The sequence below is a fragment of the Amycolatopsis sp. lyj-109 genome (genome assembly GCF_046548995.1).
Classification (GTDB): domain Bacteria; phylum Actinomycetota; class Actinomycetes; order Mycobacteriales; family Pseudonocardiaceae; genus Amycolatopsis.
In genome coordinates, this window is sequence record NZ_JAJPWR010000011.1 from 54,493 (window position 1) to 108,439 (window position 53,947).

Annotated in this window: 60 protein-coding genes and 2 pseudogenes (2 of these 62 running past the window's edge); 25 read left to right on the forward strand and 37 right to left on the reverse strand. The window is 70.6% G+C overall.

All coding sequences use genetic code 11. The features are described 5' to 3' along the window. The 20 genes and pseudogenes from ACLJQF_RS24665 to hrcA all read right to left on the reverse strand — a co-directional run. A protein-coding gene (locus ACLJQF_RS24665; RefSeq protein ID WP_410611951.1) for a permease crosses the window boundary here: on the reverse strand, positions 1 to 369 show its 5' portion. 645 nt of this gene lie to the left of the window's left edge; 369 of the gene's 1,014 nt are visible here — the first part of the coding sequence; its start codon is at positions 367 to 369; its stop codon lies off the left edge, out of view. 120 nt (positions 370 to 489) lie between these two features. Then, on the reverse strand, positions 490 to 915 hold the full coding sequence (locus tag ACLJQF_RS24670; protein ID WP_410611952.1) for a YbjN domain-containing protein: 426 nt from the start codon (positions 913 to 915) through the stop codon (positions 490 to 492). Further along, positions 912 to 1,724 (reverse strand): isoprenyl transferase, encoded by an 813-nt coding sequence (locus ACLJQF_RS24675; protein WP_410611954.1) that lies wholly within the window; start codon positions 1,722 to 1,724, stop codon positions 912 to 914. Before ACLJQF_RS24675 ends, ACLJQF_RS24670 begins: the two co-directional genes overlap by 4 nt. Before the next feature lie 93 nt (positions 1,725 to 1,817). After that, the gene (gene recO, locus ACLJQF_RS24680; protein WP_410611955.1) at positions 1,818 to 2,588 is read right to left on the reverse strand and encodes a DNA repair protein RecO; all 771 of its coding nucleotides are present in this window, start codon (positions 2,586 to 2,588) and stop codon (positions 1,818 to 1,820) included. A 52-nt stretch (positions 2,589 to 2,640) separates the two neighbouring features. After that, on the reverse strand, positions 2,641 to 3,135 hold the full coding sequence (locus ACLJQF_RS24685) for a CD225/dispanin family protein (protein ID WP_410611957.1): 495 nt from the start codon (positions 3,133 to 3,135) through the stop codon (positions 2,641 to 2,643). A gap of 66 nt (positions 3,136 to 3,201) precedes the next feature. After that, entirely contained in the window at positions 3,202 to 4,302 is a 1,101-nt protein-coding gene (locus ACLJQF_RS24690) for an RDD family protein (RefSeq protein WP_410611958.1), read from the reverse strand. A 183-nt stretch (positions 4,303 to 4,485) separates the two neighbouring features. Then, positions 4,486 to 4,938 carry a DUF2752 domain-containing protein gene (locus tag ACLJQF_RS24695; protein WP_410611959.1) on the reverse strand — a complete coding sequence of 151 codons (453 nt, stop codon included), beginning with the start codon at positions 4,936 to 4,938 and terminating at the stop codon, positions 4,486 to 4,488. Continuing rightward, positions 4,935 to 5,285 carry a CD225/dispanin family protein gene (locus ACLJQF_RS24700; RefSeq protein ID WP_410611960.1) on the reverse strand — a complete coding sequence of 117 codons (351 nt, stop codon included), beginning with the start codon at positions 5,283 to 5,285 and terminating at the stop codon, positions 4,935 to 4,937. The genes ACLJQF_RS24695 and ACLJQF_RS24700 overlap by 4 nt, the downstream gene beginning before the upstream one ends. 26 nt (positions 5,286 to 5,311) lie before the next feature. Beyond that, complete coding sequence (locus tag ACLJQF_RS24705) at positions 5,312 to 5,680, reverse strand: CD225/dispanin family protein (protein WP_410611962.1); 369 nt, start codon at positions 5,678 to 5,680, stop codon at positions 5,312 to 5,314. Between the two features lie 190 nt (positions 5,681 to 5,870). After that, a complete protein-coding gene (era, locus tag ACLJQF_RS24710) occupies positions 5,871 to 6,767 on the reverse strand; it encodes a GTPase Era (protein WP_410611964.1) in 897 nt (298 codons plus the stop codon). After that, positions 6,764 to 7,102, reverse strand: a complete 339-nt coding sequence (locus tag ACLJQF_RS24715) for a cytidine deaminase (RefSeq protein ID WP_410611966.1) — start codon at positions 7,100 to 7,102, stop codon at positions 6,764 to 6,766. The genes era and ACLJQF_RS24715 overlap by 4 nt, the downstream gene beginning before the upstream one ends. Further along, positions 7,095 to 8,438 (reverse strand): hemolysin family protein, encoded by a 1,344-nt coding sequence (locus ACLJQF_RS24720; protein WP_410611968.1) that lies wholly within the window; start codon positions 8,436 to 8,438, stop codon positions 7,095 to 7,097. The genes ACLJQF_RS24715 and ACLJQF_RS24720 overlap by 8 nt, the downstream gene beginning before the upstream one ends. A gap of 164 nt (positions 8,439 to 8,602) precedes the next feature. Further along, entirely contained in the window at positions 8,603 to 9,169 is a 567-nt protein-coding gene (gene ybeY / locus ACLJQF_RS24725; protein ID WP_410611970.1) for an rRNA maturation RNase YbeY, read from the reverse strand. Beyond that, on the reverse strand, positions 9,166 to 9,603 hold the full coding sequence (locus ACLJQF_RS24730; RefSeq protein ID WP_410612248.1) for a PhoH family protein: 438 nt from the start codon (positions 9,601 to 9,603) through the stop codon (positions 9,166 to 9,168). Before ACLJQF_RS24730 ends, ybeY begins: the two co-directional genes overlap by 4 nt. 156 nt (positions 9,604 to 9,759) lie before the next feature. Further along, a pseudogene (locus tag ACLJQF_RS24735) lies at positions 9,760 to 10,584 on the reverse strand (LAGLIDADG family homing endonuclease); the annotation flags it as partial. Next, positions 10,573 to 11,313: pseudogene (locus ACLJQF_RS24740) on the reverse strand (PhoH family protein); the annotation flags it as partial. The pseudogenes ACLJQF_RS24735 and ACLJQF_RS24740, both read right to left, overlap by 12 nt. An 86-nt stretch (positions 11,314 to 11,399) precedes the next feature. Then, positions 11,400 to 11,768, reverse strand: a complete 369-nt coding sequence (locus ACLJQF_RS24745) for a histidine triad nucleotide-binding protein (protein WP_410611972.1) — start codon at positions 11,766 to 11,768, stop codon at positions 11,400 to 11,402. Positions 11,769 to 12,134: 366 nt separating this feature from the next. Continuing rightward, the gene (locus tag ACLJQF_RS24750) at positions 12,135 to 12,887 is read right to left on the reverse strand and encodes a 16S rRNA (uracil(1498)-N(3))-methyltransferase (RefSeq protein WP_410611974.1); all 753 of its coding nucleotides are present in this window, start codon (positions 12,885 to 12,887) and stop codon (positions 12,135 to 12,137) included. A gap of 2 nt (positions 12,888 to 12,889) precedes the next feature. Continuing rightward, the gene (gene dnaJ, locus ACLJQF_RS24755; protein ID WP_410611976.1) at positions 12,890 to 14,056 is read right to left on the reverse strand and encodes a molecular chaperone DnaJ; all 1,167 of its coding nucleotides are present in this window, start codon (positions 14,054 to 14,056) and stop codon (positions 12,890 to 12,892) included. A gap of 31 nt (positions 14,057 to 14,087) precedes the next feature. Continuing rightward, positions 14,088 to 15,110, reverse strand: coding sequence for a heat-inducible transcriptional repressor HrcA (gene hrcA / locus ACLJQF_RS24760; RefSeq protein WP_410611978.1), 1,023 nt, complete (start codon positions 15,108 to 15,110; stop codon positions 14,088 to 14,090). A 299-nt stretch (positions 15,111 to 15,409) separates the two neighbouring features. On the opposite strand from hrcA, the gene ACLJQF_RS24765 reads away from it, so the two are divergent. From ACLJQF_RS24765 to ACLJQF_RS24780, 4 genes are read left to right on the forward strand one after another with little or no spacing between them, the layout of a single operon-like run. Beyond that, a complete protein-coding gene (locus ACLJQF_RS24765) occupies positions 15,410 to 15,829 on the forward strand; it encodes a YbaB/EbfC family nucleoid-associated protein (protein ID WP_410611980.1) in 420 nt (139 codons plus the stop codon). Next, a complete protein-coding gene (locus ACLJQF_RS24770) occupies positions 15,829 to 16,155 on the forward strand; it encodes a type VII secretion target (RefSeq protein ID WP_410611982.1) in 327 nt (108 codons plus the stop codon). The genes ACLJQF_RS24765 and ACLJQF_RS24770 overlap by 1 nt, the downstream gene beginning before the upstream one ends. Beyond that, positions 16,152 to 17,345 (forward strand): hypothetical protein, encoded by a 1,194-nt coding sequence (locus ACLJQF_RS24775; protein WP_410611984.1) that lies wholly within the window; start codon positions 16,152 to 16,154, stop codon positions 17,343 to 17,345. Before ACLJQF_RS24770 ends, ACLJQF_RS24775 begins: the two co-directional genes overlap by 4 nt. Continuing rightward, on the forward strand, positions 17,342 to 17,821 hold the full coding sequence (locus tag ACLJQF_RS24780) for a hypothetical protein (protein ID WP_410611986.1): 480 nt from the start codon (positions 17,342 to 17,344) through the stop codon (positions 17,819 to 17,821). Before ACLJQF_RS24775 ends, ACLJQF_RS24780 begins: the two co-directional genes overlap by 4 nt. Here the strand turns inward: ACLJQF_RS24780 and ACLJQF_RS24785 are convergent. Then, positions 17,818 to 18,669, reverse strand: a complete 852-nt coding sequence (locus tag ACLJQF_RS24785; RefSeq protein ID WP_410611988.1) for an aldo/keto reductase — start codon at positions 18,667 to 18,669, stop codon at positions 17,818 to 17,820. The genes ACLJQF_RS24780 and ACLJQF_RS24785 overlap by 4 nt on opposite strands. Positions 18,670 to 19,012: 343 nt before the next feature. Next, positions 19,013 to 20,503 (reverse strand): CoA-acylating methylmalonate-semialdehyde dehydrogenase, encoded by a 1,491-nt coding sequence (locus ACLJQF_RS24790; RefSeq protein ID WP_410611990.1) that lies wholly within the window; start codon positions 20,501 to 20,503, stop codon positions 19,013 to 19,015. 139 nt (positions 20,504 to 20,642) lie between these two features. Here ACLJQF_RS24790 and ACLJQF_RS24795 point away from each other — a divergent pair, with 139 nt between their 5' ends. Further along, positions 20,643 to 22,280 carry a PucR family transcriptional regulator gene (locus tag ACLJQF_RS24795; protein WP_410611992.1) on the forward strand — a complete coding sequence of 546 codons (1,638 nt, stop codon included), beginning with the start codon at positions 20,643 to 20,645 and terminating at the stop codon, positions 22,278 to 22,280. A 58-nt stretch (positions 22,281 to 22,338) separates the two neighbouring features. Further along, positions 22,339 to 22,671, forward strand: a complete 333-nt coding sequence (locus tag ACLJQF_RS24800; protein ID WP_410611994.1) for an SSI family serine proteinase inhibitor — start codon at positions 22,339 to 22,341, stop codon at positions 22,669 to 22,671. Positions 22,672 to 22,775: 104 nt separating this feature from the next. Here the strand turns inward: ACLJQF_RS24800 and ACLJQF_RS24805 are convergent, their stop codons facing one another. The 3 genes from ACLJQF_RS24805 to ACLJQF_RS24815 form a co-directional block, all read right to left on the reverse strand. Beyond that, positions 22,776 to 24,287: a DUF4153 domain-containing protein gene (locus ACLJQF_RS24805; RefSeq protein ID WP_410612250.1), complete on the reverse strand. Its 1,512-nt coding sequence runs from the start codon at positions 24,285 to 24,287 to the stop codon at positions 22,776 to 22,778. A 231-nt stretch (positions 24,288 to 24,518) separates the two neighbouring features. Next, positions 24,519 to 25,511, reverse strand: a complete 993-nt coding sequence (locus ACLJQF_RS24810) for an ATP-binding protein (protein WP_410611995.1) — start codon at positions 25,509 to 25,511, stop codon at positions 24,519 to 24,521. Continuing rightward, positions 25,508 to 26,206, reverse strand: a complete 699-nt coding sequence (locus ACLJQF_RS24815; protein ID WP_410611996.1) for a response regulator transcription factor — start codon at positions 26,204 to 26,206, stop codon at positions 25,508 to 25,510. The genes ACLJQF_RS24810 and ACLJQF_RS24815 overlap by 4 nt, the downstream gene beginning before the upstream one ends. Before the next feature lie 213 nt (positions 26,207 to 26,419). Here ACLJQF_RS24815 and ACLJQF_RS24820 point away from each other — a divergent pair, with 213 nt between their 5' ends. The 5 genes from ACLJQF_RS24820 (at position 26,420) to ACLJQF_RS24840 (ending at position 32,662) form a co-directional block, all read left to right on the forward strand. Then, positions 26,420 to 27,973: an NCS1 family nucleobase:cation symporter-1 gene (locus tag ACLJQF_RS24820; RefSeq protein ID WP_410611997.1), complete on the forward strand. Its 1,554-nt coding sequence runs from the start codon at positions 26,420 to 26,422 to the stop codon at positions 27,971 to 27,973. Between the two features lie 10 nt (positions 27,974 to 27,983). Then, the gene (locus ACLJQF_RS24825; RefSeq protein WP_410612251.1) at positions 27,984 to 28,766 is read left to right on the forward strand and encodes a nitrilase-related carbon-nitrogen hydrolase; all 783 of its coding nucleotides are present in this window, start codon (positions 27,984 to 27,986) and stop codon (positions 28,764 to 28,766) included. Then, complete coding sequence (hydA, locus tag ACLJQF_RS24830; RefSeq protein ID WP_410611998.1) at positions 28,766 to 30,148, forward strand: dihydropyrimidinase; 1,383 nt, start codon at positions 28,766 to 28,768, stop codon at positions 30,146 to 30,148. The genes ACLJQF_RS24825 and hydA overlap by 1 nt, the downstream gene beginning before the upstream one ends. 7 nt (positions 30,149 to 30,155) lie before the next feature. Further along, complete coding sequence (locus ACLJQF_RS24835; RefSeq protein WP_410612000.1) at positions 30,156 to 31,154, forward strand: TIGR03842 family LLM class F420-dependent oxidoreductase; 999 nt, start codon at positions 30,156 to 30,158, stop codon at positions 31,152 to 31,154. A gap of 71 nt (positions 31,155 to 31,225) precedes the next feature. Next, the gene (locus ACLJQF_RS24840) at positions 31,226 to 32,662 is read left to right on the forward strand and encodes an alpha/beta hydrolase (RefSeq protein WP_410612001.1); all 1,437 of its coding nucleotides are present in this window, start codon (positions 31,226 to 31,228) and stop codon (positions 32,660 to 32,662) included. Between the two features lie 48 nt (positions 32,663 to 32,710). Here ACLJQF_RS24840 and ACLJQF_RS24845 read toward each other — a convergent pair whose 3' ends face one another. The 5 genes from ACLJQF_RS24845 to ACLJQF_RS24865 all read right to left on the reverse strand — a co-directional run bounded on the left by ACLJQF_RS24845 (position 32,711) and on the right by ACLJQF_RS24865 (position 37,020). Beyond that, a complete protein-coding gene (locus ACLJQF_RS24845) occupies positions 32,711 to 33,931 on the reverse strand; it encodes a styrene monooxygenase/indole monooxygenase family protein (protein ID WP_410612002.1) in 1,221 nt (406 codons plus the stop codon). Positions 33,932 to 34,042: 111 nt separating this feature from the next. Continuing rightward, positions 34,043 to 35,272: a serine hydrolase domain-containing protein gene (locus tag ACLJQF_RS24850; RefSeq protein ID WP_410612003.1), complete on the reverse strand. Its 1,230-nt coding sequence runs from the start codon at positions 35,270 to 35,272 to the stop codon at positions 34,043 to 34,045. Positions 35,273 to 35,401: 129 nt separating this feature from the next. After that, on the reverse strand, positions 35,402 to 36,214 hold the full coding sequence (locus ACLJQF_RS24855) for a siderophore-interacting protein (RefSeq protein ID WP_410612004.1): 813 nt from the start codon (positions 36,212 to 36,214) through the stop codon (positions 35,402 to 35,404). A gap of 63 nt (positions 36,215 to 36,277) precedes the next feature. Then, positions 36,278 to 36,610, reverse strand: a complete 333-nt coding sequence (locus ACLJQF_RS24860) for a hypothetical protein (protein ID WP_410612005.1) — start codon at positions 36,608 to 36,610, stop codon at positions 36,278 to 36,280. Next, a complete protein-coding gene (locus tag ACLJQF_RS24865) occupies positions 36,607 to 37,020 on the reverse strand; it encodes an SgcJ/EcaC family oxidoreductase (protein ID WP_410612006.1) in 414 nt (137 codons plus the stop codon). Before ACLJQF_RS24865 ends, ACLJQF_RS24860 begins: the two co-directional genes overlap by 4 nt. Before the next feature lie 80 nt (positions 37,021 to 37,100). Here ACLJQF_RS24865 and ACLJQF_RS24870 point away from each other — a divergent pair, with 80 nt between their 5' ends. Continuing rightward, positions 37,101 to 37,802 carry a TetR/AcrR family transcriptional regulator gene (locus ACLJQF_RS24870; protein WP_410612007.1) on the forward strand — a complete coding sequence of 234 codons (702 nt, stop codon included), beginning with the start codon at positions 37,101 to 37,103 and terminating at the stop codon, positions 37,800 to 37,802. On the opposite strand, the gene ACLJQF_RS24875 is transcribed toward ACLJQF_RS24870, so the two are convergent. The 3 genes from ACLJQF_RS24875 to ACLJQF_RS24885 form a co-directional block, all read right to left on the reverse strand. Beyond that, the gene (locus ACLJQF_RS24875; protein WP_410612008.1) at positions 37,799 to 38,719 is read right to left on the reverse strand and encodes an NADP-dependent oxidoreductase; all 921 of its coding nucleotides are present in this window, start codon (positions 38,717 to 38,719) and stop codon (positions 37,799 to 37,801) included. The genes ACLJQF_RS24870 and ACLJQF_RS24875 overlap by 4 nt on opposite strands. 67 nt (positions 38,720 to 38,786) lie before the next feature. After that, a complete protein-coding gene (hemW, locus tag ACLJQF_RS24880; RefSeq protein ID WP_410612010.1) occupies positions 38,787 to 40,019 on the reverse strand; it encodes a radical SAM family heme chaperone HemW in 1,233 nt (410 codons plus the stop codon). A 46-nt stretch (positions 40,020 to 40,065) separates the two neighbouring features. Continuing rightward, positions 40,066 to 40,485 (reverse strand): VOC family protein, encoded by a 420-nt coding sequence (locus tag ACLJQF_RS24885; RefSeq protein WP_410612011.1) that lies wholly within the window; start codon positions 40,483 to 40,485, stop codon positions 40,066 to 40,068. Between the two features lie 123 nt (positions 40,486 to 40,608). On the opposite strand from ACLJQF_RS24885, the gene ACLJQF_RS24890 reads away from it, so the two are divergent. The 7 genes from ACLJQF_RS24890 (at position 40,609) to ACLJQF_RS24920 (ending at position 46,310) form a co-directional block, all read left to right on the forward strand. Further along, the gene (locus ACLJQF_RS24890; protein WP_410612012.1) at positions 40,609 to 40,743 is read left to right on the forward strand and encodes a putative leader peptide; all 135 of its coding nucleotides are present in this window, start codon (positions 40,609 to 40,611) and stop codon (positions 40,741 to 40,743) included. Positions 40,744 to 40,840: 97 nt separating this feature from the next. Further along, positions 40,841 to 42,529: a nitrite/sulfite reductase gene (locus tag ACLJQF_RS24895; protein ID WP_410612014.1), complete on the forward strand. Its 1,689-nt coding sequence runs from the start codon at positions 40,841 to 40,843 to the stop codon at positions 42,527 to 42,529. Continuing rightward, positions 42,526 to 42,681, forward strand: coding sequence for an Insertion element protein (locus ACLJQF_RS24900; RefSeq protein WP_086848546.1), 156 nt, complete (start codon positions 42,526 to 42,528; stop codon positions 42,679 to 42,681). The genes ACLJQF_RS24895 and ACLJQF_RS24900 overlap by 4 nt, the downstream gene beginning before the upstream one ends. Continuing rightward, complete coding sequence (locus ACLJQF_RS24905; RefSeq protein WP_410612016.1) at positions 42,678 to 43,373, forward strand: phosphoadenylyl-sulfate reductase; 696 nt, start codon at positions 42,678 to 42,680, stop codon at positions 43,371 to 43,373. Before ACLJQF_RS24900 ends, ACLJQF_RS24905 begins: the two co-directional genes overlap by 4 nt. A 20-nt stretch (positions 43,374 to 43,393) precedes the next feature. Further along, a complete protein-coding gene (gene cysD / locus ACLJQF_RS24910) occupies positions 43,394 to 44,314 on the forward strand; it encodes a sulfate adenylyltransferase subunit CysD (RefSeq protein ID WP_410612018.1) in 921 nt (306 codons plus the stop codon). Beyond that, complete coding sequence (locus ACLJQF_RS24915) at positions 44,314 to 45,576, forward strand: sulfate adenylyltransferase subunit 1 (protein ID WP_410612019.1); 1,263 nt, start codon at positions 44,314 to 44,316, stop codon at positions 45,574 to 45,576. Before cysD ends, ACLJQF_RS24915 begins: the two co-directional genes overlap by 1 nt. Then, positions 45,573 to 46,310: a sirohydrochlorin chelatase gene (locus ACLJQF_RS24920; RefSeq protein ID WP_410612021.1), complete on the forward strand. Its 738-nt coding sequence runs from the start codon at positions 45,573 to 45,575 to the stop codon at positions 46,308 to 46,310. The genes ACLJQF_RS24915 and ACLJQF_RS24920 overlap by 4 nt, the downstream gene beginning before the upstream one ends. Here ACLJQF_RS24920 and ACLJQF_RS24925 read toward each other — a convergent pair. Continuing rightward, positions 46,282 to 47,628, reverse strand: a complete 1,347-nt coding sequence (locus ACLJQF_RS24925; protein ID WP_410612023.1) for a hypothetical protein — start codon at positions 47,626 to 47,628, stop codon at positions 46,282 to 46,284. The two genes, ACLJQF_RS24920 and ACLJQF_RS24925, sit on opposite strands and share 29 nt — an antisense overlap. A 198-nt stretch (positions 47,629 to 47,826) precedes the next feature. Between ACLJQF_RS24925 and ACLJQF_RS24930 the strand changes: the two genes are divergently transcribed. From ACLJQF_RS24930 to ACLJQF_RS24940, 3 genes are read left to right on the forward strand one after another with little or no spacing between them, the layout of a single operon-like run. Continuing rightward, entirely contained in the window at positions 47,827 to 48,456 is a 630-nt protein-coding gene (locus tag ACLJQF_RS24930; RefSeq protein WP_410612025.1) for a cyclase, read from the forward strand. A 44-nt stretch (positions 48,457 to 48,500) separates the two neighbouring features. Further along, positions 48,501 to 49,004 carry a DUF3291 domain-containing protein gene (locus ACLJQF_RS24935; RefSeq protein WP_410612026.1) on the forward strand — a complete coding sequence of 168 codons (504 nt, stop codon included), beginning with the start codon at positions 48,501 to 48,503 and terminating at the stop codon, positions 49,002 to 49,004. A gap of 37 nt (positions 49,005 to 49,041) precedes the next feature. Beyond that, positions 49,042 to 49,809, forward strand: a complete 768-nt coding sequence (locus tag ACLJQF_RS24940) for an enoyl-CoA hydratase family protein (protein ID WP_410612028.1) — start codon at positions 49,042 to 49,044, stop codon at positions 49,807 to 49,809. A 91-nt stretch (positions 49,810 to 49,900) separates the two neighbouring features. On the opposite strand, the gene ACLJQF_RS24945 is transcribed toward ACLJQF_RS24940, so the two are convergent. From ACLJQF_RS24945 to ACLJQF_RS24955, 3 genes are read right to left on the reverse strand one after another with little or no spacing between them, the layout of a single operon-like run. Further along, a complete protein-coding gene (locus tag ACLJQF_RS24945; RefSeq protein WP_410612030.1) occupies positions 49,901 to 50,269 on the reverse strand; it encodes a barstar family protein in 369 nt (122 codons plus the stop codon). Continuing rightward, a complete protein-coding gene (locus ACLJQF_RS24950; protein WP_410612031.1) occupies positions 50,266 to 50,739 on the reverse strand; it encodes a ribonuclease domain-containing protein in 474 nt (157 codons plus the stop codon). The genes ACLJQF_RS24945 and ACLJQF_RS24950 overlap by 4 nt, the downstream gene beginning before the upstream one ends. Before the next feature lie 11 nt (positions 50,740 to 50,750). After that, a complete protein-coding gene (locus tag ACLJQF_RS24955; RefSeq protein ID WP_086843106.1) occupies positions 50,751 to 50,951 on the reverse strand; it encodes a hypothetical protein in 201 nt (66 codons plus the stop codon). Between the two features lie 59 nt (positions 50,952 to 51,010). On the opposite strand from ACLJQF_RS24955, the gene ACLJQF_RS24960 reads away from it, so the two are divergent. The 3 genes from ACLJQF_RS24960 to ACLJQF_RS24970 form a co-directional block, all read left to right on the forward strand. Continuing rightward, positions 51,011 to 51,976 carry a quinone oxidoreductase family protein gene (locus ACLJQF_RS24960; protein ID WP_410612033.1) on the forward strand — a complete coding sequence of 322 codons (966 nt, stop codon included), beginning with the start codon at positions 51,011 to 51,013 and terminating at the stop codon, positions 51,974 to 51,976. A 147-nt stretch (positions 51,977 to 52,123) separates the two neighbouring features. Then, positions 52,124 to 53,164, forward strand: coding sequence for an alpha/beta fold hydrolase (locus ACLJQF_RS24965; RefSeq protein ID WP_410612034.1), 1,041 nt, complete (start codon positions 52,124 to 52,126; stop codon positions 53,162 to 53,164). Positions 53,165 to 53,255: 91 nt separating this feature from the next. Then, positions 53,256 to 53,947: the 5' portion of an amino acid permease gene (locus ACLJQF_RS24970; RefSeq protein WP_410612035.1), read on the forward strand. Its footprint extends 748 nt past the window's final position; 692 of the gene's 1,440 nt are visible here — the first part of the coding sequence; the start codon lies at positions 53,256 to 53,258; its stop codon lies beyond the right edge, outside the window.

The following is a 53,947-nucleotide window of genomic DNA, read 5'->3' on the forward strand; positions in this document are numbered from 1 at the left end:
CATCAGCCGCCGCGCCACCGGCACCGAAGCGCATTCGCACCCCGGCAGCGCGACCCCGGCCAGCCCGGCGACGCCGACCGCCGCCCCGGCCCGGCGGGGCAGCACCTTCTCCAGCACGCGCGCGGGCACGAACGCGGCGATGGCCCCGCTGATCAGCACGCCCAGCACGAGGAACGGCAGCGCCTGCACGCAGACGGCGACGAACACGGTCGAGCCGGTGCGCAACGCGGGCACGTCGAACAGGTCCTGCAGCCAGCCCTGGGCGAGGATCGCGATCAGCAGGATCGCGCACAGCACTTCGACCGAGCTGATCCGGAACCGGCGCGTGCGCCGGCCGGGCTCGGCCTCGGTGTCGGTAACGGTGTTCACGAAGGCGATGATGCCAGGACCGTCCGACAAGGCGGGACCCGCACGGGCCGCGAACGGAGGATCACAGTCCGTTTCGGACCCCGATCTTCCGTTCGCGGCGGAAAGTCCACCCCGGACGGGTCAGTCGCCGGACACGATTCCGGGCAGATCGGTCCGCAGCTGCGAAGCGGTCGACACGACCAGCATCAGCAACGTCCCGAGCGCGGCCGGGTCCAGTCCCACCGCCGGAAAGGCGTACCGCAACGTCACGTCGACGCCGTTGTCCGAGTGCCCGATCCCGAGCGTCCCGAACAGACCCTGCCCCGCCCGCTCGGCGACGGCGATCGACAGCTCCGGCGCGTCCGCGAGGTCCCAGCCGACCACACAGGTCAGGGTGAGCACCGTGAGGCCTTCGCCGAGCCGGGTCGCCTGGATCACGCACGGGACGCCGCCGTGGGAGAACGTCAGCGCGCCGTCGTCGTCGACGTGCACCTCGAGGTAGCGCTCCAGCGCCTCCCGGGCCCGCGTCAGCAGCTCCGCGGTTTCGACCGCTTCGGTCGCGCTCATGACGACGCCTGGTCGACGGCGCCGCCGAAGCGGCGATCCCGCTTCGCGAATTCCAGGCAGGCCCGCCACAGGTGGGTCCGGTCGAAGTCCGGGAACAAGGTGTCCTGGTAGACCATCTCCGCGTAGGCCGACTGCCACAGCAGGAAGTTCGACGTCCGCTGCTCGCCCGAAGGCCGCAGGAACAGGTCCACGTCCGGCATGTCCGGCTGGTACAGGTACTTCCCGATGGTCTTCTCGTTGACCTTGTCGGGGTTCAGTTTTCCGGCCGCGACGTCCTGCGCGATCCGCTGCATCGCGTCACCCAGCTCGGCGCGGCCGCCGTAGTTGACGCACATGGTCATGTTCAGCGCCGTGTTGTCCTTGGTCTTTTCCTCGGCCGCCTGCAGTTCCTTGATCACCGACGCCCACAGCTTCGGCCGCCGCCCCGCCCAGCGGATGCGCACGCCGATCGAGCCGAGGTAGTCGACCTGGCGGCGGATGGTGTCGCGGTTGAAGCCCATCAGGAACCGCACCTCTTCGGGGCTGCGCTTCCAGTTCTCGGTCGAGAACGCGTACACCGAGAGCCACTTGACGCCGATTTCGACGGCACCCGCGGCGACGTCGATCATCACCGCTTCGCCGCGCTTGTGGCCCTCGATCCGTGGCAGGCCGCGCTGGTTGGCCCAGCGGCCGTTGCCGTCCATGACCAGCGCGACGTGCTTGGGCACCAGCTCGCGCGGGATTTCCGGCGGTTTCGCGCCCGACGGGTGCGGATCCGGGGCCCGCAGCTCGTATCGCGACGCCTTGTTCTCGCGTCCCCTGCGCAGCACTGCGAGCCTCCCTGGATGGGTGAAACCGGTCAGCCCGACCCTACTGGCCGGGTACCACCTGTCTTTCGGGGGTCGGGTGGCGGAGCCCCCGGCTCAGGGCGAAGCCCTGAATGCCTCAACCGCCTCCCGGGCGCGTCGCTCGACCAGGGGCAGGGAGCGGAGCTGCCGCTCCAGGTGCCACTGCAGGTGCGCCGCGACCAGGCCGCTCGCGTCACGGCGGGTGCCGGGCAGGGTCGCCTCGGCCAGCGGCCATTCGCCGTGCAGCAGGGCGGTGAGCAGGTCCAGGACGTCGGGGGCGGGGTGCACGCAGCCGGCGATCCGGCAGTCGGAGCACATCGAGCCGCCCGCGGCGATGCTGAACGCCTTGTGCGGGCCGGGCAGACCGCAGCGGGCGCACTCGGTGAGCGCGGGCGCCCAGCCGGCGTAGGACATCGCGCGGAGCAGGAAGGCGTCGAGCACCAGGGACGAATCGCGCTCCCCTTCGGCCAGCGCCCGCAGCGCGCCGACGACGAGGAGGTACAGCTTGAGCACCGGCTCGCCCTCTTCGGCCGAGAGCCGGTCCGCGGTTTCGGCGATCGCGCTGGCCGTGGTGTAGCGCTGGTAGTCGGCGACCAGCGGCAGCTGGAACGCGTCGACGGTCTCGACCTGGGTGATGACGTCGAGCGTGCGCCCGGTGTAGAACTGCACGTCGACGTGGCCGAACGGCTCCAGCCGGGCCCCGAACCGCGACGAGGTGCGCCGCACGCCCTTCGCCACGGCACGGACCTTGCCGTGCCGCCGCGTCAGCAGGGTGACGATCCGGTCGGCCTCACCCAGCTTGTGCGTGCGCAACACCACCCCGGTGTCGCGGTAGAGGTTCACCACCCCGACATCGTCCCACTTCGGGGTGATGCCGGGGTGGAGCGCCCCGCGGGAATCAGCAGTAGGAGCCGTAGCAGGTGCTGACGGCCGTCGCGCCGGCGATCGCGACGATGATCATGATGATGGCGAAGACGCAGCCGAAGCCGCCCAGAACGGTGGAGATGATGCAGAGCGTCTTGGTGGTGCGCGAGGCCTGTTCCGCCATCGGGTAGTTGCCCTGCATCTTGTACGTGCCGACCTCGTTGGACTTCATGATCGCGAAGATCCCGAGGATGAGGCCGCCGAGGAAGAGCGAGGCGATCGCCCAGCCCTTGTAGTCCTTGATCTGGTTGATGTCGCCACCGCCGGGCATGCCGTAGCCGGGGGCGCCGAAGCCACCGGTGGGCGGCTGGCCGTACGGCGCGGGCTGTCCGTACGGCGCCTGCTGACCGTACGGCGCCGGCTGGCCGTAGGGCGCGGGCATGCCGCCGGACGGCGGGCCGTAGCCCGGCTGCTGCGGCTGCTGCGGCTGCTGGCCGTAGGGCTGCTGCTGGCCGTAGGGATTGGTCATGACGTTGTACCCCAACTATTCGTGAACTTCCGCCGGGTGACTCCGGCGGTGGTGCGGAGGAACGGGTCAGCGCTGCTCGTTCGGCGGCTGGCCGAACTGGCCCAGCTGGATCTTCTGGGTCGCCTCGGGTTCGCCCGGGACGTCCGGCCGCAGCATCTGGGTGCGCTCGGCCTGCTCGTCGAAGGCGCTCCCCGAGCCCGGGCGGAGCATCTGGGTGCGTTCCGCCTGCTCGTCGAAGGCGCCCCCACCCGGCGGCGGGGCGAGCGGCTGGCCCGGCTGCTGCCCGAAGCCGCCCGGCTGCGGGGGCTGCGCGAAGCCGCCGGAGGACAGCGGCTGGCCGAACCCGCCCGGCTGCGGCTGGCCGAAGCCACCCGGGGCGGGCTGCTGCTCGAAACCACCGGATTGTGGCTGCTGCTGCGGGAAACCGCCGGACGCGGGCTGCTGCGGGAAGCCGCCGGCGGGCGGCTGGCCGAACTGACCGGGCTGGCCCGGCTGCTGCCCCGGCGGCGGGAAGCCGCCGGCGAAGGCCTGCCCGCCCTGCGCGGCGAACGGCGCGGCCGCGTCGTCGGCGTTCACCACGACCGTGCCGACGATCTTGTCGGAGAGGGTCTGGGACTTGTCGTCCCACAGCGGCCACAGCCAGCCGACGTAACAGACAGCGCTGTCGACGGCGTGGGCGAGGTCGCGCAGGAAGGCCATGCCCGGGCCGACCGGCTGCCCGGTGTCCTCGCGGACGAGCTTGATCTTGGCGTAGCGCTTGCCCATCGACTGGCCGGTGTTGCCCTGCGTGATCCACCGGTTGTGGATGGACCAGCCGATCCAACCGAGCCAGCCGAGCAGAGCCACGACGAGCCACAGCGAGCCGATGTGCCCGAAGATGAAGAAAAGCGGAGTGAGGACCACGTACAGCACGAGGAGGGGGCTCAGGTCGATGAGCCAGCCGAGGGCGCGCTGGCCCCAGCTCGCGTAGTTGCGCGGCGGACCGAAAGGGTTGCCCTGCTGGCCGAACGGGGCCGGCTGACCGTAGGGCGCCTGCTGACCGTACGGCGCCTGCTGCCCGTAGGGCGCGGGCTGCCCGTACGGCGCCTGCCCCGGCTGCGGCTGCCCGAACGGCGGCCGGCCACCGGCCGGCTGCCCGAAGGACTGCTGACCGTAGGGATCGGTCATTGGGTGTCTTCCCCTCGCTGGTCACTTCCCCGACATGCGGAAACGGATCCGCCCTCATCGGTCCGGTCCGCGGGAGCGTACTCGGTTCACCTTCGGCTGCGCCGCCCAGGCTTCAGCTGTCCGGGTGAATCGCCTGCGCGTCCGACGCGGTCCGTGACCTTCCGGTTCCCGGCTGTCCCGAGATCAGACGTGGAGTGCCGTGAACGGGGCGAACGGCAGGTTGCGGATGACGAACCAGACCACGAAGACAATGGAAAACGCGAGTGGTGTCCACCGCCAGTGCAGCCAGCTGTCCATCGCGCGGCCGCGCAGGCGCCCGAGGGTCCACGCGATGGTGCTCCACACCAGCAGCAGCACGACGACGAACGAGACGGCGTTGTAGTGCAGGGCCGCGGGAATGTCGCCGTGCATCAGGCTGTACGCCATCCGCATGCCGCCGCAGCCCGGGCAGTCGATGCCGAGCAGTGCCTTCGTCGGGCAGATGGGCAGGAACCCGCCCGGGGTGGTCGGATCGCCGACCCAGACGGCCACGCAGCAGGCGCCGAGCCCGGCGACGACGGCCATCGGCGCGCCGAGGGCCCGCAGCTTGGCTTTGGCGCCGCGGGCGGGGTATCCCGTGTAGACGGTCGTGGTCATGGCGTCAGCCGGTTCGCGTTGACGCCGACGAACACGATCATCACCACGATGAAGACGACGTAGAGCAGCAGGAGGATCCCGGTCGAGATGGCCGACCACATCGCCCACTTGCGGGCGTCGGCGGCGGCCTTCTGCGCCTCGGCGGGGAAGCCCTGGAACCACAGCGTGTGCACCTGGTTGGCCTTGACGATCGCGACAATGCCCAGGGGCAGGCAGCAGAGCACCGTGCTCAGGATGGCCCACACGAGGTTGTTCTCCGGTGGCGGCCCGTAGTTCGGCGGTGGATAGCCGTAGCCGTAACCCGGCCCGCCCGGGGGCGGGTACGGCGGCGGGTACTGGTCGGTCACCGGGATCCTCCTACTGCTGTGCTACGTCAGTATCGCGGCGTGGTGGTGCCGAACGTGAAGACACCCGCGATCATCAGGATGATCCACAGCACGATCCACACGACGCCGACGACCGCCGAGATGATCGCCCACTTCTTGGCCGAGTTGGCGGCCTCCTGCGCGGCGGCCGTCTGGCCCTGCGCCCACAGGCCGTTCACCTTCGCGGCCTGCACGATCGACACGACGCCGAACGGGAGGCAGCACAGGATCGTGGTCAGGATGGCCCACACGAGGTTGTTGCTCGGGGGCGGGCCCGGCTGGTAGCCGCCCGGCTGCCCACCGGGGTAGTTCGGCTGGCCGCCGGGCTGGTTCGGCTGGTCGCCGGGGTAGTTGGGCATGCCCTGGCTGTCGGTCATGATCGGTTGTTCCCCTTCGTCGTGCTCCAGAGACGACCACCGGGTCCGCGGGCCGCCCCGACCGGCCGCGATGTGGTCGAAGCCGCGACTGTAGGGGGCGAGATCATCGCGCGCCCCGCGTTTCGTCCCGCCGCGACCGAATCGAGACCAGGAATTCCGCTGATCCGCCCCGGCGTGGGGAAAGCGCCGGTCAGAAGCCCAGCCGACGTAACTGACGGGGGTCGCGCTGCCACTCTTTGGCCACCTTGATGTGCAGGTCGAGGTAGACCTTCGAACCGAGCAGCGCCTCGATGTTCTTGCGCGCGGCGGCGCCGACCTCGCGCAGCCGTTCGCCCTTGTGCCCCAGGATGATGCCCTTCTGGCTGGGGCGTTCCACGAAGAGGAACGCGTGCACGTCGATGAGGTCGTCGCGGCCTTCGCGGGGCAGCATCTCCTCGACGGTGACGGCGATCGAGTGCGGCAGCTCGTCGCGGACGCCTTCCAGCGCCGCCTCGCGGATCAGCTCGGCGACCAGAGTCTGCTCGGGCTCGTCGGTGAGCTCGCCGCCCGGGTACAGCTGCGGGCCCTCGGGCAGCCGCTTGACCAGCAGGTCGGCCAGGGTGCCGACCTGGAAGCCGTCCACTGCGGACACCGGGACGAGCTCGGCGAAGTCCATCACTTGCTGCAGCGCAAGCAACTGTTCGGCGACCTGCTGGGGCTGGACGAGGTCGGTCTTGGTGACGATGCCGATGACCGGCGTCCGCTTGGCTATCTTCTGGAGCTCGGCGGCGATGAACTTGTCACCGGGCCCGATCTTCTCGTTCGCCGGCACGCAGAGGCCGACGACGTCCACTTCGGACCACGTCGTGTGCACGATGTCGTTGAGCCGCTCGCCCAGCAGGGTGCGCGGGCGGTGCAGGCCGGGCGTGTCGATCAGGACGAGCTGGGCGTCCTCGCGGTGGACGATCCCGCGGATCGCGTGCCGGGTGGTCTGCGGCTTGCTGGAGGTGATCGCGACCTTGGTGCCGACGAGGGCGTTGGTCAGCGTCGACTTGCCGGCGTTGGGCCGGCCGACGAAGCAGGCGAAGCCGGAACGGTGCTCGGTCATCGGGTCAGCACCTCGAGGATTTCGCCGTCCGGGTCGGCGAGGATGATCGGCGCGTACTTCGCGATGTCGCGGACCGCGTGCACGGACGCGCCCTTGAGGAGCCCTTCGCCGGTGACGACGGCGGCGGCCTCGATGCCCTCGGCGCCGCTGGACAGCGCGGCGGCGACCGCGGCCTGGAGCGCGGTCAGCTTGAAGGACGGCTGGTCGACCGTGCCGGCGGCGTACGTGCGGCCGTCGGTGTCGCGGACCGCGGCGCCCTCGGGAGCCTGGATGCGGGCGCGCGAGGACCTGGCCAGCGTGACGAGTTTCTGGTCCTCGGCCTCGAGGTCAGGCATGTTCGACGCTCCTGTCGCGTTCGTCGGGTTGGGGCAGGCGCGTACGGCGGCCCGTCCGGTCGACGGGGTCCGTCATCGCTTCGGCGTCGGCCGGGTGCACGACCACGGAGGTGATCCGCATGCGGCCGCGCCGGTCCTTGCCCCCTTCGGCGAACAGCCGAAGGCCGGCGACCTCGGCTTCGGCCCCCGGTAGCGGGACCCTACCCAGTCGTTCCGCGAGCAGCCCGCCCACGGTCTCCACGTCGTGGTCTTCGAGGTCGACGCCGAACAGTTCGCCCAGGTCGTCGACGCTCATCCGGGACGACACGCGGACGGCGCCGCCGTCGAGCTCTTCGACCTCGGGGCGTTCGTCGGCGTCGGACTCGTCGGTGATCTCGCCGACGATCTCCTCGAGGACGTCCTCGATGGTGAGCAGGCCCGCCGTGCCCCCGTACTCGTCGACGGCGATCGCCATGTGGTTGTGCGAGCGCTGCATCTCCTTGAGCAGCTCGTCCAGCCGTTTCGAGTCGGGCACGAAGGACGCCTGGTTCATCACGGAGTCGACGACGGTGCTCGGCCCGTCGGGGTCGAGGTAGCCGGTCATCAGGTCCTTGATGTTGACGACGCCGACGATGTCGTCGACGGACTCGTCGATCACCGGCAGCCGGGTGAAGCCGGTGCGCAGCGCCAGGGCCAGCGCCTGCCGGACGGTCTTGGTGCGCTCGATCCAGACGATCTCGGTGCGCGGCACCATGACCTCGCGGGCGACGGTGTCGCCGAGCTCGAACACCGAGTGGATCATCTCGCGTTCGGAGTCCTCGACGACGCCGCGTTCCTGGGCCATGTCGACGAGCTCGCGCAGCTCGACTTCGGAGGTGAACGGGCCTTCGCGAAAGCCCTGCCCGGGGGTGATGGCGTTACCGATGAGGATGAGCAGCCGGGACAGCGGGCCGAGGACGGAGCCGAGGACGCGGACGGGCCCGGCGACGTACCGGCCGATGCGGTAGGGGTGCTGGCGGCCGAGGGTGCGGGGGCCGACGCCGATGAGGACGTAGCTGACGACGACCATGACGACCGCGGCGACCAGCACCGCGAGGCCCAGCGGCGCCAGGCGGGTGCCGACGAACACCGTGACGAGCACGGTGGCGGTGAGTTCGCAGCCGAGGCGGAGCAGGAGCAACAGGTTGATGTGCCGGCGGCGTTCGGCGACGACGGCGGCGAGGTGCCGGGCGCCGGGCAGCCCGAGCCGGGCGAGACCTTCGGCCCGGGCCTGCGACACGGTGCTGATGGCGGCGTCCGCCGCCGCGAACACGCCCGCCAGGAGGATGAGCGCGATCGCGAAGAAGAGCTGTTCCATGGCTGGCGCCTAAAACCGCGTTCCGGGGTGCCGGCGGCAAGCGCCCCAATGTGGCCTTCGGTGCGTCTGACGCACCCAAGGCGGCCTTCGGTGCGTCAGACGCAACCAAGGCCGCCTTGGGGCGCTTGGTCCGGAGCCGGGATCGAGAGCGGAGGCGTGCGGCACTAGGGCGTTTCCCCGGCGGGTGGCTCGGCGGCGGCGGGCGTGTCGAGCCCGGCGATGCCGAGGACGCGGTCGTCGGTGTTGCGCTGGGCGTCCCGCTTGTCCAGGGCGGCCACGGCGTCCTGGTACTCGCCGAGGATCCGCTTCTGGAGGGCGAACATCTCGCGCTCCTCGGCGGGTTCGGCGTGGTCGTAGCCGAGGAGGTGGAGCACGCCGTGCACGGTGAGCAGGTGCAGCTCGTCGATCAGGGCATGGCCCGCGGTCTTGGCCTGGTCCTTGGCGAACGCCGGGCAGAGCACGATGTCCCCGAGCAGCGCCGGTGACGCGTCGGGCGCGTCGGGGCGGCGGGAGGAGTCGAGCTCGTCCATCGGGAAGGCCATGACGTCGGTGGGGCCCGGGAGGTCCATCCAGCGTTCGTGCAGGTCTTCCATGACTTCGAGGGTGACGAGGAGGATGGACAGCTCGGCGAGCGGGCTGACCTCCATCTTGTCGAGGGCGTAGCGGGCGGCGGAGACGATGGACGTCTCGTCGACGACCACGCCGGACTCGTTGGCGATCTCGATGCTCAACGCCGGTTGCCCTTCCAGCCGTCGTTCTGCTGGGCGTCCTGCACGGCCTGCCACTTCTCGTAGGCGTCGACGATGCTCGCGACGAGCCGGTGCCGGACGACGTCCTGGCTGGTCAGTTCGGCGAAGTGGAGGTCATCGACGCCGGTGAGGATGTCGCGCACGACCCGCAGGCCGCTGCGCTGCCCGCTGGGCAGGTCGACCTGGGTGATGTCGCCGGTGACGACGATCTTGGAGCCCTGGCCGAGCCGGGTGAGGAACATCTTCATCTGCTCGGGCGTGGTGTTCTGGGCCTCGTCGAGGATGATGAAGGCGTCATTCAGCGTGTTGTGCGTCAGCAGGTGGTCGTCGGTAACGTACAGCGAGTCCTCCGCCGCGACCTGGATACACACCGCTTCTGCGCGACCAGCCGGTTCGATGCTCTGGATGAACCGCATCGGACGGCCTCCGCCATCGGCTTCGCGGTACTTCAGCCGCTTGCGGGTCAGGCGGAACGGCTCGATGCCCGCGGGGAGCCGGATCTCGACGACGTGGGCGTCGTGCCGGTAGCCGACGTCGCGTCCGTTGGCCCGGCCCGGCTTGCGGCCGAGCGCGAGGCGACGCCGGGAATAGGCGACTCCGCCAAGCGACTGCACCAGACGGATGACATCGTCCTTCAGCTGCGGGGATGTCGTCGTGTACTGGATGCGGCAGGTGCGGGCGAGCTGGGTGACCGGCCCACCATCCGAGTCCAGGAGCCCCTGCAGGACCGCCAGCCGGACGTCTGCCGAGTTCTGGAGGTAGACCTCCGGCACGAACTTGGTGTGCGAGCGGGTCCCGATCAGGTGCAGTGCGCGCAGGGCGCCGGTGACCGGGTTTTCCAGGGTGATGACGTCACCCGGTTCCCTAACGCGGTTGAGGGTGTAGTCGACCCCGCCCTTGTGCCGCACGGACACGCCGGGCAACGCCGCCTCGAGGGCAACGACCAATTCCGGATCGTCGGTCGCGAAAGCCGGGGTGGTGGAGCCGGTCAGGCAGCCGTCGCCCAGCAGGAGCCCCAGTGCATACGGGTCCATCGGCACTTCGCGCCCGGGATGGCAAACCGGCGCCGTCAGCATCGGCAGCTCGTAACGGCGGGCGTGAGCGGCCCGGAGCTTGCCGATCATTTCCTTCGTCTCGAGGACACGCCACGGCTTGTTGCGGCGCTTGTCGGCCGCCGTCCGGACCGTCCAGAGGTGCTCGCCGCAGCAAAGCGTCGAAGCGCCGTCGCTCGCGGTGACCCGGTAGATGTCCTTCTCGCCCTGTGGGTACACACCGAGGACCGGAGTCGGTTCACCGTCGGACCCGATGACCAGGTCGCCAACCCGGAGCTCGCCGATGGGCCGGAAACCATCCGGCGTCAGCACGGGCGTGGTCGTCGGCTGCGCGCGGCCGCGCATGTAGGCCAGCGGCGCGATCTCGATCGTCCCGGCCTGCATCAGCCGCGGAATCGACTCGGGCTCGACCATGTCGTGCAGCGCGTCGTAGAGCGGCCGCAGGTAGGGGTCGATCTTCTCGTTCAGGGTGCCGGGCAGGTAGCCGAGGCGCTCGCCGGCTTCGACGGCCGGGCGGGTCAGCACGATGCGGGTGACCTGCTTGGCCTGCAGCGCCTGGACGGCTTTCGCCATGGCGAGGTAGGTCTTGCCGGTGCCGGCGGGGCCGATGCCGAAGACGACGGTGTGCTTGTCGATGGCGTCGACGTACCGCTTCTGGTTCAGCGTCTTGGGCCGGATGGTCTTCCCGCGCCGGGAGACGATGTTGAGGCTGAGGACCTCGGCCGGCGAGGCGTCTCCGGTGGAGAGCATGCCGATGGTGCGCCGGACGGTGTCGGGCCCGACCTGCTGGCCGCCGGTGGCGAGCTGCACGAGCTCGGCGAAGACGCGTTCGGCGAACGCGACGTCGGCGGGCGTCCCGGTCAGGGTGACCTCGTTGCCGCGAACGTGCACGTCCGCGGCGAGGAGCTCCTCGGCGACCCGCAGGTTCTCGTCACGGGACCCGAGCAGGCTGAGCGCGGCGGCGTCGGGGATGGGGAACCGGGACTGCGCAGCCTGAGCGGAGGCATCCTCGGTCTTGGCGACGTCCCCGGGGACGTCGGGTCGGGCGGCTCCACCCGGTACGGTTCCGGCCACGTGGCCTCAGGCCTGCTTTCTCGGTGAGGGAGAACGGACCCCTCCGATGCTACTGGCACCCACCGACAAGACGCAGGCCGGTTTCCCTAGTCCTCCTCCGGAGCCCCGAACAACCCCAGCGGCTCCCCGCCCAGAACATGGGCGTGCACGTGGAAGACGGTCTGCCCGGCATCCTCATCGGTGTTGAAGACAACCCGATACCCACTCCCCAGGACCCCCTCAAGCTCGGCAACCTTACGAGCGGCCAACACCACCCGGGCAAGCAGCTCCGGATCCCCGGCAGCAAGCTCCCCCAGATTCCGGTACCGCTTCCGAGGCACAACAAGCACGTGAACCCGAGCCTGAGGCCGGATATCCCGGAAGGCAAAGGTGGCATCATCCTGATAGACGACATCGGCGGGGATCTCCCCACCAATGATCCGTTCGAACAGCGTCTCGGCCTCAGTCTCGCTCATCCAAGCACCCTATCGACCACTCGACCACAACCCGCCCCACCCAACCGGACCACAGGCAAACGCGCGGGGGTCCGGGGCTCGCCCCGGCTGGGGGTCTGGGGGTCTGACCCCCAGAAAACACAACGAAACCAAACCGCGGCTCGACCGCGAGCGAAGCGAGCGAGGAGATGCCGCGGTGGCGGTGAAGCCTGGGGGTCGCCTCACCGCGACCGCGGCGGCCGCCGGACCGAGGGGGGAGGTGCCCGGCGGAGTCTTCTTCCCAGTAGCGCACCGAACGATGAACAGTGCGTTAGTAAATGAGAGTAACGGGTCGGAGCGTGATCGCGCCATAACTGGGCGCAAAATTCGCGCGGTTTTTTGGTGATCTCACTGCCAGCGAGTCGTGAGCGCACCGAGCGCGCCCAAGGCCACCGCGGCGGCCGTGGAGGTCCGCAGGACCGTTGTCCCCAACCGCACCGCCCGCGCGCCGGCTTCCTTCAGGACAGCGAGCTCGTCGTCCGTGACGCCGCCCTCGGGCCCCACGACCAGCAGCACGTCCCCGGCGTCGGGCAGGTCCAGGTCGGTGAGCCGCTCGGGGGCGTCGGACTCGAGCACGATGGCGAGCGACATCGTCGCCACGAGCCCGGCCAGCTCGCCCGTGGTCACCGGCTCGGTGACCTCCGGGACGTGGGCCCGCCGCGCCTGTTTCGCGGCCGCCCGGGCCGTCGCCCGCCACCGCGCGAGCGCCTTGTCCCCGCGGCCCCCGTCGTCCCACTTGGCGACGCTCCGGGCCGCTCGCCAGGGGACGATCGCGTCGACGCCGGCCTCGGTGGCGAGTTCGACCGCGAGTTCCCCGCGGTCCCCCTTGGCCAGCGCCTGCGCGACCAGGACGCGCAGCGCAGGCGGCTCCTCGGTCCAATGCGACTCGACCGCCAGCGTCACCAGCGCGTCGCGCCCGGCCTGGACGCCCTCGACGACGCACCGGGCCATCGCGCCGGCGCCGTCGGACAGGACCAGCCGCTCGCCCACGCGCAGGCGGCGGACGGTGGCCGCGTGCCGGGCTTCCTCGCCGTCGAGGACCGCGCGGCCCGAAGCCGGCACCGACGCGGCGAGGAAGACCGGCAGGGTGGTGTCGGGCACGGTCAGCGGTGGTTCTTGGCGCGCAGCTTGGAGAACAGGCCGCCGTGCTTGGTGCCGTTGGACGCCAGCGTCGGCACCTCTTCGCCGCGCTGCTGTGCGAGCTCGACGAGGAGTTCGCGCTGGGCTTCGTCGAGCTTGGTCGGGACCACGACGTCGATGTGGACGTGCAGGTCGCCGCGGCCGTCGACGCGGCCGGAGGACCGCAGCCGCGGCATGCCCTTGCCGGTGAGGACGAGCTCGGCGTTGGGCTGGGTGCCCGGTTCGACGTCGAGTTCGTAGTCGCCGTCGACGAGGGTCGAGATCGGCACCGTGGCACCGAGCGCGGCCGTCGTCATCGGGATGCGGAAGTTGCAGTGCAGGTCGTGGCCCTGCCGGACGAAGACCTCGTGCGGGGTCTCGTCGATCTCGACGTACAGGTCGCCGGCCGGGCCGCCGCCGGGGCCGACCTCGCCCTGGCCGGACAGCCGGATGCGCATGCCGTCGCCGACGCCCGGCGGGATCTTGGCGGTGACGTTGCGGCGGGCGCGGATGCGGCCGTCGCCGCCGCACTGGCGGCAGGGGTCGGGGATGACCTCGCCGAAGCCGCGGCAGACCGGGCAGGGGCGGGCGGTGACGACCTGGCCGAGGAACGACCGCTGGACGGACTGGACCTCGCCGGCGCCGCCGCAGGTGTCGCAGGTCTTGACCGAGGTGCCTTCGCTGGTGCCCGCGCCGCGGCAGAGGTCGCAGACGATGGCCGTGTCGACGGCGATTTCCTTGTCGACGCCGGTCGCGCACTCCTCGAGGGAGAGGCCGAGCCGGATCAGCGCGTCGGAGCCGGGCTGGACGCGGCTGCGCGGGCCTCGCCCGCGCCCCCCGCCACCGCCGGCCGCGCCGAAGAAGGCGTCCATGATGTCGCCGAGGCCGCCGAAGCCGGCGAACGGGTCGCCACCGCCCCCGCCGCGCCCGCCGCCGTCCATCGGGTCGCCGCCGAGGTCGACGATCTTGCGCTTCTGCGGGTCGGACAGCACCTCGTAGGCCGTCGTGACCTCGCCGAACTTGTGCTGCGCGTCTTCCGACGGGTTGACGTCGGGGTGCAGCTCCCTGGCCAGCTTCCGGTACGCGCGCTTGATGTCCTGATCGCTCGCGTTCTTGGCCACCCCGAGGATGCCGTAGTAGTCCCTCGCCACCGTCTCTGCTTCTCCTTCTGCTCTGCCCGGCTCAGCGGCCGTGCAGGATCTGCCCCACGTAGTTGGCGACCGCCCGCACCGCGGCGATCGTGCCGGGGTAGTCCATCCGGGTCGGTCCGACCACCCCCATGCCGCCGAGCACCATGTCCTGGCCGTATCCGATCGAGACGACCGAGGTGCTGCGCATCTGCTCGTCCTCATTTTCCTCACCGATGCGCACCGTGATCGCACCGGGGTTGCGCGCGGCGGCCAGCAGCTTGAGCACGACGACCTGTTCTTCGAGTGCTTCGAGGACCTGGCGCAGCGAGCCCGGGAAGTCGGCGACGTTGCGGGTGAGGTTCGCGGTACCCCCGAGCACCAGGCGCTCTTCGGGGTGTTCGGCCAGCGACTCGACCAGCACGGTGGTGACCCGGATGAGCGCGTCCCGCAGCTCGCCGGGCGACTTGTCGGGCAGTTCGGCGACGCGCGCCGCGGCGTCGTTGAGCCGCCGTCCGGACGTGGCCGCGTTGAGCACGGTGCGCAGCCGGGTGACGTCCTCTTCGGTGACGACGTCGCCGAGGTCGACCGTGCGCTGGTCGACGCGCCCGTTGTCGGTGATCAGCACCAGCATCAGCCGCGCCGGGGTGAGCGGCACCACTTCGAGGTGCCGCACCTTGGCGTTGGTCAGCATCGGGTACTGGACGACGGCGACCTGGCGGGTGAGCTGCGCGAGCAGCCGGACCGAGCGCTTGAGGACGTCGTCGAGGTCGGTGCCGCTGTCTAGGAACGTGGTGATGGCCCGGCGCTCGGCCGCGCTCAGCGGCTTGATCTCCGACAGCCGGTCGACGAAAAGGCGGTAGCCCTTGTCGGTCGGGACGCGGCCGGCACTGGTGTGCGGCTGCGTGATGTAGCCCTCTTCTTCGAGCGTGGCCATGTCGTTGCGCACGGTGGCGCTCGACACACCCAGGTTGTGCCGCTCGACGATCGCCTTGGACCCGACGGGTTCCTGGTTGGACACGTAGTCGGCCACGATCGCGCGCAGCACGTCGAAGCGGCGTTCCTCCGCGTTGGCCACCGGTTCCTCACCTACCTCGTTCGCTGCTCGAGCCAAGTTTACGGAAGCCTGAGCCGGTCGCGCTCAACGCGGCCCGTCCGAGCCCTGCCGCCCCCGGTGTCTTGAATGACTCATTCAGGACCTCCGGTGTCCTGAATGAGTCATTCAAGACCTTCTGCCACCCACCGACCGGCGGGTAAAGAGCACGCAAACCGATTCCCATGAATTGTTCTGGAAACGGTTTTCCCGCTTGAATGGGGAACCGAAAACCGGTTTGCTCCCTCTGATCCACGCATCCTTCCCCGACTGACGAGGTCGCTGTGAACAATTTTGACCCGGCTTCGGCCGGTATGCCCGAAATCGCCCGGCGCGCGGCCGAGGCGAAGGCGCGGTTGCAGCGTGTCTCGGCGACCGCCACGAGTGCCGACGGGGCCGTCACGGTCACCGTCAACACCGCCGGTGCGCTGCAGGAACTCAGCTTCGGCCCGCGTGCGGACGAGCTGCCGCGGACCCGGCTGGCCCAGGCGGTCCTGGCCGCGGCGCGCCGGGCGCAACTCGACGCGGCGCAGCAGCTGACCGGCATCATGGCACCCGTGATCGGCGAAGGCAGCGAGGCGATGGAATTCCTCAAGGAACAGATTCCGGCGCCCGAAGTCCCCGAAGAACCCACCCGGGAACCGCGCCGGAAACCGCCGTCCGACGACGACTTCGGCAGCCCGATCCTGCGCCGGGGGCTCTGATGACTCTGCAGGCTCTGAGGGTCGACTTCGACGTCCTCGGCGGACACGAAGACGAGATCCGCGAGATCGCCGCCAAGGTCCAGCAGGCGCTCGACGCCGCCGGCACCGCGCAGGCCCTCGACTTCGACGCGTTCGGGCTGGTCGGGCAGGTCTTCGCGCTCCCGATTCAGGCGTGGATCGACACAGCCGACAGCTTCCTCGCCGCCGCGGTCGAGGCCGGCCACGAGGTCGCGGACCGGGTGAAGACCGCGCACACGGCGTTCCGCGAGCACGAACACAAGACGAAGTGCCTGATCGAAGGCATCGGCAAGGAGCTGCCCGCATGACGGAGAATTCCCTGGTCGCGACGGCCGAGCCGGCAAGCGGCTTCTGGAGCGGCATGGGTGACGGCTCGAAGGGCGAGCCGGCCAACCTCAACGCGCAGACCGGCGGCGCGGGCATCTTCAGCGACGCCGCGTCGACGCTCACCGACGCCAGGGGCGGCGACTGGGGCAACCTCGCCCTGGACATCGGCACCGACGCCCTCGACCTGCTCGGCGCGGCGATGGATCCGCTCGGGACGCTGGCGAGTGCGGGGGTCGGCTGGCTGATCGAGCACATCAGCTTCCTCAAGGACGGCCTCGACAAGCTCGCCGGCAAGCCCGAAGCGATCACGGCCAAGGCTGTGACCTGGACGAACATCGCGAAGCAGCTCACCGAGACGGCCGAGAGCTACGAGCAGAAGGCCAAGAAGGTCCAGCAGTCGTTCAGCGACTGCGGCTCCGCGGAGGCGTACCAGCGGACGGCCGAAAGCTACGTCGGCGTCCTGCGCGGCGCGGCTTCGCACGCCGAAGGCGCGTCGACGGCGATCAACATCGGCGCGGCGCTGGTCGGCACCGAGCGCGGCCTGATCCGCGACCTGATCTCGTCGTTCGTGGGCGAGCTGATCGTCAAGGCGCTGGCCGCGCTGGCGGCGTCGTGGTGCACGTTCGGCGGGACGATCGCGGCGTTCATCGCGGACACGGTGATCGAGGGCGGGGTGCTGGCGGAGAAGATCAGCACGCGCATCGCGAAGATCGTCGAGAAGCTGGAGGGCCTGGCCAAGGGCGCGGGCAGGTCGAAGGCGGCCCTCGAAGGCGCGGCGAACGCGCTGAAGAAGGCGGGCAAGGCGGCCGACCGGATCGTGGACCGCAGCGTCGAGACGGCGGCGGGGATCGAGCGGAAGGCCACCGAGCTGAAGCAAGCGGGCCGGGAAGCGAAGTCCGCCGAAGAGACGGCGAAGGGCTGGAGCGACGCCGCCAAGGAGCGCGTCCCGGGCCGGGAGAAGCTGGAAGGCCCGGGCGAGTACTCCGAGGAGGGCCGCAGCGTCCTGAACCAGCACAAGCTCCTCGACCCGAACGAAAAGGTGCACTGGAACACGGCGGACACCGTCGGTGTGGCGACCGAGGGCCGCCGCCAGGAGAACGAACAGTACGACCGCTATCACGAGGCCCAAGAGGCCCACGAGAAGGAACACCCCGAAGGCGAGGGCGAGTGAGCGACCGGCCCGAGGTGGAGCTGGCCAACCGCAACGGCCTGCTCCACCCCGAGCAGCGCGGCGCGCTGCTCGACCTGAACTTCTGGGTGGCGGCGGCCCTCGTCGTGGCCGGGATCATGGCCACGGTGGGCCTCGCGGTCGCGGGTACGGCCGTGGCCGCCGTCCCGCTGCTGGCGATCACCGGCTGGTTCGCGTTCGTCTGCCGGCGCCGGCTCGCCGACGCCTTCGGCGGCCGGCTGACCGCGGTCACGGGCTGGACGCACGACTTCGACACCGCTCGCCTCACCGACGAGTACCCGATCGGCCTGCACCGCAGCCCGGAGGGGTTCAAGAGCCTCGAGTCGTTCAGCCTGCGCGCCGGCGGCCGGACCTACCCGCTGGAGCGGAAGCTCCGCGAGCGGATCCAGCCCAACCGGGTCAACACCGTACTGATCGCGCCGCGGTCCAAGGTGCTGATCAACGTCCTCCCGGCTTAGACCGCCTTGGTGAGGGCGTCGAACTCGGCGTCGGTCAGCTCGATGTCCGCGGCGGCGACGTTGTCCTCGAGGTGCGCGACCGACGACGTGCCCGGGATCGGCAGCACGACCGGCGACCGCTTGAGCAGCCAGGCCAGCGCGAGTTGCGACGGCGTCGCGTCGTGCTCCTTCGCGAGCGCGGTCAGCGGGCTGTCCGGCCCGGCCAGCGCCCCGGTGGCCAGCGGGAACCAGGGGATGAACGCGATGCCGTGCTCGGTGGCGTGCTCCAGTAGCGGCTCGGCGTCGCGGTTGGCCAGGTTGAACAGGTTCTGCACGGAAACGATCTCCGCGGTCTTCTGCGCCTCGGCGAGGTCGGCCACCCCGACCTCGGACAGGCCGATGTGCCGGATCTTGCCCTCGTCCTGCAGCTTCTTCAGCTCCCCGACCTGCTCGGCCACCGGCACCTTCGGATCGATCCGGTGCAGCTGCAGCAGATCGATCCGGTCGACGCCGAGGTGGCGCAGGCTCAGCTCGACCTGCTGACGCAGGTACTCGGGCCGCCCGACCGGGATCCACTGGCCGGGGCCTTGCCGGGTGAAGCCGGCCTTGGTCGCGATGACCAGGTCGTCGGCGTACGGGTGCAACGCCTTCTTGATCAGCAGGTCGGCGACGAACGGTCCGTAGGCGTCGGCGGTGTCGATCAGGTTCACGCCCAGCTCGACGGCCCGCCGCAGCACGCGGACGGCCTCTTCGGGGTCCTTCGGGTCGCCCCACACGCCCGGTCCGGTGAGCTGCATGGCGCCGTACCCGAGGCGGGTGACCGGGAGGTCGCCGCCGATGGTGAAGGTGCCGGAGTTCTTCGCGCTCATTCTTCGTCCTAACGTCGTCCGCGGGTCCCCCTGGTGCCAACCCGGCGGACCCGCGGAGGATTCCCCGCCTAGTACTACAGGGACACTTGTGCGCGCGACCTGGCAAAACCCGGCGGGCCGGTCTGCCGCAGCTGGTCGTGAGCGGTACGGCGCATCAGCGCCAACGGCCAACTCACCAACCGCAACGGCCAACTCACCAACCGCAGCGGCCAACTCACCCGCGTGCCCGGCGAGTTGGCTGCTGCGAGCGGTGAGTTGGCTGCTGCGAGCGGTGAGTTGGCCGTTCCTGTCCCGGCAGACCAGCCACCACTGCCACGCCGACCGAAGAACTGTCCCTGTAGTACTAGGAGTTGCGCGGGAAGCCCAGGTTGACCCCGGCGTGCGAGGTGTCCGGCCACCGCGACGTCACGACCTTCGTCCGGGTGAAGAAGTGGAACCCCTCCGGCCCGTACGCGTGGCTGTCGCCGAACAGCGAGTCCTTCCAGCCGCCGAACGAGTAGTAGCCGACCGGGACCGGGATCGGGACGTTGACCCCGACCATGCCCACCTCGACCTCGTTCTGGAACCGGCGCGCGGCGGCCCCGTCGCCGGTGAAGATGGCCGTGCCGTTGCCGTACGGGTTGGCGTTGATCAGCGCCAGCGCGTCGTCGTAGGAAGCCGTGCGCGCCACCGCCAGCACCGGGCCGAAGATCTCGTCGGTGTAGATCGACATCTCCGGGCGGACGTGGTCGAACAGCGTCGGGCCGAGCCAGAAGCCGTCCCCGGACACCTCGATGCCCCGGCCGTCGACGACCAGCGCGGCACCGGCGGCCACCCCGGCGTCCACATAGGACTCGACGCGGGCGTGGTGGGCCGCGGTGACCAGCGGGCCCATCTCCGACTCGGGATCACGGCCGTCGCCGACGCGCAGCCGGGCGATCCGCTCGGCGATCTTCGCGACCAGCTCGTCGCCGACCGGGTCGACGGCCACCACCACCGACACCGCCATGCACCGCTCCCCCGCCGAGCCGAACCCGGCCGACACCGCGGCGTCGGCGGCGAGGTCGAGGTCGGCGTCCGGCAGCACCACCATGTGGTTCTTCGCCCCGCCGAGGGCCTGGACGCGCTTGCCGTGCCGGGTGCCGGTTTCGTAGACGTACCGCGCGATCGGCGTCGACCCGACGAACGAGATCGCCTTGACGTCGGCGTGCGAGAGCAGCCCGTCGACGGCCACCTTGTCGCCGTGCAGCACGTTGAGCGCACCCGCGGGCAGGCCGGCCTCGGCGAACAGCTCCGCGATGAACACCGCCGCCGACGGGTCCTTCTCGCTCGGCTTGAGGACCACGGTGTTCCCGCAGGCCAGCGCGTTGGGGACGAACCAGAGCGGGACCATGGCCGGGAAGTTGAACGGCGAGATCACGCCGACCACGCCCAGCGGCTGGGCGATCGAATAGACGTCGACGCCGGTGGAGGCGTTCTCACTGAACCCGCCTTTGAGCAGCTGGGCCGCACCGCACGCGAACTCGACGTTCTCGATCGCGCGGGCGATCTCGCCTGCCGCGTCGGACTCGACCTTGCCGTGCTCGCTCGTGATGATCTTCGCCAGCTCGTGCTTGCGGGCGGACAGCAGCTCGCGGAAGGCGAACAGCACTCGCGTCCGCCCGGCCAGCGACGTCCCGCGCCAACCCGGCAGCGCCGCCTTGGCCGCGGCGACGGCGGCTTCGACCTCGGCGTCACCGGCGAAGTCGACGTGCGCCCGAATCTCCCCGGTGGCCGGGTCGAAGACCTCGCCGGACCGCGCGGCGGTCCCGCCGAACGGCTTGCCGTCGATCCAGTGGCTGATGCGGTCGGTCACAGCGGGCACTCCTCGCACTCGGCAACATCCCGTCACGAGTCTCCGGGCGGGCGCCACGCCACCGCCATCGGCAACGTGTACGGACTCGCCGCCGCGGCCGTACAGTCTGTTCCTTCCGCTGATCACACGCCGAGGAGCCATGTACCCGACCGTCGCCGAGGTCCTCGCGCTGCCGGTGCTGCGCCAGGGCCGGCCGCACGTCGTCGCCGGCGCCGCCGGGCTGGACGCGCCGGTGCGCTGGGCGCACGTCGCCGAGGTCGCCGACATCGCCCACCTGCTGCGCGGCGGCGAGCTGGTGCTGACCACCGGGGTCGCGCTGCCCGACGACGGCCCGGCGCTGGCCCGGTACGTCGCCGACCTGGCCGGGGTCGGCGCGGCCGGCGTCGTGGTCGAGCTGGTCCGGCACTGGAGCGACAAACTGCCCGCCGCGCTGGTCGGCGCGGCCGACGAGCACGGCCTGCCGTTGGTCACCCTTTCGCGGGAAACGCGGTTCGTGAGCATCACCGAAGCGGTGAACGGCCAGATCGTCGACGCCCAGGTCGCCGAGCTGCGCGCCGCCGAGCGCGTGCACGAGACGTTCACCGCGCTGACGGTGGCGGGCGCCGAACCCGGCGTCGTCCTGGGCGAGGTCGCCCGGCTCACCGAGCAGCCGGTGGTGCTCGAGACGCTCTCCCACGAGGTACTCGCCTACGACGCGGCGGGCACCGACCCGGCCGAACTGCTCCCCGGCTGGCCGGCCCGGTCGCGGGTGGTCCAGGTCGGCGAGCGGACCGGCTACCACCCCGGATCGGGCTGGCTGGTGACCGTGGTCGGCGCGCGCGGGCACGACTGGGGACGGCTGATCCTCGTCTGCGCCGACCAGCCGCCGCACCGGCACCGGGTGGTCGCCGAGCGGGCCGCGTCCGCGCTGGCCGTGCACCGGCTGGTCGCCAAGGATTCCGACGGTCTCGAACGCCAGGCCCACCGCGCGGTGCTCGCCGAGCTGCTCGCCTCGCCCGCGCCGACGGCGGAGCTGCTGGCCCGCGCCTCGGCGCTGGCCGTGCCGCTGCCCGGACGGCAGCTGGTCGGGCTGGCGGTCCGGCCGCGGCTGACCGGGACGGCCCGGCCCTCGCTGTCGACGCCGCCGGTGCTGCGCGAGCTGGCCGAGGCGACGGTGCTGGCGGCCCGCCGCGCGAAGGTGTCGGCGCTGGTGGCGACGGACGACCTCGGCGTGCGGGCCCTGCTCGCGCTGTCCCCGGAGGCGAACGCCGACGCCGTGCTGCACCGGCTCGCCACCGACGTCCGCGAGGCCCGCGGCAGCGCGCCGGGCGTGCTCGCGGTCGGCACCACGGTGTCGTCCCCCGCCGAAGCCCGCCGGACGCTGCTGGAAGCGAGCCAGGTCGCGGCGGCGGCGCTGGGCACCGGCGCGGACCGGGTGGTGCACCGGCTGTCGGACGTCCGCCTGCGCGGCCTGCTGCACCTGCTTTCCGGCGACGACCGCGTGACGGCGTTCGCGACGCGGGAGCTCGGCCCGCTGCTGCAGCGCGACGCGGCGTCGGGCAGCCGGCTCGTCCAGGCGCTGCGGCACTACTGCGAGCAGGGCGGCAACAAGTCGGCGGCGGCCGCGGCGGCCCACACGTCCCGGACGGCCTACTACCAGCAGCTCGCCCGGATCGAGCAGGTCCTCGGCGTCCGGCTGGAGGACCCGGAGTCGATGTTGTCGCTGTATGTCGCCCTGCTGGCGTGGGACCTCACCCGGACGAGCGAAGAAGACTCACCCGGACGTGCAGCACAGTGATCGACTCCGGACGGCCGATGACACCGATATGGCCCTCCTCCCCTTCGCAGCCTGTCTGATGAGCCTCGGCTGTCTGGCGCCGGCGCAACCCCCGGCCTCGACGCTGCAGCTGACCACCCACGACACCGCCGGCCGGATCGGCTCGGTGGTGCTGACGTGCGACCCGGTCGGCGGCACGCACCCCAAGCGCGACAAGGCGTGCGCGGTGCTGTCGGGCGCCGGCGGTGACTTTTCCCGGATCACCGCGCGGCACCAGGCGTGCACGCTGATCTACGCCCCGGTGGAAGTCACGGCGATCGGTACCTGGCGCGGCAAGCCGGTGTCGTTCCGCACGACGTACGCGAACCGCTGCGAGGCCGATCGCGATTCGGACGAGGTTTTCGCGTTCTGACGCCCCGTTGCGGCATTCGAACGCGCGGAAGCCGCCGGGCCGCCCCCACGACGGCCCGGTGACTTCCGCGTAACTCTTAACCACGCGCTGCCCACCGGTCCGGTTCAGCGGCAGGGGGTGACCGGGCCGAAAGTCACGTCGCGGGCCGCCGAACGGCTGACGTTCCACGCCGGCCAGCCGTCTTCCCGGTCGTCGCGGAGGACCTGCCGCAGCACGCAGCTGCGCAGCGGTTCCGCCAGCCGGGCCGACACGGCCGGGACCACGTCGGCCGAGAACCCGGCCAGGTAGCGGTCGTCCAGGGACTTGCCGGCCGCCGCGCGGTCGAGGTTCGCGTCGGCGATGAGGCGTTCCGGATCGAGGACGGCGAGGACCAGCAGCGCCGCGGCGGCCGTGCCGATCGCCGCGCGGGGAAGCCACGCCGGACGCAGCCGGACCAGTGCCACCAGGACCAGCACGAACACCGCACCGAACCAGAGTTCGCAGACCTCGACCAGCAGCCGCAGCACGGTGAAGCCGTACGCCTGCTGGTACGTCCACATGCGACTCAACGCCGAGCCGACGAGCACCAGGCTCAGCGCGCTGAGCGTCCCGAGCAGGACGCGCTGCCGGAGCCGGTCGCCCTTCGTCGCGTCCGGTGCCCACCGCAGCGCCGCGGCGACGATGGCCAGCGTCAGCACGGTGACGGCGCACAGCTGCCAGAAGCCGCCACGGGCGTACTCCGCCGACGTCAGGCCGCCGGTGCGCAGGACGTACTCGGTGCCGCCGAACAGCACGACCAGCCGCACCCCGACGAAGAGGCCGAACACCAGGACGAGGGCACCGAGCGGGACCGTCCACTCCAGACCGTATTTGGTCCGGTGTGGACGGTCGGCCGACGCGCGCGGCGCCGGCGCGGCCAGGAAGTAGCAGCTCCCGGCCGCGACCAAAGTGACGACGGCGAAGACGGAGCACCACCGCACGAGCGTCGCGACGCCGAGATCGGGCATGACGGCGTTGATGACGGCGGCGAAGGCGGCATCGGCACTGGCCAGCAGCGGCACGAAGACCCCGACGAGCGCGGCGGCGGCCAGCACGGCCAGCGCGATCCGCCGGGCCACCCCGTCACGGCGGGCGGTGAAGCGCCCGGCCCCGCGCCCGACCCACGGAATGGCCCGGAACGCCTCGATCGGGACGGCGAGCATGTCGTAGAGAACCGAGTGAACGGTCCGCTGCCGGACAATGGCCAACGACCCGGCAACGACGGCGGCGATCACGCAGAGGACGAACAGCCATCCCGACGCCCGCACGGTTCCCACGGCGAGCAGCGCGAGCGCGAGTGCGGCCCAGGCGGCGCTACGCCAGGTCGGAGCGCCTTCCGTGCCTTCAGTGCCTTCAGTGCCTTCACGCGAACGCCGGTCGGCCACCACGACGGCGACGACGACGGCCAGCCCGGAGAGCAGCCACCCGATCCCGGGCCGGTCGACGGGCAGCAGCAGCGCCCCGGCGACCCCGGCCAGCCCCGACGCGGGCAGAACCGCGGGCGGCAGCGGGACGACAACGTACTTCGGCGGTGGCATCGGCCGAAGAAGAACGGGCGGGGCCGCAACGGCGACCCCGCCGCCCGGGGCAGCGGGCATCCCGGCGGTCGCTTCCGGGCCGCGGACCGCCTCGGCCTCCTGCGTGGTCACCCGCGACGCGACCGATCGCTTACCCCGGGGCACACCGGAACCGACATGAGCTTTGGGCATTTCGCCCCTCCTCGAGTTCTCGTGTTCACGTTTGCAAATAGCGACGCCCAAGGTCTTGAATGACTCATTCAGGACCTCCCACGACCTGAATGAGTCATTCAAGACGCCGGAGCCGCGGGGCTAAGCCGGCAGCGTCACCCGGATCCGGCTTCCCGTCCCCGGCGACGGATCCACCACCCCGATCGTCCCGCCGTGCAGCTCCACCGCCCACCGGGCGATCGCCAGCCCCAGCCCCGTGCCCCCGCCCGACGGCCGCTCGCCGCGGGTGAACCGCTCGAACACCCGCTCCCGGTCCACCGCTGCGACGCCCGGGCCCTCGTCACACACGTCGATGCGCACCTCACCCGGCCGCACCTGCGCCTCCACCCGGACCTGGCCGCCGGCCGGGCCGTGCCGGGCCGCGTTCTCCAGCAGGTTCGCCACCACCTGGAACAGCCGCCCGCGGTCCGCCGTCACCACCGCCCCCTCCGGGGACACCGACACCTCGAACGTCACCCCGCGGCCCGCGAACTTCGCCTCCCCGACCACTTCCGACAGCAGCGACCACAGCGAAAACGACGTCTCGTGCAGCGCGATCGCCCCCGCGTCCAGCCGCGACAGGTCCAGCAACTCCTCGACCAGGGTCGTCAGGCGCTCGGTCTGCTGCAACGCCGTCTTCAGCGTCCCCGGATCGGGTTGCTCGACGCCGTCGACGAGGTTTTCCAGCACGCCGTTCAACGCCGTGATCGGCGTCCGCAGCTCGTGGGACACGTTCGCGATCAGCTCCCGGCGCTGCCGGTCGGCGTCGCCGAGGTCCCCCGCCATCTGGTTGAACGCCTGCGCCAGCACCCCGACTTCGTCACGCGTGGTGGCCCGGATCCGCCGGGTGTAGTCGCCCTTGGCCATCGCCCGCGCCGCCGCCGTCATCTCGCGCAGCGGGCGCGTCATCCCGTGGGCCAGCAGCTGCGACAACACCAGCGCGAGCAGGATCGCACCCGCCGTTGTCTTCGGCGGCAGCCAGCCGATCTGCCAGTTGAAGAACCCGAACGCGATCCCGCCGGAGGCGACCATCAGGATCGCCAGCTTCAGCTTGATCGACCGGATCCGGTCCAGCGGTCTCGGCACGAGGTTCACGATCCCGCCTCCAACGCATAACCGACGCCGTGCACGGTCCGGATCAGATCCGCGCCGAGCTTCCGCCGCAGCGCCTTGATGTGGCTGTCCACCGCCCGCGTCCCCGCGGACGTGCCGTGGACGTCCCAGTCCCACACCTCCGACAGCAGCCGTTCCCGCGGCTGCACCGCCCGCGGCCGCCGCGCGAAGTGCACCAGCAGGTCGAACTCGATCGGCGTCAGCTGCGCCGCGACCCCGGCCCGGGCAACCCGCCGCTGGTCGACGTCGATCTCGAGGTCGCCCAGCACGATCCGCGTGCCCGCCGCCGACGACGAGCGGTCCACCCGCCGCAGCAGTGCGTGCACCCGCGCGGTCAGCACTCGCATCGAGAACGGCTTCGTGAGGTAGTCGTCGGCGCCGACGCCGAGCCCGACCAGCATGTCCGTCTCGTCGGCGCGCGCGGTCAGCATCAGCACCGGCACCGGGCGGCGGCCCTGGATCCGGCGGCAGACCTCCAGGCCGTCGAACCCCGGCAGCATCACGTCGAGCACCACCAGGTCCGGCTCGGAAGCCGCCTCGGCCTCGACGGCCGCCGGTCCGTCGTGGACGACGTCCACCCCGAACCCCTCGGCTCGCAGCCGGGCCGCGATCGACGCGGCGATCGTGACGTCGTCCTCGACGACCAGCACCCGCCGTCCACCCAGTTCCATGCCCATGACCCTAAGCACCCCCGGTGGAGACGATTCGTGTGAAGTGTGAAGATCCTGTGGAGACGTTTCAGCCTCTTTGCCGGTTCGTGACGGCCGGATGTGTGACTCAGGTCATGCACTCCGGGACCCTTCGCGCAATCGACAGACTGCACTCCTGATCAGCGAAGAGTGAACAGACTGCCGTTGCAACGGCGATGACCAGGCGCGCAGGATTCCGCAATGGCGCCGACACCCGCAGACCAGCGCGTGCACGACGACGGCCGGGTCGAGCTCGACCCCGTCGCCGCCGGGTCTCTCGAAGGCAGCCGGTTCTTCAACGAAGAACTGGCCCCCGTCCCCGTTGCGAAACGGACCTGGACCACCTACAACTACTTCGCGCTCTGGATGGGGATGGCGCACAACATCCCCAGCTACGCCCTGGCCGCGTCGCTCATCGCGCTCGGCATGAACTGGGTGCAGGCGCTGCTCACCATCACGATCGGCAACCTGGTCGTGCTCGCGCCGATGCTGCTCAACAGCCACGCCGGCACCAAGTACGGCATCCCGTTCCCGGTGTTCGCCCGGGCGTTCTACGGCCTGCGCGGCGCCAACCTGGCCGCCCTGCTGCGCGCGTTCATCGCGTGCGGCTGGTTCGGCATCCAGACCTGGGTCGGCGGCGAGGCCATCTACGTCATCCTCGGGCGGCTGCTCGGCTCGTGGTGGCGTGACTCCGCGGTCGTCGCGGGGCAGCACTGGACGCTGTGGCTGTCCTTCGTGGTCTTCTGGATCGGCCAGATGCTCATCATCTGGCGCGGCATGGACGCGGTCCGCCGGTTCGAGAACTGGACGGCGCCGCTGGTGTCCGTCGGCTTCCTGATCATGCTCGGGTACGTCATGGTCAAGGCGGGCGGGCTCGGCCCGATCCTGTCCGACGGCGGCAAGCTGGGCTGGGGCCCGGACTTCTGGAAGGTGTTCGCGCCGGCCCTGATGGCGATGATCGCGTTCTGGTCGACGCTGTCGCTCAACATGCCGGACTTCACCCGCTTCGGCGGCAGCCAGCGCAAGCAGGTCCGCGGCCAGATCCTCGGCCTGCCGACGACGATGACGTTCATCGCGATCGTGGCCATCCTGACCACGTCGGGCGGGCACGTGCTCTACGGCGAGGACATCTGGGACCCGGCGAAACTGGCCGACAAGTTCGACAGCCCGGTCGTGGTCGTCGTCGCACTGGTCGCGCTGGTGCTGGCGACGATCTCGGCGAACCTCGCGGCCAACGTCGTCAGCCCGTCCTACGACTTCTCGAACGCGTTCCCGAAGAAGATCACCTTCGCCGTCGGCGGCGGGATCACCGGCGTCATCGGCGTCCTCATCCAGCCGTGGCGGCTGTACTCCGACCCGAACATCTACATCTTCGCCTGGCTCGGCTTCTACGGCGGCCTGCTCGGCGCGGTCGCCGGGGTGCTCGTCGCCGGCTACTGGTTCATCAACCGCACGGAGCTCCGGCTGAAGGACCTCTATACCCCCGATGGGGTGTATTGGTTCAGCGGCGGCTGGAACTGGCGCGCGCTGGTCGCGACGCTGGTGGGAGCGCTGCTGGCGGTCGGCGGGGCCTATGGCGGGCCGTTCCCCGCGGACGGTTTGATCCCGTTCCTCAAGCCGCTTTACGACTACAACTGGGTGGTCGGCCTGGTCGGCGCATTCGTCGTCTTCGCCGTCCTCTCCAGGTCCACAACCAAGGAGGAAGCAAGTGAGCGTGGTTCGAGCCGGCCTGATCCAGCAGCGGTGGACGGGTGACAAGGAGTCCATGATCAAGGCGGCGGTCGACCACATCGGCACCGCCGCTTCCCAGGGCGCCCAGGTCGTCTGCCTCCAGGAGCTGTTCTACGGGCCGTACTTCTGCCAGGTGCAGGACGCCGACTACTACTCCTACACCGAGGCCATCCCGGACGGGCCCACCACGAAGCTCATGCAGGAGGTGGCCGAGCGCCACGGCGTGGTGCTGATCGTGCCGATGTACGAGGTCGAGCAGCCCGGCGTCTACTACAACACGGCCGCGGTGATCGACGCCGACGGCACCTACCTCGGCAAGTACCGCAAGAACCACATCCCGCAGGTCCAGGGGTTCTGGGAGAAGTTCTACTTCCGGCCCGGCAACCTCGGCTACCCGGTGTTCGACACCGCCGTGGGCCGCATCGGCGTCTACATCTGCTACGAGCGGCACTTCCCGGAGGGCTGGCGCGCGCTCGGCCTGGCCGGGGCGAAGATCGTGTTCAACCCGTCGGCGACCAGCCGCAGCCTGTCGCAGTACCTGTGGAAGCTGGAACAGCCCGCGGCCGCGGTGGCGAACGAGTACTTCGTCGGCGCGATCAACCGGGTGGGCGTGGAACCGCTGGGCGACAACGACTTCTACGGCCAGACGTACTTCGTCGACCCCAAGGGCCAGCTCGTCGGCGACGCCGCGTCCGACACCGACGACGAGGTCGTGGTGCGCGACCTCGACCTGGGCCTGCTCGACGACGTCCGGAACCAGTGGGCGTTCTACCGCGACCGCCGCCCGGACACCTACGGCCCCCTCGCGGAGGCCTGATGACCACGCTCATCCAGGGCGGTCAGGTCGTCTCGCCGTCGGGCGCTTTTTCCGCGGATGTCCTCGTCGACGGCGAGACCATCGCCGCCGTCGGGGCGCCCGGCACGCTGACCGGCGACGAGACGATCGACGCCACCGGCAAGTACGTGCTGCCCGGCGGCATCGACGCTCACACGCACATGGAGATGCCGTTCGGCGGCACGCACTCCGTCGACACGTTCTCGACCGGCACCACGGCGGCCGCGTGGGGCGGCACGACCACGATCATCGACTTCGCCGTGCAGGCCAAGGGCACGTCGCTGCTGTCCACACTGGACAAGTGGCACGCCAAGGCGGACGGCAACTGCGCGATCGACTACGGCTTCCACATGATCGTCTCCGACGTCAACGACCAGTCGCTGAAGGAGATGGAAGCCTGCATCGACGGCGGCGTCGGCAGCTTCAAGATGTTCATGGCCTACCCGGGGGTGTTCTACTCCACGGACGGGGAAATCCTGCTGGCGATGCAGAAGGCGCGCGAAATCGGCGCTACGATCATGATGCACGCGGAGAACGGCATCGCGATCGACCAGCTGGCGGCACAGGCGTTCGAAGCGGGCAAGGTGGACCCAGTGCAGCACGGCCTGACCCGGCCGCCCGAGTTGGAAGGAGAGGCGACCTCACGAGCGATCCAGCTCGCCAAGGTGACCGGTTCGCCGCTCTACATCGTGCACCTGTCGGCGTCGCAAGCGCTTGCGGCGGTCGCGGAAGCGCGTAACGAGGGGCAGAACGTCTTCGCCGAGACGTGCCCGCAGTACCTGTACCTGTCCATCGAGGACTTGGCGAAGCCGGACTTCGAGGGCGCGAAGTACGTGGCTTCGCCGCCGCTGCGGGAGAAGTCGCACCAGGCCGACCTGTGGCGCGGGCTGCGGACCAACGACCTGTCCGTGGTGTCCACCGACCACTGCCCGTTCTGCTTCAAGGACCAGAAGGAAATGGGCCGAGGCGACTTCCGGGCCATCCCGAACGGGATGCCGGGCGTCGAGCACCGGATGGACCTGCTGCACCAGGGCGTCGTCGCCGGTCAGCTGACGCTCGGCCGGTGGGTGGAGACGTGCTCGGCGACGCCGGCGCGGATGTTCGGGCTGTACCCGCGCAAGGGCGTCATCGCCGCGGGTTCGGACGCGGACATCGTGATCTACGACCCTTCGGCGACGCAGACGCTGTCGGCCTCGACGCACCACATGAACGTCGATTACTCGGCGTACGAGGGGTTCGAGCTCACCGGCCGGGTGCACACGGTGCTTTCGCGTGGGCGCGTGGTCGTTTCACCTGACGGGTTCACGGGGTCGACGTCGCACGGCAAGTTCCTGTCCCGCTCGCTGAACCAGTACCTGAACTGAGGTAGTGATGGACTTCGGGATCGTGCTGCAGACCGACCCGCCCGCGCGGGAGGTCGTGCGGCTCATGAAGGACGCCGAGGACGCCGGGTTCCGCTACGGCTGGACGTTCGACTCGTGCGTGCTGTGGCAGGAGCCGTTCGTTATCTACTCGGCGATCCTCGCGGCGACGTCGTCGATGGTCGTGGGCCCGATGGTGACCAGTCCCGGAACGCGGGACTGGTCGGTGATGGCGTCGACGTTCGCCACGCTCAACGACATGTACGGCAACCGGACGGTCTGCGGCATCGGCCGCGGCGACTCGGCGCACCGGGTGGTCGGCAAACCGCCGTCCACGTTGGCCACCGTCCGCGACTGCATGAGCGTGGTCAAGGACCTGGCCGAGGGCCGCGCGGTGACCATGAACGAGAAGACCGTGCAGATCCCGTGGATCTCCAACGGGCAGCTCGAGATGTGGATGGCCGGCTACGGGCCCAAGGCGCTGCAGACAGTCGGCGAGCACGCCGACGGCTTCATCCTGCAGTGCGCGGACCCGGCGATCGCCCGCTGGACGATCGGCGCGGTCCGCGACGCGGCCCGCGCGGCCGGGCGAGACCCGGCTGGCATCACGATCTGCGTCGCGGCCCCGGCGTACGTCGGCGACGACCTGGCGCACCAGCGCGAACAGCTGCGCTGGTTCGGCGGGATGGTCGGCAACCACGTCGCGGACCTGGTGGCGCGGTACGGCTCGGCAGGGGCGGTGCCGCGGGAGCTGACGGACTACATCCGCGAGCGGGAAGGGTACGACTACAGCCACCACGGCAAGGCGGGCAACCCGTCGACGGAGTTCGTCCCGGACGAGATCGTCGACCGGTTCTGCCTGCTGGGGCCGCCTGCCGCCCACGTCGAACGGCTGCAGGAGCTGGCCGAGCTGGGCGTGGACCAGTTCTCCCTGTACCTCATGCACGACGACCGCGAGGCGACGCTGGCGTCCTACGGGTCGCAGATCATCCCGAAGCTCACCGCGTAGGGCCCGCCCTACCCCGGTTCCGGGGGCGCGCACCAGCGCGCCCCCGGTCCCGGTGCCGGGACGATCGGCAGATGAACTTTCGTGTTGCGCTGGCCCTGGGAACGGCCACGCTCGCGGTGGGCGCCCTCGCGCCCGCGGCCGCGGCGAGCCCCACCGGAATCGGCTGGGAAGCCTCCTGTGCCGCCGGTTACGAATGCGGCCACCTCGACGTCCCACTGTCCTATCAGGACCCGGCAGCGGGTACCGTCCGCATCGCCGTCGGTCGCTTGCCCGCCACCGACCAGGCCCGCAAGCTGGGCACGATCTTCTACAACCCGGGCGGCCCGGGCTCGTCCGGCCGGTTCGCGCCGGCGTTGACACCCGCCTTGCACGCCCGCTTCGACATCGTCGGCTTCGACCCGCGCGGCGTCGGCGCGAGCGCGAAGATCCACTGCTTCACCGACCCTTCGCAGCTCGAAGTGCTGCAACGCGCGCTCGGCACGTTCCCGCTGACCCGCGCGGCCGAGCGGCAGCAGATCGCCGACACCCGCACGGTCACCGACCTCTGCGAGCAGAACGCCGGCCCGCTGGCAAACCACCTGTCAACCGGGACGATCGCCCGCGACCTGGACCGGCTGCGCGCGGCGTTCGGCGAGCCGAAGCTGCGGTACTACGGCAAATCGTACGGAACGTACCTCGGCGAAACGTACGCGAACCTGTTCCCCGCCCGAGTCGGCTCGCTGGCCTTCGACGCGGTCGACGACCCGGTGCGCTGGTCGACCGGCTCCGCCCCGATGAGCTACCGCCTGCAGGGCTTCGCCGATGCCCCGCGAGCTCTGAAATCCTTTGTGGACGCTTGCGGTACGCGCTGCACGTTCGACTACGACAAGATCCTCGACCAGCTCGAACGCGGCCCGATCACGGTGACCGACACGACCGGGCGGCAGATCGTCGTCACCTACCAGAGCGCCATCGCCCGGATCCACAACCACCTGACCGACGCCCGGTCCGCGCCCGAGCTGGCGGCGTTCCTCCAGGCCCTGGCCGACCCGGCGTCTCCCGCACCGGCCTCGCCGGGCGGCCCACCCGACATCGACTCCATGCTGGGCGGCGGCGCCACCCTGTGCTCGGACGCGGCGAACCCGCACGATCCCGCGGTCTGGTGGGACTTCGCCCGGCGAGCCGACCAGGTGGGCCGCGGTTTCGGGCCGTTCGACGTCTACAAGACGCTGCCGTGCGCGACCTGGGACGTCACGGACACGGGCCGCTACGCCGGGCCGTGGAACCACCCGACGGCACCGATTCTCCTGATCGCCAACCGCCAGGGCGACCTGGAGACGCCGTACGCCGGGGCGCAGCGGACGGAACGGTTGCTGGCCAACGCACGCCTGCTGAGCCTGGACACGTACGGCCACGGTTCCCGCGGCAAGAGCGCGTGCATCGACGCGTGGCTGGACCGCTACTTCGGTACGGGCACGGTGCCTGCCCCGGGCACGGTCTGCGCGCCGGATCGCCGCCCGTTCGGCTGAGCGTCAGGGCGTCGCCGGGCCGTGTGGCCTTCGCTCAAGGGCCGGAAGTCACCGAAGGCCCGTGGCACGGAGGTACTGCATCGCCGCCTCGGGATCGCCCAGCCAGCCTTCGTAATCGGCCGGGTTCTCGAAGAGGTGCGCGAACCGGTGCGCCACCTCGGGCACGTGCTGGGCAGTGTCCAAAGTGGCCAGCACGTGCTCCGGTGGCGGGGCGAGGAGGTCGTTGTTGAACCGCGTCGCGGGCCGGGCGTGCTGCCAGTACCGGGCAAAGGCGTCGTGCATGAACTCTTCGTCGAACGGCCGGTCACCGCGCTCGACGATGGCTTCCTGGTAGGCCCGCGCCGCCCGGGCGGCCATGTTGGCACCCTGGCCGCCGATGGGATCGTTGGTCACCGCGGTATCGCCCATCGCGAGCACCTTCCGACCGGACGGCAGGGTCCCGACCGGCCGCCGCACAACCGGCGTGATCCGGCCGTGCAGCAGGTCGGCCGAAGCCACCGGACGCGCTTCATCGAGCAGCGCGGCCTGCCACGGGTAGTGGGCGCGCAGCAGCTTCCGGGCGGTCTCGTAGTGCTGCTCGACGTCGGCCACGCCGTCCCAGACGTCCATCGGGCCACCGGGCACGCCGAAGAAGCCGAGGCCGTGCACGGACCCGTGCACGGAGAGAACGGGCAGCAGGAAGAACTCGCCGACGTGCGACATCCCGAAGGTCAGCCCGGGAACGGCATCGATTTTCCCGGCCACGTAGAAGATCCCGATGGCCCGCTGCGGCTCCCGATAGGTCGACCGCTCATCGTCACGCGGGAAGAGCGAGTCGAACTGCGGCCCCCGCCCGGCGGCGACGACGAGCAGCTCGAACTCCCGAGCGCACTCATCCAGCTCATCCGGCCCGACACGCCGGATCCGCAGCTCGCCCCCGAGCCGGTCGAACTCCCCCATCCAGTCCGACACCTTGACGCGTTGATCGACGGATTGAGCGGGCCGATCGAGCCCCACCCGCCAGGCAATCGCCGGCTCGGCCCCCTCCCCGGCGGCCGCGAAGGCAACTTCACGGACGGGCGGGGCATCGGCGTCCCAGAAGTTGATGCCGAGCTCGCGTTCGCGCTCGAGGGCCGGGGCGAACAGGCACTGGTTGGAGATCAGCCGCCCGGCGCGCACGTCCTGCGCGGAACGCTCGGCGAACACCGTGACGTCGTAGCCCAGTTGCCGCAGTCCGATGCCGAGCACCAATCCCGCTTGCCCCGCACCGACGATCCCGATCCGCCGCATGGCCGCCCCCATCCCCCGGAAACCCTGTGCCTCCAACGTACTGGGTATCAGGCGAAAATCCCTGCCCGATCGGGCCGGCATCGTCAGGGGAGGCAGACGAGACGGTGCTGCTCAGTCCACCAGCGCCTGGTAAACCAGTTGCCGTAGCTGGGGTCGGAGCCGGTAGGTGCTGGACGGCAGCAGTTGCGTGTAGAACCCGACCGTCAGGTCCTCGTCCGGGTCCACCCAGAATGCCGTCGACGCCGCTCCGCCCCAGGCGAACTCCCCGGCCGAGGACAGCGTGCGGGCCTTCACCGGGTCCTCGAGGACGGAAAAGCCGAGCCCGAAACCGTGGCCGTCGAAGGGCATTTCCGCGAACAGCGGGCGGCCGAATGCCTCCAGGTCCACGCGGCCCGGCAGGTGGTTGCTCGCCATCAGCGCCACCGTTCGCGGGGACAGCAACCGGACGCCGTCCAGGGTGCCGCCGCGGAGGAGCATTTCCGTGAAACGCCAGTAGTCCGGTGCCGTGGACACCAGGCCGCCGCCGCCGGAGAGGCAGGTCGGGCGGGCCGTGCCCAGCCGGCCGAATGCGTCGTTGCGGATCGCGCGTCCCGATGAGGGGTCGCGGACGTACATGGCCGCCAGGCGCTCGGGCGACGGAGCCACGAAACCCGTGTCCGTCATGCCCAGCGGTGTGAAGATCCGCGACGCGAAGAACTCGTCCAGCGGAAGACCCGACACCACTTCGACGAGCCGGCCGAGTACGTCCGTCGCCACCGAGTAGTTCCACTCCGTGCCCGGCTGGAACAGCAGCGGCAGCGAAGCCCATTGCCGGGAGCAAGCGGCCAGGTCAAGCCCCGGCGGTGTGCCCCATTCGAAGCCCGCCGCGCGGTAGATCGCGTCGACCGGGTGACCGTGGTGGAAGCCGTACGTCAGGCCCGCCGTGTGCGTCAGCAGGTGCCACACCCGGATCGGCGAAGTGGCGGGCTCGGTCAGCGGCGCCAGAGCCGATCCCTTGACGTACACCTGCGGCGACGCGAACTCCGGCAACCAGCGCGCGATCGGGTCGTCCAGTTCCAGCAGGCCCTCTTCGGCGAGCATCATCGCCGCGACCGAGGTGATCGGCTTCGTCATCGAGAAGATCCGCCACAGCGTGTCCGTCTCGACGGGCAGCGAAGCTTCGACGTCCCGGGCTCCGCCGCGGCCCAGGTGGACGATCCGGCCGTGCCTGCTCACCACCGCGAGCCAGCCCGGCAACCGTCCGTCCTCGACATACCGGTCGAAATGCGCGTCGATCCGGGACAGCCGTGCCGCGTCGAAGCCGGCCTCCGCCGGGTCGACCTCCACCTCGAAATCCGCCATGCGGCGAGGCTACTGTGCCGATGAGTACCACTGTGCCGATGAGTACCAAGCCGACCACAGCCACGGCCGAATGACTTGGTGGCAACGGTTACGTGTCGCGTGGGGGTCGGCCTGCTTTTGGCCGGCTTGTCACTTCTCCCGCGCCCGCTCGGCCGCCTTCTCCTCGCGCCACGCTTCGTCGTTCTTGCCGTGGCGCCAGTACCCCGAGATCGAGAGCAGGTCGCGCCGCACTCCGCGCTCGTCGAGCAGGTACCGGCGCAGCTCGCGCACGAACCCCGCCTCGCCGTGGACGAACGCCTGGACGACGCCCTCGCGCCACGGCAGCTCCCGCACCGCGGCCGCGACATCGCCGCCGGACGACCGGTGCAGCCAGGTGATCTGCGCGTCCGCCTTCGTGACCAGCGGCTGGACCTCGTCCTCGTTCTCGACCAGGATCACCGCGTGCACCGGAACCCCGGCGGGCAGCGCTTCGAGCGACGCCGCGATGGCCGGCAGGGCGCTTTCGTCGCCGGCCAGCAGGTGCCAGTCCGCTTCGGTGCCGGGCGCGTACGCACCGCCCGGACCCAGCACCAGCAGCTCGTCGCCCGGCTGGGCCGAGGCCGCCCACGGACCCGCGATGCCCTCGTCGCCGTGGTGGACGAAGTCGAGGACGAGCTCGCCGGCCTGCGGGTCGAACGCGCGAACGGTGTAGGAGCGCTGGCGCGGCCAGTGCTCGCGTGGCATCGTCGCCCGGCACTCCTGGACGTCGAACGGCTCCGAGTACTCGACGCCGGGCACCTTGAACAGCACCTTCACGTAGGCGTCGGTGAACTCGTTCGGCGTGAACTCCGCGATCCCCTCGCCGCCCGCGACGATCCGGATCATGTGCGGGGTCAGCCGCTCGGTCCGCAGCACCCGCAGCCGCGCCGCGGGACGCCCGGACCGCCGGGGTGCTTCAGCCATCGGCCACTCCAACCATCGCTAAGGCTTACCTAAGTCAGCCTACGCGCCGAAATCGGCACGCGGCTACTCAGGTGTACCCAGTTCCGCGAGCAACCTCCCGAACCCGGCGGCCACCTCCCCTCGAAAGCCGATGAAGAACCGGTTCGCCAACGGCACACCCCACCGCCCTCGTGATGCCGCGTTGACCACCCGGTGCTCGACACGCGCCCCCGCCGGATCGGGGGTGACGCGGTACTCCCCGCGGTACCACCACCCGCCCTGCACCGCGACGAAGCCCTGCTCCCGGTCGACCTCCATCCGCATCGGGTGGCCACCACCCAGCTTCCGCCGCAGCCGTTCGAACACCTCCGCGGGTGGCCGCGCGACCACCCCCGACGCCTCCGCAAGCGTTTTCACCCGCGCGGATCCGAAACCCGCGTGTTCTGGAACGCCGTGATCAGCCATTCGCCCCCTTCCCGGACGAGCACGAAGGACACGGTCGACTCGCGCCCTTCGTCGGCGACCTCGGCTCCGGCCAGCGACGAGCCACCGCCGACGAGGACCACGGCGACGTCCGGCCGGACGAACCGCACCTTCGCCGCACCACCCAGCGAACCGGTGAGCTTCGACCCCCGCAACGGCCCTTCGAACAGGGCCCGGTGCGAGCTCTCGATCACCTCCCGACCCGGGAAGTTCAGCCCGAAGTACGTCACGTAGTCCGCGTCTTCGGTGAAGAGCCGCCCGTACGCGGCGGCATCGCCGGAGTTCCACGCCTCCGTGAGCCGGCCGAGCACTCCACGAACTTCGGTTTCAGCAGTCGTCGTCATCAGATCCCCCTTCGAACGTTGTTCGTCCTACGAACACCGTTCTACTCTCGAACGACGTTCGCGTCAAGTACAGTGTTCGAGTGACCGTTCCCCCGCCGCCGTGGCGCAGCGCTCCCCGCCGCCGCGCCGCGAAACCCGTCCTCTCCCAGGCCTCGATCGTGCGAGCGGCCTTGATCGTCCTGGACGACGAGGGGTTCGACGCGGTCACCATGCGGCGGATCGCCCAGGAACTGGAGACCGGGCCCGCGTCGCTCTACGCGCACGTCTCGAACAAGGACGAACTGGCGGAGCTGATGCTCGACGCCGTGCTCGCCGACGTGGCGGTCCCCGAGCCGGACCCGGCGCGCTGGGACGAGCAGGTCAAGGATCTCGTCCGCGACCAGATCCGGGTGATGGCCGCGCACCGCGGCATCGCGCGCATCGCGTGGGACATCGCCGTGCCGGTCACGCCCAACTCCCTGAAGCAGGGCGAAGGGATGCTCGCCCTGCTTCGCGCGGGCGGCCTGACCCTCAAGCAGGCGGCCTTCGCGGGCGACGCCCTTTCGCTCTACGCCAAGGCGTACGCCTACGAAGCGAGCAGCTGGACCTGGGGCGACATCGACCAGGCCGACGCCGGCGAACGGGGCAAGCAGATGGTGGCGTACATGCGGTCACTGCCCGCCGAGTCGTTCCCCAACATGCTGCACGTCGGCGAGTTCTTCTCCGCGGAGACGGCGGCGGAACGCCTCGAGTTCGCGCTCGAGGCGTTCCTCGCCGGGCTGAAGGTGCTGGCGAAGAACTAGGGCCGCAGCACGATCTTGCCGCGCGTGTGCCGCTGCTCCAGCTCGCGGTAGGCGTCCCGCACCTCGTCCAGCGGGTACACGCGGGCGATCGGCAGGGTCAGCAAGCCCTTGTCCAGCAGCAGGCCCAGCTCGCGCAGCACGTCGGCCGACGCCGCGGCCGCGTTGCCGTCGGTCTTCACGTTGTACCTCTCGGCCGCCGCGAAGTCGATGACCGTGTCGATCCGACCGGGGTGGATCCCCAGGTGCAGAGCCAGTTCCACGTACCCGGCGCCGAACGTGTCGACGAACGCGTGCACGCCGGAAGGCGCGGCTTCGCGAATCCGCTCGAGCACACCCTCGCCATAGGAAACCGGGATGACGCCGAGTTCACGCAGCCACTCGTGGTTCGCCTCGCCGGCCAGGCCGATCACCGTGGCGCCGGCCAGCTTCGCCAGCTGCACCGCGAGCGAGCCCACACCGCCCGCCGCTCCCGAGACGACGACGGTCTCCCCTTCGCGCGGGCACACCGCGCCCACCGCGGCGTACGCGGTCGTGCCGGCGACGAACAGCGAGCCGGCGACCTCCCACGGCACCCCGTCGGGTCGCGGCGTGAGGTTCGCCGCCTCCGCGACGACGAACTCGGCGTGGCTCGACCGGGTGTCGACGAACCCGATCACCTCGTCGCCGACGGCGATCTCCTCGACGCCTTCGCCGAGCGAAGCGACTACCCCGGCGAAGTCGCTGCCCTGCCCCGAAGGGAAGGTCGCCGGGTAGCGTTCGTGCAGGAAACCCTGCCGGATGGCGGCCTCGCCCGGGTTGATCCCGGCGGCGCGCACCTCGACGAGCACCTGACCCGGCCCCGGGGCCGGCCGGGGGACGTCCTCGACCCGGAGGACCTCCACGTCGCCGTACTCGTCGAACCTGATCGCGCGCGCCATGAGGCCTCCTCGAAAGTCGTTGCTGAATACAAGCAACGACCGGCCCCTGCCATTTATGCCCGAAGGCTCAGCCGGCGAGGCGGCGGACCACCCCGTCGGCCAGCAGCCGTCCACGATCGGTGAGCACCGCGCGGCCCCGGGAGTCCAATGCGGACGGATCGAGCAGGCCCTCGGCCGCGGCCGCCCGCGCCTCGGCGAGGCCCGGCTCGTCGAGCACGTCGAGCGGCAGGCCCTCGGCGACGCGCAGCTCGAGCATGATCCGCTCGAGGTGCTGGTCGTCGTCGGTGAGCACCTCCCGCCCGCCCGCGGGCGAGTCACCGGCGTCGAGCAGCGCGGCATAGCGGGCCGGGTGCTTGACGTTCCACCAGCGCACGCCGCCGACGTGGCTGTGCGCCCCCGGACCGGCACCCCACCAGTCGTCGCCTCGCCAGTAACCGAGGTTGTGGCGGCAGCGGGCCGCGTCGGAAGCGGCCCAGTTCGACACCTCGTACCAGCGCAGTCCCGCCGAGGACAGCGTGGCGTCGATCATCTCGTAGTCCGCGGCGAGGACGTCGTCGTCCGGCGCGGGCAGCTCGCCCCGGCGGACGCGGCGGGCCAGCGCGGTGCCCTCCTCGACGATCAGCGCGTACGCCGAGACGTGGTCGACGCCGGCGGCCAGCACGGCGTCGAGCGTCGCGCGCAGGTCGTCGGCGCGCTCCCCCGGCGTGCCGTAGATCACGTCGAGGTTCACGTGCTCGAACCCGGCCGCGCGCGCTTCGGCGGCGGCCTTGCCCGGACGGCCCGGGGTGTGCACGCGGTCGAGGATCTTCAGCACGTGCGGCGCCGCCGACTGCATGCCCAGGGACACCCGCGTGTAGCCCGCTTCGCGGATCCCGGCGAAGAACTCCGGCGACGTCGACTCCGGGTTCGACTCCGTCGTGACCTCGGCCCCGGGCGCCAGCCCGAAGACGTCGCGGACGGCGTCGAGCACCGCACCCAGCCCGTCCGCGCCCAGCAGCGACGGCGTGCCGCCGCCGACGAACACGGTGTCGGCGGCGGGCGGGACGACGAGCACGCGCGCGGCGAGTTCCAGCTCGCGCCGCAGCCCTTCGAGCCAGGACTGCGGCGACGAACCGGTGTCGAGCTCACCTGCGGTGTAGGTGTTGAAGTCGCAGTACCCGCAGCGCGTGGCGCAGAACGGGACGTGCACGTACACCCCGAAGGCTCTGCTGCCGAGCCCCTTCAGCGCGCTTTCCGGCAACGCCGGATCGATCGAGGTGGCGGGGTCGGGACGCAGCACGGGCACGCTCGAATTGTCCACCCCGTCACGCCCGGTCGCCTCAAGGGGCCGATCGGGTTAACACCCGTTACGACGACGCCGGAAGGTTGGCGGCCGCCCAGTCCGGGTCGACCGGGATCATCTCGATGACGTCGAGCAGCACGCCGTTCGGGTCGGCGACATAGAAGTGCCGCTGCCCGTAGACCTCGTCGACCACCGGCGTCACCAGCTCGACACCGGCTTCTTCCAGCCGTTTCGCCTCGACCCGGGCGTCTTCGACGACGAGCCCGAACATCAGGCCCGCCGTCTCCTGCGCGCGGTAAGCCGGCGGCACCGACTCGTGTCCGCGCTGCACGAAGCTGATCTCGTAGCCGGGCGCGCCGGCGTTGACGCTGGCGAACCAGTCGAGCTCGACGGTGACCGGCAGGCCGATGACGTCCGCGTAGAAGCGGGTGGTCGCCGCGACGTCGTCGACCAGGTAACCCGCCCCGAAACCCTTGACCTGCATCCCAGCTCCCTCTCCCCAAAGCACTGTACTTGAAGTACTCTAGCTGTAGTGGTTTGGGGACGCAAGAGTGTGCGCACCAGGCGGTTGACACAATTTCCGCAGGTAAGTGACCCTTCTCCCACCATGCGGGCAGCGCTGGACCACATTGTGGACGCGTGGCACGCTGACGTCGTGACTCATGCCGGTGTTCTCCTCGTGGCCCGCCGCCACGTCGACCTCCTGCGGGTCGCCAGCGCCCTCTGCGTACCTGTTCGCTGACTGCCGTCGCCACCACGAATTCTGGACAGCCGGCGCCGGAGGACCCCGCGAGCCGGCGGGCCTCCGCCGCCACGAAAGCCTCTCGGAGGACGCCGCCATGGCCACGCCCCAGACCCCAGCCCGCCCCGCGCGAGCCAAGCAGAAGCGCGGCGAAGGGCAGTGGGCGCTCGGTTACCGCGAGCCGCTGAACCCGAACGAGCGGTCCAAGAAGGACGACCACCCGCTCAACGTGCGGGCGCGCATCGAAAACATCTACGCCCACCGCGGGTTCGACGCGATCGACCCGGGCGACCTGCGTGGCCGGTTCCGCTGGTTCGGCCTCTACACCCAGCGCAAGCCGGGGATCGACGGCGGCCGCACGGCGACGCTGGAGCCCGAAGAGCTCGACGACCGCTACTTCATGCTGCGGGTCCGGCTCGACGGCGGCGCGCTGACCACCGGGCAGCTCACCGTGCTCGGCGAGATCTCGCAGCAGTACGCGCGCGACACGGCCGATATCACCGACCGGCAGAACATCCAGTACCACTGGATCCGGATCGAAGACGTGCCGACGATCTGGGCCAAGCTCGAAAACGCCGGCATGACGACGATGGAGGCGTGCGGCGACAGCCCGCGCGTCATCCTCGGCTCGCCGGTCGCGGGCATCGCGGCGGCCGAGGTGATCGACGGCACCCCGGCGATCGACGAGATCAAGCGCCGCTACATCGGCAAGCCGGAGTTCGCCAACCTGCCGCGCAAGTTCAAGACCGCGATCTCCGGCCAGCCCGACGTCGCGCACGAGATCCACGACGTGGCCTTCGTCGGCGTCGACCACCCCGAACACGGGCCCGGCTTCGACGTCTGGGTCGGCGGCGGCCTGTCGACCAACCCGATGCTCGGGCAGCGCCTCGGCGCCTGGGTGCCGCTGGACGAGGTCCCCGACGTCTGGGAAGGCGTCATTTCGGTCTTCCGCGACTACGGCTACCGGCGGCTGCGCTCCCGGGCCCGGATCAAGTTCCTGGTCAAGGACTGGGGCGCGGCGAAGTTCCGGCAGGTGCTGCAGGACGAGTACCTCAAGCGCGAACTGCTCGACGGCCCGCCGCCGGTGGACCCGGCCGTCCCGATCGACCACGTCGGCGTGCACCCGCAGGTCGACGGCAAGTTCTACGTCGGCGCGGCGCCGATCGCCGGCCGGTCGTCCGGCGGCACCCTCGTCGCCGTCGCCCAGGCCGCCGAGCGGGCCGGCTCCGGCCGAGTGCGGCTCACCCCGCAGCAGAAGCTCGTCGTGCTCGACGTCCCCGAGGCCCGGGTCGCCACCCTCGCCGCCGAGCTGGCCGAGCTGGGCCTGGAAGCCAAGCCGTCGCCGTGGCGGCGCGGGGTGATGGCCTGCACCGGGCTGGAGTTCTGCAAGCTCGCCATCGTCGAGACGAAGGCCCGCGCGCAGCAGCTCGTCGCGGACCTCGAGAAGTCCCTCGCCGACATCCAGGACGGCCTCGAGACGCCGGTGACCGTGCACCTCAACGGCTGCCCCAACTCCTGCGCGCGGATCCAGACCGCGGACATCGGCCTCAAGGGCCAGATCGTCACCGACGCCGACGGCAACCAGGTCGAAGGCTTCCAGGTGCACCTCGGCGGCGGCCTCGGCCTCGACGCCGGGTTCGGCCGGAAGCTGCGCGGACACAAGGTGACGTCGGGCGAGCTGACCGGGTACGTCGAGCGGGTCGTGCGCAACTACGTCACCGGGCGCGAACCGGGCGAACGGTTCCCGCAGTGGGCCGCCCGCGCCGAGGAAAGCGCCCTGCAGTGACATCCGACGAGCGCGCAGCACCGTACTACTGCCCGTATTGCGGCGACGAGGATCTCCGGCCGGAAGAGAACGGCGGCTGGCTGTGTTCCAGCTGTCGCCGGGTTTTCTCGGTCAAGTTCCTCGGCCTGTCCCTTCCGGAGGTTTCCCGATGACAGCCACCGCCGACTACAAGACCCTCGCCGAGCGCGCGTCGAAGGAGCTCGCCGACGCCACCGCCGACGAAGCGATCCGCTGGACCGTCGAGACATTCGGCAACGACTTCATCGTCGCGTCCAACATGCAGGACGCCGTGCTGATCGACCTGGCCACCCAGGTGAAGTCCGATGTGGACGTGCTGTTCCTGCAGACCGGCTACCACTTCCCTGAAACGATCGGCACGCGTGACGCCGTGCAGACGGTCTACCCGGGCGTGAAGATCGTCAACGCCCAGGCCGAGCAGAGCGTCGCCGAGCAGGACGCGGAGTACGGTGAGAAGCTGCACGACCGCGACCCGACGCTGTGCTGCAACCTGCGCAAGGTCGTGCCACTGCGCAAGACCCTGGCGAACTACTCGGCGTGGATCACCGGCGTCCGCCGGGTCGACGCGCCGACCCGCGCGAACACCCCGATCGTCACCTGGGACGACCGCAACGGCCTGGTGAAGGTCAACCCGATCGCGGCGTGGACCGACGACGAGTTCAACGGCTACATCCGCGAGCACGGGATCCTCGAGAACCCGCTGGTGTCGATCGGCTACCTCTCGATCGGCTGCGCGCCCTGCACGGCCCGCGTGGCGCCGGGGCAGGACCCACGCAGCGGCCGGTGGGCGGGCCAGAGCAAGACCGAGTGCGGACTGCACGGCTGATGTCAGACACCGAGGGACGCATGACAACACTGGAACCCGCCACCGATGCGGCACAAGACAACCTCGCGGCTTTGGAGTCCGAGGCCATCCACATCTTCCGGGAGGTGGCCGGCGAGTTCGACCGGCCGGTGATCCTGTTCTCCGGCGGCAAGGACTCGACGCTGCTGCTGCACCTGGCGATCAAGGCGTTCTGGCCGGCGCCGGTGCCGTTCCCGCTGCTGCACGTGGACACCGGGCACAACTTCGACGAGGTCATCGAGTTCCGCGACCGCGTCGTCGAGCGCCACGGCCTGCGCCTGGTCGTGGCGAAGGTGCAGGACTGGATCGACGACGGGCGCCTCGAAGAGCGCGCCGACGGGATGCGCAACCCGCTGCAGACCACGCCGTTGCTGGACACCATCTCGGAGAACAAGTTCGACGCCGTCTTCGGCGGCGGCCGCCGGGACGAGGAACGTGCCCGGGCGAAGGAGCGGATCTTCAGCCTCCGCAACGCTTTCGGCCAGTGGGAACCGCGGCGCCAGCGGCCCGAGCTGTGGAACCTCTACAACGGCCGGCACCGCCCGGGCGAGCAGGTCCGCGTCTTCCCGCTGTCCAACTGGACCGAGGCCGACGTCTGGAACTACATCGCCCGCGAGAAGGTCGAGCTGCCCTCGATCTACTACGCGCACCAGCGCGAGGTGTACCTGCGCGACGGGATGTGGCTCGCCGAAGGCCCGTGGGGCGGGCCGCGCCCGGGCGAAGAGGTCCGCGAGCGGACCGTGCGCTACCGGACCGTCGGCGACGGCTCGTGCACCGGCGCGATCGAGTCCACCGCGACCACCGTCGAAGAGGTCATCGCCGAGGTGTCGGCATCGCGGCTCACCGAGCGCGGGGCCACCCGGGCCGACGACCGGATGTCCGAGGCGGCCATGGAAGACCGCAAGCGTGAGGGGTACTTCTGATGAGTTCGCTGCTTCGCCTGGCCACCGCCGGAAGCGTCGACGACGGCAAGTCCACCCTGGTCGGGCGGCTGTTGTACGACACGAAGTCGGTGCTCGCCGACCAGCTCGACGCGGTCACCCGCGCGTCCGTCGACAAGGGACTGTCCACCCCGGACCTTTCGCTGCTGGTCGACGGCCTGCGCTCGGAGCGCGAGCAGGGCATCACCATCGACGTCGCCTACCGCTACTTCGCCACGCCGAAGCGGTCGTTCGTGCTGGCCGACACGCCGGGGCACGTGCAGTACACGCGCAACACGGTGACCGGCGCGTCCACCGCGCAGCTGGCCGTGCTGCTCGTCGACGCGCGCAAGGGCGTGATCGAGCAGACCCGGCGGCACGCGGCCGTGCTGGCCCTGCTCGGCGTGCCGCAGCTGGTACTGGCGGTGAACAAGATCGACCTGGTCGGCTACGACGAGGCGACCTTCACGGTGATCGCCGAGGAGTTCGCCGCGCACGCTCTCTCGCTGGGCTACGAGCGGGGGTCCGTGCTCGCCATTCCCGTGTCGGCGCTGGAAGGCGACAACGTCGCGACCCGCTCGGAGCGGACGCCGTGGTACACCGGACCCAGCCTGCTGGAGCACCTGGAGGACGTGCCGGTCGCGCCCGACCCGCACGACTCGGCGCTGCGGTTCCCGGTGCAGTACGTGATCCGCCCGCGCACGCCCGAGTACCCGGACTACCGCGGCTACGCGGGGCAGATCGCGGCGGGCACGGTCCGCCCCGGTGACGAGATCGTCGTGCTGCCGCAGGGCATCCGCAGCCGCGTCGAGCGCATCGACACCGCGGACGGGCCGCTCGCGGAAGCCGGTGCCGGAACGTCGGTGACGCTGCTGCTCACCGACGACATCGACATCTCCCGCGGCGACCTGATCGCCGCCGCGGACGCGCCACCGCGCGTCACCGACGAGATCACCGGCACCCTGTGCTGGCTGTCGTCCAAGCCGCTGAAGCCGGGCGCGCGCGTGCTGGTCAAGCACGGCGCCCGCACGGTGCAGGCACTGGTGGACGAGTTGCACGCCCGGTTCGACGAGCAGGCACTGTCCAGCGTGGACTCACCGGCGGCACTGGAGCTCAACGACATCGGGCTCGTCTCCCTGCGGCTGGCCGAGGAGCTGGGCGTCGACGACTACGGCGTCAGCCCGCGCACCGGCGCGTTCCTGGTGATCGACCCGAAGGACGGCGACACCCTCGCCGCCGGGCTGGTGGGTGAGCGCTTCTCGTGACACCACCCCTGGTCGCCGTCGCGCACGGCAGTCGTGATCCCCGCTCGGCGGCGACCGTGCGGGCGCTCGTCGACGTCGTGCGCGACCGGGCACCGGGCCTCTCGGTGTACGAGTCCTTTTTGGACTTGTCGGCACCGATCGTCTCTGATGTGCTGCGATCGTTGTACGCCGACGGGCACCGGACGGCGGTCGTGGTGCCGCTGCTGCTGGGCAGCGCGTTCCACGCCCGGGTCGACCTGCCGACGCTGATCGACTCGGTCGTCGCGGACTGCCCGGGCTTCCGGGTGCAGGTTTCGGACGTGCTCGGCGCCGACCCGGCGTTGGAGGCGGTCGCCCTGGACCGGCTGGCCGCGGCGCCGAACATCGGCGACCGGGGTGTGATCCTCAGTGCGGTCGGCTCGTCGAACGCCACGGCCAACGCCGTTGTCGCTTCGCTGGCTTCCCGCTGGGAAGAGCGGCTGGGTGTCCCGGTGAGCGAGGCGTTCGCTTCGGCCAGCCAGCCGAACATCCCCGCCGCGGCGGCGGCCTTGCGGTCGCGGGGCGCGCGGCACCTGGTCGTCGCGTCGTGGTTCCTGGCTCCGGGTCTGCTGCCGGACCGGATCGCGCGACTGGCCCGCGAAGCGGATCCGAGGGCGTTCATCGCGGCGCCGCTGGCCGACGACCCGCGCGTCGCCGACGTGGTGGTGGCGCGGTACGCCACCGCGGTCAGTGGCCTGCTTCGCCAGTACGCGTAGTCCAGGTATCCAAGATCGCGTACATGTCGGCCTTGGGCAGCGCGGGTGAAGACGCTGCCGCGGTGACCACGCTCAGGTCCTCATCGGACAGCAGCCGCCGGACCGTCGGGAAAGGGACGTTCGGGTGGCGGGCGGCGGCGTCTCGCGTGCTGGGCACAGGATCCGTGGCGATCTCGGCCACCAGCGGCGCGGGGAGATCGGGATACGAGCAGGCGACGGCCCGCAGGCTGGAGTCACGGCTGTGCGCGAACCGGAGGAAGGCATCCCGGGGAAAGCACGGGTGCTCCGTCAGCAACCGCCCGAACGCCTGGCTCTCGCCGTGCGAGAGAAACAGCTCTTCGAGTGCGGCCCCGGACACGGAATCGTGATGTGCCGCGGTGACGCGGCGGATCAACGTCGACTCGTCGGCCATCAGGCGGTCGATCACCCACTGCGGAAGATCCCGGCTGCCCGCCACGACCGTCCGGAAGAACTCGTACGGGGAGTCGAGGTACTCCAGGCGTCCGGCGAGTGGCATCTCGCGGAGCCACCCCACCTCCCTGAGGTCCAGCGACAGGTTGGACAGGTAATAGCCCACCGTCCACTCGCGGATGGGGTGCAGTGCGGGCACTTTGGCAAGAAGAGCGGCCCGGACGTCGTCCAGGGTGGCCTGGTTCAGCAGCAGGCCGACCATGAACATCTCGTTCTCGATCTCGGCGAGCGATCGAACCGTCCCGGAGGGCAGAGCGGGGTGGATGGCCAGGCGGAGGTTCTCCTCCGCGTCATCGGACTCGGTGAACCGGGTGATCAGCTCCGGCGTGAGGTCGGCGTACCGGAGGGCGTCCGCACTGGTCGCCGGGTCGGCGAGCAGCGCGCCGAGAAGGTCGGACGGTGGCGGGACGGCGGACCAGTGCAGTGCGGTGTAACGGACATCGCCGTCTTCGTCCGTCAGCCACGCCCGCAGCGCTTCCGGCGGCGGGGTGTGCCAGCGCGCGGCCAGCGTCTTGCGCACCTCGGGCGCGGGGTCGGCGGCGAGCCGGATGAGCACCTGCTCGTCCGCGGTCCCGCGAGCCACGGAGGCACGCACCTCGGCCGAAGGGTGTTCGGACAGGCGAAGCAGCACGCTCTGCGGCGTCGACTCGTTGCTCCCCAGCCACCGGGCGCCGTCGGCACCCAGTTCGATCACGGCGTCCGCGAAGCGTTCACTGATCTGCGCCCTCGCACGGATCACGTCGAAGGCCAGTTCGGGATCCTGGATCAGCCGGATCGCGAGGTCGTCGGGGGTAGCGGGATTCGAAGCCAGACCACGCACAGCGGCCTGGCGGCGGGTCGTGGCCATGTTCGAAGCCTACCGACCACTCTGCGTACCCGGGACCACAGCACGACCGCCAAAAGGTGAGTCTTATTCACATTTTGGTTACCCTTAGCGCATGGGAACAGTGAATCCTTGACGTGCTACTTAACTTGCCGGTAACAATCGGAACGGCTGCGCAGCTTTCTTCCCTCCCCTCGTGAAACCGCAGGTAGGTGGATACAGATGAAAGCTCTTCATTTTTCCCGACTCGCCGCGCTGACCGCGGCGGCGGTCCTGCCCGTCGCCCTCGCCGCCCCGGCGTCGGCGGCCACCAGCGTCGTCTTCGACTGCCAGGCCAACGCCCCGATCGTCGGGCCGCAGAAGGTGGCGCTGAACCAGGACGCCGCCGTCAGCGCGCCCGCCACGGTCGCACCCGGCGCCGCGTTCGACGTCGTCATCGACCCGGCGCCGAACACCGTGCCGGGCACGGTGAGCGGGAACAAGGTCAAGAACATCAACACCTTCGCGCTCAAGATCCCGATCCCGGCCAACTCCACCTACGTCGGCGCCGCGCTTTCCGGCGGCTCCGGACTCGGCTCCACCCCGCCGACCATCTCCGTCTCGAACGGCGTCGCCACGCTGAGCTTCCCGGGCCCGATCGCCGGGGGCGCGACGTTCGAACTGCCCACGGTGACGGCGCACCTGACCGCAGGGCAGTCGGGCACCATCCAGACCAAGCTGGCCGGCACCAGCTACACCGACCCGGGCCTGACGTTCAAGGCGGTGGCGAGCACCATCATCGGTGACCTCACCGCGCCGACGGCCTGCTTCCCCAACCCGAGCCCGGTCTTCACCACGACGACCATCGGCTGAGCGGAATCACCCTGCGGGCGGCCGGCCGCCCGTAGGGTGACCGCATGGGGAACTTCGAACTCGCCCAGGTCAACATCAGCCGGATGAAGGCACCGCTCGACGACGAGTCCTTCCGCGACTTCGTGGACGCGCTGGAGCCGGTGAACGCGATCGCCGACCGCGCACCGGGCTTCGTCTGGCGGCTGCAGACCGAAGACGGCGACGCGACGTCGATCCGCGCCTTCGAGTGGGACGTGCGCGGCACGTCCGGGATCCTGGTCAACATGTCCGTGTGGACGTCGGTGGAAGCGCTGGCGGACTTCGTGTTCTCCGGCGAGCACCTGGCGATCCTCAAGCGCCGCCGCGAGTGGTTCCACCGCGTCCAGGACGTGATGACCGCGCTGTGGTGGGTGCCCGCCGGGTACCGGCCGACGACCGCGGACGCCGAAGCGAAGATCAAGCACCTGCGCGTCCACGGCCCGACACCCGAGGCGTTCACGCTGAAGCAGCACTTCTCCCCGGCCGCCGCCGCTCACGAGGGTGACCCCGATTGGCTGTGCCCCGCGTAACACCGGCCGCGCGCGGCGGATGTGCAAGGGTGTCGGCATGGCTGACGAACTGGTGCACTACGACGTGGTGGGCGGCACCGCCACGATCACCCTGGACTCCCCGCACAACCGCAACGCGCTGTCGGCGCAGCTGCGCCGCGAGCTCTCGGACTCGCTGGCGAAGGCGGCCGCCGATGACGCCGTGCGCGTGATCGTGCTGACCCACACCGGGCCGGTGTTCTGCGCGGGAATGGACCTCAAGGAGGCCCGCGGAGCAGGCGCGGGTGACCAGGGCGTGAACGAGTTCCCGCGCATTCTCGAGCAGCTGTGGACCAGCCCGAAGCCGGTCGTCGCCCGCCTGGCCGGCCCCGCCCGCGCCGGCGGCATCGGCATGGTGGCGGCGTGCGACATCGCCGTGGCGGTGCCGGAAGCGACGTTCGCCTTCTCCGAAGTCCGCATCGGCGTGGTGCCGGCGATCATCTCCCTGACGGTCCTGCCGCGCCTCAACTCCCGCGCGGCCCACGAGCTTTTCCTGACCGGCGACACGTTCGACGCCCGGCGCGCGGTCGAGATCGGCCTGCTCAACTCGGCGTCCGAAGACCTCGACGGCGAGGTCGCCCGGTACGTCAAGGCACTCGCGGCAGGCGGCCCGAAGGCGCTGGCCGAGACGAAGGCGCTACTGAGCCGCCCCCGCCCGGCGACGCCTTCGGACGGCTTCGACGAAATGCTCGGCCTGTCGGCGAAGTTCTTCGCGAGCGAGGAAGGCCAGGAGGGCATCCTGGCCTTCGCTCAGAAGCGCAAACCGAACTGGGTGCCGCAGGACTGAAGCGCCCCAAGGCGGCCTTGGTTGCGTCTGACGCACCGAAGGCCGCCTTGGGTGCGTCAGACGCACCGAAGGCCACATTGGGGCGCTTGGGTCAGGCGTCCGGCAGCACCACGGTGAGCCGCCACGAACCGGCGCTGCGGCCGCTCGGGCCGAGTGCGCGCTGCGCGTCCGACAGCACGCTGCGGATGGCCAGGTACGTCTTGGGTTCGGCCTTGCGCAACGCGTCCGAGCCCGGCCAGATCAGCACGTGCTCGCCCGGTGGCAGCCACGACAGGTCGGTCAGGCAGTCGTAGAGCGCGTCGAGGTTGTGGCCGAAGTGGTCCGGAAAGGACAGTGCCTCGGCGAAGGCGGCGAGCGTGCCGGCCTTGTCGACGGCCGGCCGCGAGTTCACCAGGTGCGGGTACGCGCCCCGGGCGAACGCCTCTTCCGCGGCGGCCTTCGCCTGCTCGTCGGCGCTCATCGGACCGGGTCCACAACGACGAACGACGCGTAGTGGTCGCCGGTGTAGTACAGCTCGTGCGCCTGCCCGGTGATCAGCCGCCGCGCACCGCGGTCGGGGCTGCCCGGAGTCTTCACGGTGTACTCGTGGTAGTAGCCGGACTTCTTGCCGGGCAATCTCTTCTCGCGGTTCTCGAACACGACGTCGTCGTTGCGAGGGTAGGGGTACGGGCCGCCGGCCTCGATCAGCTTCCACGTGTCGGAGGCCTGCGGCGGCAGCGCGGAAAGCGCCTTCACCGGCAGCCCGGAGTCCGCGCCCGGAACGGCGGCACTGCCCTTGGCGGGTGTGCTGCTCTGGGCGGGAGCGCTCGCCGAAGTACCCGGAGCGGGCGACGACGAGCCGCCGCCCAGATTGTCCTTGACCAGCCAGCCCCCCAGCACCAGCACGAGGAGCCCGATCAGCGCGGCGGTGATCCGCCTTCGGTTGAACATGGTGCGCGAGCCTATGCCGACCCGTCGGAGTCGTCGTCACGCCCCGGAGCCAGCCGGCGGGCGAAGAGGCCGACGACCTTGTCGAGCACCCACGCGGCGGCCAGGCACAGCGGCACGACGACCACCATGACCAGCACGAACTGCACCGGGAACCAGGCCTGCGCGAGCCACAGCTCGACCCCGTCCCACCAGTCGGCCAGCCCGTTGAACACGGTGTGAGCCTACGCGCGCTCTGCTGCCGTCGCGCCGTAGGGGCGGTACGTTGCGAGGCATGTTCGCCGTGTACGCGCAGGAACCCAACGCCGACAGCCCGCTGGACTCGCTCGTCGTCGGCGAGCGCCCCGAACCCGAAGTGCCCGGCGGCTGGGTCCGCGTGCACGTCAAGGCGGCCAGCCTCAACATGCACGACCTCTGGACGCTGCGCGGGGTCGGGATCAAGCCGGAGCAGTTCCCGATGATCCTCGGCTGCGACGGCGCGGGCACCCTCGACGACGGCTCCGAGGTCGTCATCCACTCGGTGATCAACGCCCCGGGCTGGCAGGGCGACGACACCCTCGACCCGAAGCGCACGCTGCTCACCGAGAAGCACCAGGGCACCTTCGCCGACCAGGTCGTCGTACCGGCCCGCAACGTCGTCCCGAAGCCCGCGGCACTCAGCTTCGCCGAAGCCGCCACCATGGGCACGGCCTGGCTGACCGCCTACCGGATGCTGTTCGTGAAGTCCGGGTTGCGGCCGGGGCAGACGATGCTCGTGCAGGGCGCCTCCGGCGGCGTCTCGACGGCGCTGGTCCAGCTCGGCCGCGCGGCCGGGTTCCGGGTGTGGGTCACCGGCCGCACCGAGGAGAAGCGCGCGCTCGCCACCAGCCTCGGCGCGCACCAGGTGTTCGAATCCGGCGCGCGGCTGCCCGAGCGCGTCGACGCCGTGTTCGAGACCGTCGGCAAGGCAACCTGGTCACATTCGGTCAAATCGCTCAAACCGGGCGGGATCATCGTCGTCTCGGGCTCGACCAGCGGGCCGGACGCGCACGCCGAGCTGCAGCGCGTCTTCTTCCTCCAGCTGCGCATCGCCGGCTCGACCATGGGCACCCGCGACGAGCTCGCGGACCTGCTCGCCTACCTCGACCTGACCGGCGTCCGGCCGCAGATCGGCGCGGAACTTTCATTTTCCGAGGCACCCAAGGGGTTCCAGGCGATGCTCGACGGGGACACCGCCGGCAAGATCGTCTTCACCCGCTAGAACGCCGTGAGCTGGGCGGATCCCCGGATCCGCCCAGCGCGGAAATCTTTCCGGCAGCTGGTGAATTTTCGACGTATTCAGTTCGAGACCTGGTCGTTAGCGCCGAAATTCCACCAAAACCCAAGCCCGGCAAGGTATTCTGTAGTCATGACCGCAATGAAGCGGCCCGCGCCGGCTGTTCCGGGCGGCCGGCCCAGTGACGAGGACCCGATCCGGGTCTCCTTCCGGCGCTACGCCGGCGTCCGCACCCGCGTGCTCGAGGTCGGCGACCCCGAACCGGAGCAACCCACCGCGCGCCGCTCGCTGCGCCGCCGGGCGGCCGCGCCGCACGTCCGGCCCGCCACCCCACGACTGGTGCTCCTGCACGGCTACTGCGACAGCGCCGACACCTGGCGCCCCGCCCTGGAACAGCTCGCGGCCGCCGGGATTCCGGCGGTCGCGGTCGATCTGCCCGGGTTCGGCGACGCCCAGCCGCTGCGGCCGGGCCCGATGCTGCCGCAGCTCGACGCGTTCGCCACCGCCGTCGTCCGCGAACAGGCCGTGCTCGGCTCGGTCGTGCTGGCCGGGAACTCGCTCGGCGGCACCATGAGCCTGCGCGCGGCGCAGAACAGCCGCCTGCCGATCTCCGGCGTCGTGTCGATCGCCGCGCCGGGCTTCGTCGATTCGTGGCTGATCCGTGCGGTGGCACGCTATCCGCTGCCGCTGCGGCTGTACTCGTCCCTGCCCGTCCCGGTGCCGGGCTTCCTGGTGCGCAAGGTCGCCGAGCAGGTCGTCCCGCGGCTGCTGTACGCCGACTCCGGCCTGGCCGACGCGACCCAGGTACAGCGCTTCACCGCGCTCTTCCCGGACTACCGCGCGACCAAGAACCGGCTGGAGGAGGCCCGGCAGCTCGTCGCGGAGCTCGCCGACGCCTACCGCCTGGACTCGGTCGAGGTCCCGCTGCTGGTCGTCGCGTGCGGCAAGGACAAGCTCGTCACCGCGGCGTCCGGGCGGCAGCTGCACACGCTCGTGCCGCACAGCAGGCTGCTGGTCCGCGAGGACTGGGGGCACTGCCCGCAGCTCGACGACCCGGTGGAGATCGCGGAGCTGCTCACCTACTTCGCGGCGGGCGCGGTCCGGACCACTCAGGCCAAGCGGGCCGCCGCGACGGCGCCGAAGGCCGTCAGCGAGGACACCGCGGCGGGCTGACGCGCTCAGGCTGTCGGCCTCCGGAGTTGGCGGTAGGTTCCGGCGAGGGCCCGCGAACCGGGCCCTTCCACCGACCGTTCGGGAGACGACGATGTCCGCTCCAGGAGGCTCGAACTCCGGCATCTTCCGGCGCAAGCCGATCGACCAGATCCAGGACACGAGCGAAAGTGGCGGCCTGCAACGCACTCTGGGCCTGTGGCAGCTGACCGCGATCGGCATCGGCGGCATCATCGGTGCCGGGATCTTCGCCCTCGCCGGCAGCGTCGCGCACGGCGACGACGCCGCGGGCATCCCGGGTGTCGGCCCGGCCGTGCTGATCTCGTTCCTCATCGCCGGCGTCGCCAGCGCCGCGGCGGCGTTCTCCTACGCGGAGTTCGCCGGCCTGATCCCGAAAGCCGGGTCGGCCTACACCTACGGCTACGCGGTGCTCGGCGAGATCGTCGGCTGGTTCATCGGCTGGGACCTGCTGCTGGAGTACACCGCGATCGTGGCGGTGGTGGCCATCGGCATCTCCGGGTACTTCAGCTTCCTGCTCGGCCAGCTCGGCCTCGACCTGCCCGCGTGGATGCTCGGCGCGCCCGGCACCGGGCCGGGCCACAAGGTCGACCTGTTCGCCGCGCTGCTGTGCCTGCTGATCGCGTACCTGCTCAACCGCGGCATCCGCAGCGCCGCCCGGTTCGAGACGGCGATGGTCGGGATCAAGGTCCTGATCGTGCTGGTGGTCATCCTGGTCGGCTTCTTCTACGTCAAGACGGGCAACTACACGCCGTTCGCGCCCGCGGG

What these genes read in the sequence shown, in the direction of transcription:
- ACLJQF_RS24855 (WP_410612004.1), bottom strand. Translation starts at nt 36,214, where the DNA reads ATGGCTGAAGCACCCCGGCGGTCCGGGCGTCCCGCGGCGCGGCTGCGG.
- ACLJQF_RS24815 (WP_410611996.1), bottom strand. Translation starts at nt 26,206, where the DNA reads ATGGGCATGGAACTGGGTGGACGGCGGGTGCTGGTCGTCGAGGACGAC.
- ACLJQF_RS24670 (WP_410611952.1), bottom strand. Translation starts at nt 915, where the DNA reads ATGAGCGCGACCGAAGCGGTCGAAACCGCGGAGCTGCTGACGCGGGCC.
- ACLJQF_RS24905 (WP_410612016.1), top strand. Translation starts at nt 42,678, where the DNA reads ATGACAGCCACCGCCGACTACAAGACCCTCGCCGAGCGCGCGTCGAAG.
- ACLJQF_RS24720 (WP_410611968.1), bottom strand. Translation starts at nt 8,438, where the DNA reads ATGGAACAGCTCTTCTTCGCGATCGCGCTCATCCTCCTGGCGGGCGTG.
- ACLJQF_RS24705 (WP_410611962.1), bottom strand. Translation starts at nt 5,680, where the DNA reads ATGACCGACAGCCAGGGCATGCCCAACTACCCCGGCGACCAGCCGAAC.
- ACLJQF_RS24885 (WP_410612011.1), bottom strand. Translation starts at nt 40,485, where the DNA reads ATGCAGGTCAAGGGTTTCGGGGCGGGTTACCTGGTCGACGACGTCGCG.
- ACLJQF_RS24960 (WP_410612033.1), top strand. Translation starts at nt 51,011, where the DNA reads ATGTTCGCCGTGTACGCGCAGGAACCCAACGCCGACAGCCCGCTGGAC.
- ACLJQF_RS24690 (WP_410611958.1), bottom strand. Translation starts at nt 4,302, where the DNA reads ATGACCGATCCCTACGGTCAGCAGTCCTTCGGGCAGCCGGCCGGTGGC.
- ACLJQF_RS24745 (WP_410611972.1), bottom strand. Translation starts at nt 11,768, where the DNA reads ATGAGCGAGACTGAGGCCGAGACGCTGTTCGAACGGATCATTGGTGGG.
- ACLJQF_RS24895 (WP_410612014.1), top strand. Translation starts at nt 40,841, where the DNA reads ATGGCCACGCCCCAGACCCCAGCCCGCCCCGCGCGAGCCAAGCAGAAG.
- ACLJQF_RS24915 (WP_410612019.1), top strand. Translation starts at nt 44,314, where the DNA reads ATGAGTTCGCTGCTTCGCCTGGCCACCGCCGGAAGCGTCGACGACGGC.
- hydA (WP_410611998.1), top strand. Translation starts at nt 28,766, where the DNA reads ATGACCACGCTCATCCAGGGCGGTCAGGTCGTCTCGCCGTCGGGCGCT.
- ACLJQF_RS24805 (WP_410612250.1), bottom strand. Translation starts at nt 24,287, where the DNA reads ATGCCCGCTGCCCCGGGCGGCGGGGTCGCCGTTGCGGCCCCGCCCGTT.
- ACLJQF_RS24685 (WP_410611957.1), bottom strand. Translation starts at nt 3,135, where the DNA reads ATGACCAATCCCTACGGCCAGCAGCAGCCCTACGGCCAGCAGCCGCAG.
- era (WP_410611964.1), bottom strand. Translation starts at nt 6,767, where the DNA reads ATGACCGAGCACCGTTCCGGCTTCGCCTGCTTCGTCGGCCGGCCCAAC.
- ACLJQF_RS24865 (WP_410612006.1), bottom strand. Translation starts at nt 37,020, where the DNA reads ATGACGACGACTGCTGAAACCGAAGTTCGTGGAGTGCTCGGCCGGCTC.
- ACLJQF_RS24890 (WP_410612012.1), top strand. Translation starts at nt 40,609, where the DNA reads ATGCGGGCAGCGCTGGACCACATTGTGGACGCGTGGCACGCTGACGTC.
- ACLJQF_RS24770 (WP_410611982.1), top strand. Translation starts at nt 15,829, where the DNA reads ATGACTCTGCAGGCTCTGAGGGTCGACTTCGACGTCCTCGGCGGACAC.
- ACLJQF_RS24845 (WP_410612002.1), bottom strand. Translation starts at nt 33,931, where the DNA reads ATGCGGCGGATCGGGATCGTCGGTGCGGGGCAAGCGGGATTGGTGCTC.
- ACLJQF_RS24820 (WP_410611997.1), top strand. Translation starts at nt 26,420, where the DNA reads ATGGCGCCGACACCCGCAGACCAGCGCGTGCACGACGACGGCCGGGTC.
- cysD (WP_410612018.1), top strand. Translation starts at nt 43,394, where the DNA reads ATGACAACACTGGAACCCGCCACCGATGCGGCACAAGACAACCTCGCG.
- ACLJQF_RS24715 (WP_410611966.1), bottom strand. Translation starts at nt 7,102, where the DNA reads ATGCCTGACCTCGAGGCCGAGGACCAGAAACTCGTCACGCTGGCCAGG.
- ACLJQF_RS24800 (WP_410611994.1), top strand. Translation starts at nt 22,339, where the DNA reads ATGAGCCTCGGCTGTCTGGCGCCGGCGCAACCCCCGGCCTCGACGCTG.
- ACLJQF_RS24840 (WP_410612001.1), top strand. Translation starts at nt 31,226, where the DNA reads ATGAACTTTCGTGTTGCGCTGGCCCTGGGAACGGCCACGCTCGCGGTG.
- ACLJQF_RS24940 (WP_410612028.1), top strand. Translation starts at nt 49,042, where the DNA reads ATGGCTGACGAACTGGTGCACTACGACGTGGTGGGCGGCACCGCCACG.
- ACLJQF_RS24875 (WP_410612008.1), bottom strand. Translation starts at nt 38,719, where the DNA reads ATGGCGCGCGCGATCAGGTTCGACGAGTACGGCGACGTGGAGGTCCTC.
- ACLJQF_RS24785 (WP_410611988.1), bottom strand. Translation starts at nt 18,669, where the DNA reads ATGAGCGCGAAGAACTCCGGCACCTTCACCATCGGCGGCGACCTCCCG.
- ACLJQF_RS24730 (WP_410612248.1), bottom strand. Translation starts at nt 9,603, where the DNA reads ATGCGGTTCATCCAGAGCATCGAACCGGCTGGTCGCGCAGAAGCGGTG.
- ACLJQF_RS24835 (WP_410612000.1), top strand. Translation starts at nt 30,156, where the DNA reads ATGGACTTCGGGATCGTGCTGCAGACCGACCCGCCCGCGCGGGAGGTC.
- ACLJQF_RS24775 (WP_410611984.1), top strand. Translation starts at nt 16,152, where the DNA reads ATGACGGAGAATTCCCTGGTCGCGACGGCCGAGCCGGCAAGCGGCTTC.
- ACLJQF_RS24935 (WP_410612026.1), top strand. Translation starts at nt 48,501, where the DNA reads ATGGGGAACTTCGAACTCGCCCAGGTCAACATCAGCCGGATGAAGGCA.
- ACLJQF_RS24925 (WP_410612023.1), bottom strand. Translation starts at nt 47,628, where the DNA reads ATGGCCACGACCCGCCGCCAGGCCGCTGTGCGTGGTCTGGCTTCGAAT.
- ACLJQF_RS24795 (WP_410611992.1), top strand. Translation starts at nt 20,643, where the DNA reads ATGTACCCGACCGTCGCCGAGGTCCTCGCGCTGCCGGTGCTGCGCCAG.
- ACLJQF_RS24825 (WP_410612251.1), top strand. Translation starts at nt 27,984, where the DNA reads ATGATCAAGGCGGCGGTCGACCACATCGGCACCGCCGCTTCCCAGGGC.
- ACLJQF_RS24945 (WP_410612030.1), bottom strand. Translation starts at nt 50,269, where the DNA reads ATGAGCGCCGACGAGCAGGCGAAGGCCGCCGCGGAAGAGGCGTTCGCC.
- ACLJQF_RS24965 (WP_410612034.1), top strand. Translation starts at nt 52,124, where the DNA reads ATGACCGCAATGAAGCGGCCCGCGCCGGCTGTTCCGGGCGGCCGGCCC.
- ACLJQF_RS24950 (WP_410612031.1), bottom strand. Translation starts at nt 50,739, where the DNA reads ATGTTCAACCGAAGGCGGATCACCGCCGCGCTGATCGGGCTCCTCGTG.
- ACLJQF_RS24850 (WP_410612003.1), bottom strand. Translation starts at nt 35,272, where the DNA reads ATGGCGGATTTCGAGGTGGAGGTCGACCCGGCGGAGGCCGGCTTCGAC.
- ACLJQF_RS24695 (WP_410611959.1), bottom strand. Translation starts at nt 4,938, where the DNA reads ATGACCACGACCGTCTACACGGGATACCCCGCCCGCGGCGCCAAAGCC.
- ACLJQF_RS24930 (WP_410612025.1), top strand. Translation starts at nt 47,827, where the DNA reads ATGAAAGCTCTTCATTTTTCCCGACTCGCCGCGCTGACCGCGGCGGCG.